The following is a 57,671-nucleotide window of genomic DNA, read 5'->3' as shown; positions in this document are numbered from 1 at the left end:
AGTGGCCGGTGCGCCCCAGGGCATTGGGGATCTCGTCGACGATCAGCAACACCTTGTGGCGATCGCAGATCTCCCGCACCCGCTGCCAGTAGGCCTTCGAGGGCACCTGCACATCGGTGTTGCGGATAGGTTCGGCGATAAAGGCGCCGATCCCTCCCTCCTTCTCGATGACGTACTCCAGATAATCGGCGTAGTGCAGGTCATCCCCCTCCCCGCGATACCAGACGCCGCGATAACGAGTGGGCGGCGGGATGCGCTCCACTCCGGCCATCAAGGGGCCCATACCGGCGCGAAAACAGGCTTCGCCCCCGACCGAGATGGCATCGAGGGAGGCACCGTGAAAAGCATCCCACAGGGACACCACCTTGCTGTTGCCGGTAATAAAGCGGGCGAGCTTCAGGGCAATCCCCACCACCTCGCTGCCACCGGGGGCGAACAGCACCCTGTTGAGATCGCCGGGGGCCAGTTCGGCCAGAGTGCAGGCGCAGTCGATGGCAACCTGATGGGTGTAGCGGCGGGGCGCAAACGGCAGATCGGCAAGTTGCTGCTGCACCGCGGCTACCACCCTGGGGTGACCGTGCCCCAACTGATGGACGCTGTTGCCGTGAAAATCGAGGTAACGCTTGCCCGATACGCTGGTCAGCCAGCTCCCCTGCGCCCCTTCAAGCAGATCGAGACAGGGGGTGGAGAGGGCCTGATGGAGGAAGTAGCGGCTATCCTCCGCCAATCCGGCCTGTACCTCTTCGCTCTGACCTGCCCACCAGCGCGCCCGACCCTCGCCAAGGTTGATATCCCCTTCGCTGTCGGCGCGGCCGCTGCCGTGCAGCTTATGGTCGTGCTGATCGCAACCGTGAGGCGCTTGGCTCGTCATCGCGCGTCCCCTTGCCAGTAACAGGCGCTGGCCATGGCGGCGAGCAGGTCGCGCACCCGCTCTGGGGTCACATCACCGATATTGCCGATACGGAAGCAATCGGCCTGCGAGACCTTGCCCGGGTAGATGACAAAGCCCTGAGCCTTGAGTCGCTGGTAGAAGTCGGCGAAGCGGTAGTCCGGGTGCGCCGGAGAGTAGAAGGCGGTGATGATGGGGGATTGCCACTGTTCTGGCAGCAGCGGCGCGAAGCCGAGAGCGGCCATCCCCGTCACCAGGGTGCGCTGATTCTCGCTGTAACGCTGATAGCGGGCGTCGATCCCGCCCTCCTCTTCCAGCTCACGCAGCGCCTGGGCAAAGGCGAGCACGGTATGGGTGGGCGAGGTAAAGCGCCACTTGCCCCCCTGCTGCTCCATGGTCTGCCACTGGGCGTGCAGGTCAAGGGAGACCGAGCGAGCACGACCGGCGCAGGCCGTGAGCGCGGCGCGGCGAGCGATAACGAAACCAAAACCCGGCACCCCCTGAATGCACTTGTTGGCCGAGCTGATAAGAAACTCGATGCCAAGGCGCCCCATGTCGATGGGGATACCGCCAAAGCTGCTCATGGCATCGACGATCAGGCGAATGCCGCGGCGCTGGCAGAGCGCAGCCACCTCCTCAAGGGGGTTGAGCATGCCGGTGGTGGTCTCGCAGTGCACCATCGCCAGATGGGTGATCTCGGGGTGGCGCGCCAGCATCGCCTCGATGGTGGCGGGTTCCGGGCGGGTGGTCTCGCCGCAGTCCAGCTCATGGTGGCGCAGGCCAAGACAGCGGGCCATCTCCCCCATGCGGGCACCGTAGGCGCCGTTGTTGATGATCAGCAGACACTCATCGACGCCTATCGCCGAGCCCAGCACGCTCTCCACCACATAGCTGCCGCTCCCCTGCAGCAAGACGGCGCTGTAGTCACTTTCATATTCAGGGCCAGTTGCAAGCCGCACCAGCTCGCGGCGGATGGGCTCCACCACACCCTGGTTGTAGTCCGCATCCCAGGTACAGCTGTCTTGCAGCATGGCGGCGCGCACCGTGGCGGTGGTCGAGAGGGGGCCCGGGGTCAGCAGCAGGTAATCGACGGCGGCGGGGGCCGCTGGAATATGGGTCATGACTTCGCTCCTTTTGGTATATACCAGAATGAGCGCATTGTGGGTAACTGCCCCGCCAAGGTCAAAGGGGTGGCGCTACGTGCAACAAAAAATTCATTTTCAGCGTCGGGATCGCGATAATCTAGGAAGCCTGAACAGCAGGGGCGATGCTGGTATCTACCAACACATGTTGATGTCGCCGTTTAACCACCGGGCAAATGACCAGCCCTGTGCCCAGCCCATTGCACAACTTATTGCAAAACCAGGGATTTTCATGAGCAAACCGCAATATCTGCAGATCAAGGATGCCCTCGCCAACCAGATCCTGGCGGGGGGGCTGGCCCCCAACGACAAGCTCCCCTCCGAGCGGCTGCTGGGGGAACTCTATGGCACCACAAGAGTCACCATCCGCGAGGCACTGGTACAGCTGGAGGCCAATGGCCTTATCTATCGGGAGGATCGCCGCGGCTGGTTCGTCACCCCGCCGCGCTTTCGCTTGAACCCCAGACGCACCTCCAACTTTCACCAGATAGTGCGGGAGCAAGGGGGTGAGGCGCGCACCGAACTGCTGGAGAAAAGCCGCCAGGCAGTGCCGCCCGCGCTGATGCCGCAGTTGCAGCTCAAGCCGTTCGACAGCCTGTTTCTGCTCAAACGGCTGCGCTATGCCAACGGGCGCGCCATCTGTTACTGCGAGAACCACTGCCTGCCTGAACGAGTACCCGGCCTGCTGGAGCTGGATCTCAACGGCAGCCTGACCGAGATCTATCAGGCCCATTACGATCTCCACTACGCCCGCATGCAGGTGCGCTTCTTCCCCACCGCCCTGCCGGACGAGGTGGCCAAGGCGCTGGGGGCTACCGCCGGTCTGCCCGCCCTGCGCCTCGAGCGACTCAATTTCGATCAGCACGGCCGGGTGCTCGACTTCGATCTGGAGTACTGGCGCCACGACAGTCTGGAGATCGAGGTGGATACCCAAGATTAGTCACGGGCAGATCAGGAACGGCAAAACGTCACGGGGCTGTCACGGCCACGTCATAAAAAAACCCTAGCCTCTCTCTCGACCAATCTGGTTTATACCAAGCCAACTTATATGGAGAAGAGGATGAAACAGGGAACCCATCTGCTGGCCGCCGCCGTGCTGGCTGCCATGACCACCCCGGCACTGGCCGCAACCGATCTCACCGTCTATACCGCCTTCGAACCGGAGCAGCTCAGCGAGCTGAAAACCGCGTTCGAGCGCCAGCATCCGGACATCAACATCAAGTGGGTGCGTGACTCCACCGGTGTGGTCACCGCCCGCTTGCTGGCAGAAAAAGCCCAGCCCAAAGCGGATGTGGTGTGGGGACTGGCAGCCACCAGCCTGATGCAGCTCGATCAGCAGCAGATGCTCAATGCCTATGCACCGAAAGGACTGGACAAGCTCGACAGCCGCTTTCGCGACAGCAAGGCCGAGCCGCACTGGATCGGTCTGGACGCCTTCTTCAGCGCCATCTGCTTCAACAAGGTAGAGGCGGAAAAGCAGGGGATCCCGGCGCCGACCAGCTGGGCCGACCTCACCAAGCCCATCTACAAGGGCAAGGTGATCATGCCCAACCCCAGCTCCTCCGGCACCGGTTACCTGAGCGTCGCTGGCTGGCTGCAGACCATGGGTGAGAAGCAGGGCTGGCAATTTATGAACGGCCTGCACCAGAACATCGACCGTTACACCCACTCGGGCTCAGCCCCCTGCAAGCTGGCCGCCAGCGGCGAGACGGTGATCGGTATCTCCTTCGACTTCCCGGCTACCAGCCTCAAGGCCAAGGGTGCCCCCATCGAGGTGGTGTTCCCGAAAGAGGGGTCGGGCTGGGATATGGAAGCCGCCGCCATCATCAAGGGCACCCCCAAGCTGGAGGCCGCCAAACAGCTGCTCGACTTTGCCGCCACCGAACAGGCCAACGCCCTCTACAACAAGTCGTTCGCAGTGGTCGCCATTCCGGATGTGGCCAAGCCCAGAGCCGGCTATCCCGCCAACATCAAGGGCCAGATGATCGATAACGACTTTGGCTGGGCTGCCCGCGAGCGCAATACCATTCTGGCCCAGTGGAGCGCCAGCTTCGACGGCAAAACCGAAGCCAAGCAGTAGTCCCGCTGAGGACTGGTTTGTGCGATGGCAACACATCGATCGACCAATTCATTGCCGAAGGTCAACTCAAGTTGGCCTTCGCTTTTTTGGCATCGCCTCCCATGTTTGTGTCGTCCTCAATGGGTGGCATCTAGCCCATCCACAAGCGACCAAGCCATCTGCTGACGACCCGTCGTCATCTGACTGTCATCAAGCTGTCATCCCCCGATCACCTGACCGTCACACTTCACCCGCAAACTGGTATATACCAAATCAGTAGCGAGTCGAACCATGACCCAGCCCTATCTGGACATTCAACATCTCAACAAGCAGTTCGGTGCTTTTCAGGCCCTCAAGGGGATCTCTCTGACCATTGAGCCGGGGGAGTTTATCTGCTTTCTCGGCCCCTCCGGCTGCGGCAAAACCACCCTGCTCAGAGCCATCGCCGGGCTGGATCTACCGGACAACGGCGAGATCTGGCAAGGGGGGCGCAATATCTCCCGCCTGCCGCCCCAGCAGCGCGACTTTGGCATCGTGTTTCAATCCTATGCCCTCTTCCCCAACCTGACGGTGGCCCAGAACATCGCCTTCGGCCTTGAGAATCAGGGGCTGGCACGGGATCTCATCAAGGAGCGGGTCGATCACTGGCTGGGGCTGGTGGATCTCACGGCCCAGTCCCACAAATACCCGAGCCAGATCTCCGGCGGCCAGCAGCAGCGGGTGGCGCTGGCCCGGGCGCTCGCCCTCTCCCCCGGCCTGCTGCTGCTGGACGAACCGCTCAGCGCACTGGATGCGCTGGTGCGCACCCACCTTCGCAGCGAGATCCGTGCCCTGCAGCAGCGTCTTGGCATTACCACCATCATGGTGACCCACGATCAGGAAGAGGCGCTGACCATGGCCGATCGCATCGTGGTGATGGAGAGCGGCCGCATCGTGCAGGTAGGCACTCCGCAGGAGATCTACCACCAGCCTGCCAGCCGTTTCGTGGCAAGCTTTGTCGGCACCATGAACTTCCTCGACACCCTGGTGCTGAGCCCCACTCAGGTGCGCCTCAACGAACAACCGCTGACACTTGCCAACCGGGCCGCGGCCGGCAGCAAATTGCAGGTGGCGATCCGCCCCGAGGCGATCACCCTGAGTGCGCCGAGCGAGCCGTATCTTGGGCAACATGGCATTGAAGCAACCATCGATCAGGTGGAGTTTCTCGGCGCAGCCCAGCGCCTTATCTGCACCGCCGACACCTATCTGGGCCCGCAGCAAATTCTGGTGGAGCGCCCAACCCACGAGCTGCCCCGCCACGAACAGGGGGGCTGGCGCAGCGGCATGCGCTGCTCGCTGCACTGGCCCGCCGGGGCGATGCAACTGTTTGAAGGAGAGCGCCCATGACTGCCCCCCTTGCGACCTCCTCCCTGTTGCCACTAGTGAAAGCTTGCCAAGACTCTCGTTGGCAGCGCCTTTGTCGCGGCTGGAGCCGGGATCAACTGCTGCAACTGATCCTGCTTCTGCTTGGCATCGCCCTGCTCAGCGGCGGTTTGCTGTTGCCGCTGCTCACCATGCTGCAAAAGAGTCTGCAGGATGAGAACGGCCTCTGGGTGGGTCTTGCCAACTTCAGCGCCTATTTCGACTCCCCTCATCTGGGGCGCACCATTGGCAACACCCTCTGGCTCGGGGTGCTGATCACCGCGCTGGTAGTGACCATCGCCTTTGGCTACGCCTATGCCCTCACCCGCACCTGCATGCCGGGCAAGCCCCTGTTTCGCCTCATCGGCCTTATTCCGCTGTTGATGCCCTCCCTGTTGCCCGCCATCAGTCTGGTCTACTGGTTTGGCAATCAGGGGATCGCCAAGGAGCTGCTCGGCGGCGAGAGCATCTACGGCCCCATCGGTATCGTCATTGGTCTGGGCTTCTGGTGCTTCCCCCACGCCCTGATGATCCTTATCACGGCGCTCGGTCAGAGCGACGCCCGCCTCTATGAAGCCTCCCGGGTGCTGGGCAGCAGCGGCTGGCGCACCTTTGTCACCGTCACCCTGCCCACCGCTCGCTACGGTCTTTTGAGCGCCGCCATCGCCGTCTTCACCCTCACCATCTGCGACTTCGGGGTTGCCAAGGTGATTGGTGGCCAGTACAGCGTGCTGGCTACCGACATCTACCGGCAGGTGATCGGGATGCAGAACTTCTCGCTGGGTGCCGTTGCCAGCGTCACCCTGCTGCTGCCGGCGCTCTTGAGCTTTGCCCTGGAGCACAGAGTGCGCAGCAAGATGCAGGAGCAGAGCAGCACCAAGGCGGTGCCCTATAGCCCCAAGCCCCATCAGCTGCGGGATCTGCTGGCGCTCGGCTGGTGTTCGCTGTGGGCCCTGCTGTTTCTGGCGCTGGTGGGGATGGCCGTTTACGGCTCGCTGGTGCAGTTCTGGCCCTACAACCTCGCTCTGACGCTGGATCACTACGCCTTTGACAGCAACAGCGTCTATGGCTGGCAGCCCTTTACCAACACCTTGCAACTGGGCCTCTATACCGCGCTGATCGGCACCGTGCTGGTGATGGTGCTGGCCTGGGCGCAGGAGAAGGGGCGCCACTTCGCGCCGCTGCGCCAGCTGCTGCATCTGCTCGCCATGCTGTCGCTGGCAGTACCCGGCATGGTGCTGGGGCTGGGTTACATCTTCTTTTTCAACGGCAATCCGCTCTTTGGCAGCCTCTATGGCACTCTGCCGCTGATGGTGCTCTCCTGCGTCATCCACTACTACACAGTGGGCCATATGACGGCGCTCACCAGCCTCAAGCAACTGCCCAAGGAGCTGGAGCTGGTGGCCATCTCATTGCGCATTCCACTCTGGAAGGCGTTCTGGCGAATCACCCTGCCCGCCTCCCTGCCAGCGCTCTTGGAGATCTTTATCTATCTGTTCGTCAACGCCATGACCACCACCTCGGCGGTGATCTTCCTCTATTCGAGCGACAGCGTGCTCGCCTCCATCGCCGTGCTCAATATGGAAGATTCCGGCGATACCGCCGCGGCCGCCGCCATGGCCACCCTGATCCTGCTGGCCGCCGCCACCATCAAGCTGCTCCAGCTCTTTTTGAGCCGCGCCTTGCTGGATCGCACCCAGCGCTGGCGCCACCCATAACCTTATCGAGGAGTCATCATGTCCACTCTCCCCTTCTGGCTGGCCGAAGCGCTCGCCGCCGAACAGCCCGCGCCACCCATCCCCCTGGTCGGCCACCACGAGGCCGATATCTGCATCGTCGGTGGCGGCTTTACCGGGCTGTGGAGCGCCATCGCCCTTAAACAGGCCGAGCCCCACCTGCACGTCATGGTGCTGGAGAAAGATCGCTGCGGCAGCGGCGCCTCCGGGCGCAACGGCGGCTGCCTGCTCACCTGGTCGGCCAAATATCTGACCTTAAAGCGCCTCTTTGGCGAAAAGCAGGCCGCCTGGCTGGTGCAAAGATCCGAGCAGGCGGTGCACGAGATTGCCCGCTTCTGCGAAACGCACAACATAGAGGCACAGCTGAGGGTCGAGGGCACCTGCTACACCGCCACCAGCGAGGCGCAGCGCGGCCTGATGGAGCCGGTATTGCGGGAGCTACAGCGAGCCGACCTTAACCAGTGGCAGGCGATTGAAGAGGGTGAACTGGCGAGCCAGAGCGGCTCCCACGTTCATCTGGAGGGGCTCTACAGCCCCCACGCGGGCTCGGTGCAACCGGCGCTCTTGGTGCGCGGCCTGCTGCGGGTGGCGCGGGAGCTGGGGGTCGAGGTCTATGAGCACTCCCCCATGCAGCGGCTTGAGGCGGGTCAGCCGGCACGGGTGCAGACACCGCAAGGTGAGGTGCGTGCCCGCAAGGTGGTGCTGGCCCTCAACAGCGCCATGGTGCAGCACTTTCGCGAGTTTCGCCGCAGCATAGTGCTGGTCTCCTCCGATATGGTGATCACCGACCCCGCGCCGGATGCACTGGCCGCCCAGCAGCTTGCGCACGGCCGCTCCGTGGTGGATGGCCGCACCTTTGTCCACTACTACCGCTCCACCCCGCAAGGGCGGCTGATGCTGGGCAAGGGGGGCAACACCTTCGCCTTTGCCAACCGCCATCTGGCCGAGTTCGATGCGCCGAGCCGTTATCTTGCCCACCTCACCCGCACCCTGCACCGCTTCTTTCCGGCGCTCAAAGAGGTGCCCATTGCTGCCAGCTGGTGCGGCGCCTCCGACCGCTCGGTGGATGGCCTCCCCTTCTTCGGCCACTGGCGAGGGCAGCCCAATATCGTTTATGGCCTCGGCTATTCCGGCAACGGGGTGGCCCAGAGCTGGCTTGGTGGCCAGATCCTGGCGGCCCTGGTGCGCGATGAGGTGCGGGAGGAGGACAAGCCGTGGCGCGAATGCGCGCTGGTCAGCGGCCCGCGCGGCTATTTTCCGCCCGAGCCGTTTCGCTGGCTCGGCGCCATGGCGGTACGCAACGCCATCCGGCGCAAAGAGCGGGCGGAAGATGAGAACCGCCCGGTGGCCTGGTATGACCAACAGCTGGCCAAACTTGCCGATGCCGCTGGCAAGGCAGACAAGTAAGCGCGGTAATACCAATTCCGCACGGCTCAGTTCCATCTGACTGCAACAAGCAAAGCGCCGACTCTCGGGTCGGCGCTTTGCTATTGGCACCGTCAGCCATCAGCGCGCCTGCTGATCCCGAGCGGCGAAAACCTGCAATCAGCTCCGCGCTGCATTGCCCGGGTCGGAGGGCATAGACAAGGTGCGGCACACACGGTGCCCAACCTGCCGTCAGCAGTATTGTTTCATCAATGAAACACCATTAAGAAACATCATCCCACTGGCGCAACAATCAGGTTGATACGGCGCCGCCTTGCTGTGATATCGCGCCAGAGAGAGCCACGCCGATCAGGACAAAGAGCGCCAACCCGCTACGCTTGTGCGCGCTTTATCGCCGCCACTTGTCGGCCGCCGGTACTTCCGTACCCAGCAGCAACGCTGGCCTTGCCTGCCACACCCGCTCGGGGTCGGGCTCGGCAATGGCGGCGGCGATCAGCTGCTCGCTCCAGTGGCGGTGCAGCAGCCACATCTGCTGGCCGAGATCCCCATCGCTCCGGGTGCACTGCTTGGTAACATCGGCAGTGCGATAGAAGTAGCGCACCAGCGTCGTGAGTTCGGGCTCCGGCCAGCGGCAGCCAAAGTCACGCAACAGGGATGACCAGAAGTCAATCTGGCCCCGCTCGTGCTGCTGCTCCAGCGCATGCAGCTCGGGGATAAGATCCATCGCATGCCAGAGGGCGCCATAGCCGACAAAGCGGCGCTCCAGCGCCTCCAGTGCCTCGTCGAGCAGCACCAGCGCCTGCGGCCAGCTGGTCGCCTGAATGCGGATCTGCTCCTGCGCCTCGCAGACCGCCGCCAGCCACCCCATGGCGAGGCGGCCGATGATCGCCTCCTTGTTGGGATAGAGATGGTAGAGCGACTTGATCCCCACCCCCGCCCGATCGGCAATGGCGTTGGTATTGAGAGCAGTAAAGCCCTGCTCCTGCAACAGGCTCAGGGTCGCCTCCTCGATGCGGCTGGCCACCGCCTGACTGCGCTGCTGTTTGGGTTGGCGGCGCATGGCAAACACTTGGGGTAACGGCCCCTCGGTCACGGACTCCTCTGACATCACTCCTCCCTGTTGTTGGCCCATCGGCAGGCGCTCTGGCGGTAGATCTTGCTACCTCAGCAAAGCGGGTACTGCGCCCCACTCGCCACCGATTGATGTGACATGGTAAACAAAACGTTAAATATTTGCAGCAATCGCTGGCATTTTTTGACCAGGCAGCCATAAAGAGATCGCGAAATGTGCAGTAAACACTGCACAAAACCCGACCCTCAAGGAGATCACTGCATGGATTGCAAGGCACCACATCACGCCCGTTCCCGCACTTTTTTGCTGCTCGCCCCGCTGCTGGCCGCCACGCTGGCGGGTTGCCAGCAGGGGCAGCCGCCCACCGCCGCACGCACTCTTTATCTCAACGGCAAGATCCACACTCAGGATGGTCAGCGCCAGGTGGCAGAGGCCATGGTGGTGAGCGGCGGCCAATTCCTCTATGTGGGCAACCGGCAGGGGGCCGAGGCACTCAGCACTCCCGACACCCAGGTGGTCGACTTGCAAGGCAAGATGGTGCTGCCGGGGCTGCACGACAACCATATCCACCTGCTGGGCACGGTGGCCCTCGATATGTGCGATCTCGACGGCAAGTCGGTCGATCTCGGCGAGCTGGCGGCCAAGGTGAAAAGCTGCCTGCCCCGCTACGCCCCCAAGGCTGGCGACTGGCTGGTGATCAACCAATGGTCTCCCTACGAGGGCAACGCCCCCACCGCCGCCTATAAAACCGTGCTGGCGGCTCTCGATGCTGCCGCCCCCGACAATCCGGTGGTGCTGGCCGGGGTCGATGGCCACGCCAGCGCCTACAACTCGCGGGCACTGGCACAGGCGACCGATAAAAGCGGCAAACAGGTTGGCTTCACCGCCGCCACCCTGGCGCCGGGCGGCCTCTTTGCCTCCTTCAAACCCTATGTGGATCTCGATAGTGGCGTTATTCGCGAGGGGGCCCGCAGCGCCATCCCTTCCCCCGACAGCGGCCTGCTCAGCGCCCGTGACGAGCAGGCGGCGAACCAGTATCGCCAGATCCTGCCCGCCGTCTCGACCCTGATGGCCTCGCGCGGCATCACCAGCATTCAGGATGCCTGCGCCACCGACTTTATCCGCGATCGCCTGCAGGAGATGGAAGAGAAGGGGCTGCTCAATATGCGGGTCACCGCCGCCACCTGTTTTCACGAGGATGACTACAGCGGCAAGCTCGATATCGGCGGCCATCTGGCCAAGGCCAGCCGGGTGCGCGACCAGTTTGCCGGCGATCCGCTGATCAAGGCCGATGCGGTCAAGATCTTCCTCGACGGGGTACTGGAGGGGGATCCTTTCAGCACGCCCCCCTTCCTGCCCAACGCCGGCATGCTGACCAACTACCAGACCCCCCACCTCGCCGCGGATCAGGGTGGCGAACAGGTCACCATCACCGCCAACAGCGAGGATGCCGGCAGCAAGGGGCTGGTCAACTACCGCGCCGCCGATCTGAACCGCTACGTGGGGGCGCTCGACAAGGCGGACTTTAGCATCCATATGCACAGCATCGGCGATCGCACCACCCGCATGGCCCTCGATGCGCTGGAGGCGGCCCGCGCCAGCAACGGCGATCACGGCACTCCCCACACCCTCGCCCATCTGCAGGTGGTTCATCCGGACGATCAGCAGCGGCTCGGCCAGCTTGGCCTCTACCTCACCTTCACCTACGCCTGGACCAACCCCCAGCCCGAATACGACATGCTGGTCACCCCCTTTATCCAGCCGACCCGCAAGGGGCAATCCCTGCACGAGGCGATGTACGATCCCAAGGGGTATCTCAAGCAGGCGCTCTATCCGGTGGCCAGCTCGCGCAAGGCGGGGGCCATTCTGGTGGCCGGCAGCGATGCGCCGGTCGATAGCCGCGATCCGCGCCCCTTCGCCAATATGGCCGCCGGGGTCAACCACGCTCCCCAAAGCGGCGATGACTTTCGGGCGAGCCAGCGCATCACCCTCGACCAGATGCTGGATGCCTACACCATCAACGGCGCCCGTGCGGTGCGCCAGCAGGCTATCTGCGGCTCCATCGAAGCGGGCAAATCGGCCGACTTTATCGTGCTGGATCGGGATCTCTACCAGCTGGTCGCCGCCGGCAAACCGGAGCAGATCGCCGATACCAAAGTCACCCGCACCGTCTTTCGCGGGCAGACGGTCTTTAGCCAATAGGGTTCAGGCGCAATGGCGAGGGTGAGCATCTGGTCAGCGGCGATCTGAGCGAATGCAACCAGATCTGCGCCTCTTAAAAACAACATGCCGACCTTTGGGTCGGCATTTTTATGGGGCGGCGTGATAGTCAGAACGGATTGCGAGGAACGCTTCGCAAGGGTCAATAAGCGGGAGCAAACCCGAGTTCGGCTTGGCCCTTTAACCCAAATCGGAGGGGGATTGGCAACCAGCATGGCCAGCGGGTTGCCCCAAGCGGCGGCAGGATTGATTCACCAGCGCAACAGCATTAGCCAACTTGGTTGCAACAGCGTAACAATCTGGGGTTACTCGATTCTGGCCGCAGGCGAAGGCTGTGGCATACTAACCCCCCGATCGTCTGAATACGCCTCGTTATTCGAAACCGAGGATTGGCGTTCAATAACAATGTGGCTGGATGGGTTGAGTGATGAAAACAGTGTTGATAACCGGAGCGAGCAGAGGATTGGGGTTAGCGCTGGTTCAGACATTTTACGAGCGCGGATATCAGGTTTACGCCGTGGTCAGAACCACCAGCGCTTGTGACATGCTCACTACTCTCTACCCTGCCGTCTCTGTGCTGATAACCGATGTCACCCATGAAAATTATGAAGAACAGCTATTTTGTTTTATCCAAGACAGAGCTGTAGATATCGTCATAAATAATGCAGGCTCTGCTGGCACCCCGGGGATCGATACAAGGCATAGCACCGGCGACCAGCTGGTTTATGAATTTAAGACCCACTGTGTCGGTGCGCTATCAACCGTTAATGCCGTATTGAGTAATCAAAATGTATTACCCCCATCCTTGATCGTAAATATCAGTTCAAGGAGAGGCTCATTAAATATGCAAGCGGCAGGCGCAGCCAAAGGAGTAAAATGCTCTTTCTCCTATCGCATAGCAAAGGCAGCTCAAAACATGCTGTCACTGTGTATGGCTGATGATCTGGAGAGCATGGGCATAAAAGTTATCTCTGTTCACCCAGGAGCATTACTTACCAAAATGGCTCCTGCTGATGCAACACTGACACCAGAGCAGTCAGCAAATAAGTTGGTTGAAATGATAGAAGGCAATGATTTTAATACACGGGATTTTATCTGCTTGGAGACAGGTAAGCTGCCTTGGTAAAGAGAATGTGAAAAAGTAACAGGTTAAGCTTTCACAAAACCTACCAATCAACAAGTTGGTAGTTGCTCAAACCTTAGGCCACCCATTATAAATCATTAAATAATCAATTCCTTTAAGTATGAAATCTTCACCCCATTAACTACAATAAATCCCTCTGATACCAAACTGTCAACAATATTTCCGATTTCCTGTTCAGTTAGTTTTTTCTGAAAAAGTGATGAGATGGTACTATTTAAAGTCGCAAGAGTGCTTGGCCTTGATGTTTTTAGTTGTCGAAGTTTATTAATGACGACCGACTTACGCTCCATTGGAGTTTTTGCATTCTGGTTTTTTATAATTGGAATATCCAGCACATTACTCACTCTAGCAGCAAAAATTTTATTATCTTTGAGGTGCTGAATTAACGGATCAAATCCCTTGTCTTTAGATATTATATGAAAGAAGCCTTCAGGATCAGATGATGCAAGCTGTCCAATATAGTATGCGATATGAAAATCCAGTGCATTAGGACCTGTGCCTGCTATCTTGATATACTGAGCTCTATCACCCAGCTGTTGAATTACTGATACCGTTTCGAAAGAAAGCTTTGACTGGTTTGCACCTACAAAGACAAATAATTTAAAGCACTCTTTATTTAGAACAATTAATCTTTCCGGTTGAACACTTTCAAAGTCGACTAGAACGTAATTTGTTCGCATATGAATGCCTTAGCATTTATTCTGTGGCTTACCTCTGAGCTTCATTCCTCACTCTTGATTCAAGGCATACCACACAAAAATAGTTAATATAAATCTGTATCTCACCCCAATATGCCATATGTCTTTAGCGATGAATAGACCAAACACGAAGCTATACAACTCACAGTTCTATTTTTGTGAAACACTACACTTAGAACCCATTAAAAAGCCGCCCATTGGGCGGCATTTTATTAGAGATAACGGGCTAGCAGGAATTACCAGCCGGTCACTTCACGCAGGGCCTTGCCGATATCGGCCAGAGAGCGGACGGTTTTCACGCCAGCATCTTCCAGCGCAGCAAACTTCTCGGCGGCGGTACCCTTGCCACCGGAGATGATGGCGCCAGCGTGGCCCATCCGCTTGCCGGGAGGCGCGGTAACACCGGCGATATAGGAGACCACCGGCTTGGTGACGTGGGCCTTGATATAGGCGGCCGCGTCTTCCTCGGCGTTGCCGCCGATCTCGCCGATCATCACGATCGCTTCGGTCTGCGGGTCGTTCTGGAACATCTCCAGAATGTCGATAAAGTTGGAGCCCGGGATGGGGTCGCCACCGATACCGACGCAGGTGGACTGGCCAAAGCCCTCGTCAGTGGTCTGCTTGACCGCTTCGTAGGTCAGGGTGCCGGAGCGGGAGACGATGCCCACCTTGCCCGGCTTGTGAATGTGGCCAGGCATGATGCCGATCTTGCACTCACCCGGAGTGATCACACCCGGGCAGTTGGGGCCGATCATCCGCACGCCGGTCTCTTGCAGCTTCACTTTGACGTCCAGCATATCCAGCGTCGGGATGCCTTCGGTGATGGTGACGATGAGCTTGATGCCCGCGTCGATCGCTTCCAGGATCGCATCCTTGCAGAACGGTGCCGGCACATAGATGACGGTGGCGGTGGCGCCGGTCGCTTCGACTGCGTCACGGACTGTGTTGAACACCGGCAGGCCCAGATGGGTGGTGCCGCCCTTGCCCGGGGAGACGCCGCCGACCAGCTGGGTGCCGTAGGAGAGCGCCTGCTCGGAGTGGAAAGTACCCTGACCGCCGGTGAAACCCTGGCAGATGACTCGGGTGTCCTTGTTGATCAGTACGCTCATCAGTTGGCCTCCGCTGCTTTGACGACTTGCTGCGCGGCATCGGTCAGACTCTTGGCCGCAATGATGTTGAGGCCGCTCTCGGCCAGCTTGATACCACCCAGCTCGGCGTTGTTGCCTTCCAGACGGACCACGACGGGCACCTTGACCCCCACTTCCTTGACTGCACCGATAATGCCTTCCGCGATCATGTCGCAACGCACGATGCCGCCAAAGATGTTGACCAGCACCGCTTTGACGTTGCTGTCGGAGAGGATGATCTTGAACGCCTCGGTTACGCGCTCCTTGGTGGCGCCGCCGCCGACGTCAAGGAAGTTGGCCGGCTTGCCGCCGTGCAGGTTGACGATGTCCATGGTGCCCATGGCCAGACCCGCGCCGTTGACCATGCAGCCGATGTTGCCATCGAGGGCCACATAGTTGAGCTCCCACTGGGCAGCGTGCGCTTCGCGGGGGTCATCCTGAGACGGGTCGTGCATCTCGCGCAGCTTGGGCTGACGATAGAGGGCGTTGGCGTCGATGTTGATCTTGCCGTCCAGGCAGTGCAGGTTGCCCTGCGCGGTGATCACCAGCGGGTTGATCTCCAGCAGCGCGAAGTCGCAGTCGAGGAACATCTGACCCAGACCCATGAAGATCTTGGTGAACTGTTTGATCTGATCGCCGACCAGACCCAGTTTGAAGGCCAGCTCGCGGGCCTGATAGGGCTGCGGGCCAACCAGCGGGTCCAGGGTGGCCTTGTGGATCAGATGGGGGGTTTCGTGGGCGATCTTCTCGATGTCCACGCCACCTTCGGTCGAGGCCATGAAGACCACGCGACGGGAGCCACGGTCAACCACGGCGCCCAGGTAGAGCTCTTTGGCGATGTCGGTGCAGGATTCAACCAGGATCTTGGTGACCGGCTGGCCGTTGGCGTCAGTCTGGTAGGTCACCAGATTCTTGCCCAGCCAGTTCTGGGCGAAGGCACGGATCTCATCCTTGCTCTTGGCCACTTTCACGCCGCCCGCTTTACCGCGGCCACCGGCGTGTACCTGGCATTTGACGACCCAGGTATTGCCGCCAATCTTGTCGGCCGCTTCGGCCGCTTCCTGCGGGGTAGCACAGGCATAACCTTCGGAGACCGGCAGGCCATACTCGGCAAACAGCTGTTTTGCCTGATATTCATGCAGATTCATAGATGCTCTATCCGTGTTGTAGGTATTTCCGTCCGGGGCTCGTGTTTCTCAATCCCCTGTGAGTGGGGGCCTCGGGGGCCCCTCGTTATCTTTCAGTTGGTTGCTCAGACGTCCAGCAGCAGGCGGGTCGGATCTTCCAGCAGCTCCTTGACGGAGACCAGGAAGCCTACCGATTCGCGCCCGTCGATGAGACGGTGATCGTAGGAGAGGGCCAGGTACATCATCGGCAGGATCTCGACCTTGCCGTCAACAGCCATCGGGCGATCCTGGATCTTGTGCATGCCCAGAATGGCGCTCTGGGGCGGGTTGATGATCGGGGTGGACATCAGGGAGCCGAACACACCACCGTTGGTGATGGTGAAGTTGCCGCCAGTCAGCTCATCCACGGTCAGCTTGCCGTCGCGGCCCTTGCCGGCCAGATCCTTGATGGCCTTCTCGATGTCGGCCAGGCTCATGTTGTCGCAATCGCGCAGCACCGGGGTCACCAGACCACGGGGGGTGGAGACGGCGATGCTGACGTCGAAGTAGTTGTGGTAGACGATGTCGTCACCATCCAGCCCGGCGTTCACTTCCGGATAGCGCTTGAGGGACTCCACTACCGCCTTCACGTAGAAAGACATGAAGCCGAGCTTGATGCCGTGCTTCTTCTCGAAGATCTCGCCGTACTGCTTGCGCAGATCCATGATGGGCTTCATGTTGACCTCGTTGAAGGTGGTCAGCATGGCGGTGGTGTTTTTCGCTTCCAGCAGACGCTCGGCGATGCGCTTGCGCAGACGGGTCATCGGCACCCGCTTCTCGCTGCGACCGGCCAGAGCGGCAACCGGTGCGACCGGCGCAGCAGCTACCGGAGCGGCTGCGGCAGGCTTGCTCAGCGCCTTGATGTAGGCTTCCACATCATCCTTGGTGATGCGACCGCCCTTGCCGGTGCCGGTCAGCTTGGCCACGTCGATGTCGTGCTCGCCAATCAGACGACGCACGGAGGGGCTTAAGGCCTCGGCGCCATCATCGGCAACCGCTTCGGCCGGCTTCTCCTTGGTCTCTTCACCAGCTACGGCAGCCGCCTTGATGGTGGCGATCAGCTGGCGGGAGAGGACGGTTGCCCCCTCTGCCTGCAGGATGTCGCCCAGCACGCCAGCTTGCGGTGCCGGCACTTCCAGCACCACCTTGTCGGTTTCGATGTCGACCAGCACTTCATCACGGGCAACCAGATCACCCGGCTTCTTGTGCCAGGTGGCAATGGTGGCATCCGCCACTGATTCCGGCAGGTCCGGTACCTTGATCTCGATAGTCATCTAATCAGTTCCTTGTTACTTCTTGTTCAGGGCTTAGGCCAGAGTAAGGGCATCTTCCACCAAGGCTTTCTGCTGCTTGGCGTGGACGGACATGTAACCAACCGCCGGTGAGGCGGACGCCGGACGACCGGCATAACGCAGGGTGGCTCCGGTCGGCAGCACCTCATCGTAGTTGTGACGGGTGCAGTACCAGGCGCCCTGGTTTTGCGGCTCTTCCTGACACCAGACAAAATCGGTGACGTGGCTGTAATCGGCCAGAATGGCGCGCACTTCCTCTTCCGGGAAGGGGTAGAGCTGTTCGATCCGCACGATCGCCACATCCTTCTGCTCCGCCTTGCGACGGGCTTCGAGCAGGTCGTAATAGACCTTGCCGGAGCAGAAGACCACCCGCTTGACCGCTTTCGGATCCAGCGCGTCGATCTCGCCAATGGCGTTCTGGAAGGTGCCTTCCGCCAGATCTTCGAGCTTGCTCACCGCCAGCGGATGGCGCAGCAGGGATTTGGGCGTCATCACGATGAGCGGACGGCGCATCGGACGTACCACCTGACGGCGCAGCATGTGGAATACCTGAGCCGGGGTAGAGGGCACGCACACCTGCATGTTGTGCTGGGCGCACATCTGCAGATAACGCTCCAGACGGGCGGAGGAGTGCTCCGGCCCCTGCCCCTCGTAACCGTGCGGCAGCAGCATGGTCAGGCCGCACATCCGGCCCCACTTCTGCTCGCCGGAGGAGAGGAACTGGTCGACCACCACCTGAGCGCAGTTGGCGAAGTCACCGAACTGGGCTTCCCAGATGGTGAGGCCGGCCGGCTCGGCGCTGGCGTAGCCATATTCAAAGGCCAGTACCGCGTTCTCGGTCAGTACCGAGTCGTAAATCTCGAACGGCCCCTGCTCGTCGTGCAGGTTGCACAGCGGGGTGTAGGTGCTGGCATCGGTCTGGTTGTGCAGCACGGCGTGGCGGTGGAAGAAGGTGCCACGGCCGGAGTCTTCACCGGTAAAGCGGATGCGGGAACCCTTGTCCACCAGAGTGGCGTAGGCCAGGGTTTCGGCAAAGCCCCAATCCACCAGCTTCTCGCCGGCAGCCATCAGACGGCGGTCTTCGTAAATCTTCTCGACCTGACGCTGCAGCACGTGGGTAGCCGGATACTGGCTCACCCGCTCGCCGAGGGCTTTGAGGTGATCCATCGGCACTGTGCTGTCATAGGCCATGTTCCAGTCGTGGCCAAGATAGGGTGTCCAGTCGACGGAGTGCAGCTCCATCGGCCGCCACTCTTTGCTCACCCGCTCGCCGCGATCCAGCGCTTCGCGATACTCGTTAACCAGGGTGGTCGCCTGCTCCTGGGCAATGCTCCCCTCGGCCACCAGCTGATCGGCGTAGATCTTGCGCGGGGTCGGGTGCTGCTTGATCTTCTGGTACATCAAGGGCTGGGTCGCGTTCGGCTCGTCGGCCTCGTTGTGGCCGTGACGGCGGTAGCAAACCAGCTCGATCACCACGTCGCGCTTGAAGGTGTTGCGATAATCCAGCGCAATCTGGGTCACCAGCACCACGGCTTCCGGGTCGTCACCGTTGACGTGCAGCACCGGCGCCTGCACCGCCTTGGCGATGTCGGTGCAATATTCGGTGGAGCGCAGGTCACGGTGATAGGAGGTGGTGAAACCGACCTGGTTGTTGATGACGATTCGCACCGTCCCGCCCACGCCATAGGCACGGGTCAGAGACATGTTGAAGGTCTCGGCCACCACGCCCTGACCGGCCATGGCCGAGTCACCGTGAATGGTGATGGGCAGCACGCTGGAACCATCCTTGTCACCGCGACGATCCATCCGGGCTCGCACCGAGCCGATGACCACAGGGTTGACGATCTCGAGGTGAGACGGGTTGAAGGCAAGCGCCAGATGAACGTTACCGCCCGGGGTGGCGAAGTCGGAGGAGAAGCCCATGTGGTACTTCACGTCGCCCGTGCCCCAGGATTCGCCGTGCTTGCCGGCAAACTCGTCGAACAGGTCCTGAGCGCGTTTGCCCAGCACGTTGATCAGCACGTTGAGGCGGCCGCGGTGGGCCATGCCGATAACGGCCTCTTTGCAGCCCTGCTCACCGGCGCGACGGATCAGCTCTTTCAGCATGGGGATCATGGCGTCGCCGCCTTCCAGCGAGAAGCGCTTGGCCCCCGGGAACTTGGCACCCAGATATTTTTCCAGCCCTTCGGCGGCGGTCAGGTTGTCGAGGAAGCGGGTCTTCTCTTCGAGGGTGTAACTCCCCTTCCCTTCAATGGATTCGAGACGCTGTTGCAGCCAGCGCTTCTCCTCGGTCGAGGTGAGGTGCATGTAGTCGGCGCCGATGGAGCCGCAATAGGTCTTCTTCAGCGAGGCGTAGAGATCGGAGAGCACCATGGTCTCGCGACCGATGGCGTAGGAGCCCACATTGAAGGTGGCCTCCATGTCTGCGCCCTGCAGGTTGTGGAATGCCGGATCCAGTTCGGCGACGGTATCGCGCTGCCACAGACCGAGCGGGTCCAGATTGGCATTCTGGTGACCACGGAAACGGAACGCGTTGATCAGTTGCAGTACCCGCACCTGCTTGGCATCCACTTGCGGATCGGAGACAGGCGCGCTGTAACGGGAGGGATCCTTGGCCAGACGACGGAAATAATCGCGGACCTGGGAGTGGGGTTGTTCAACCGCATGGCCATTGACCTGGGGCAGCTCGCTAAACAGGCTGCGCCACTCATCGGATACGGAGTCAGGATTTTCCAGGAAGGATTCGTACAAATCCTCAATGTAGCTTGCATTCGCACCAGCCAGGTGAGATGACTCCAACCAGGCCTTCATCACGCCGTTATGCATTTCTATCCCTTGTACTTCTTGTTACTGCTACGCAGCTTGTAGGGTTCAAACAGCCATCCTGCCACGGGTGGGATGGCTGTCCGGAAGCAGGGCCGACCTTGGCCGGCCCGAATACTAAACAGCCCGATTGAGCAACATCGACTTGATCTGGCCAATCGCCTTGGTCGGGTTCAAGCCTTTCGGACAGACGTTCACGCAGTTCATGATGCCGTGGCAACGGAACACGCTGAAGGCGTCATCCAGATTACCCAGTCGCTCGGTGGTCGCGGTGTCGCGGCTGTCAGCCAGCCAGCGGTAGGCGGCAAGCAGCCCGGCCGGACCGATGAACTTGTCGGGGTTCCACCAGAAGGAGGGGCACGAAGTGGAGCAGCAGGCACAGAGAATGCACTCGTACAGGCCATCCAGCTTGGCGCGCTCTTCGGGGGATTGCAGGTGCTCACGCACGGGCGGCAATTTGTCTTCATTGATGAGGAAGGGTTTGACCTTCTCCCACTGGGTGTAGAACTGGGTCATGTCGATCACCAGATCCCGGATCACCGGCAGGCCGGGCAAGGGGCGGATAACCACGTTATTGCCCTTCTTCAGCAGATCGGAAAGCGGGGTGATGCAGGCAAGACCGTTCTTGCCATTCATGTTGATGCCGTCAGATCCACAGACCCCTTCGCGGCAGGAGCGGCGGAAGGCGAGTGTGGGATCCAGCTCTTTCAACTGGATCAGTGCATCGAGCACCATCATGTCGGAACCTTCAGGAATATCAAGACGATATTCCTTCATATGGGGGACGTTATCAACATCCGGATTGTATCTGTAGACAGAGAAAGTGACGTTCATAGGGCTGGCTCCGCAATCAGTAAGTCCGGACCTTGGGCGGGAACGCCTCACGGGTCTTGGGTGACATGTTGACAGCGCGACGGGTCATGGACTCGGTGTCCGGATGATAGAGGCTGTGGCACAGCCAGTTCTCATCGTCGCGATCCGGGAAGTCGAAGCGGCAGTGAGCACCGCGACTCTCGGTACGGAAGTTGGCGGCAACCGCCGTGGCAAACGCCGTCTCCATCAGGTTGTCCAGCTCCAGACACTCGATGCGCTGGGTGTTGAACTCTTTGGAGGTGTCATCCAGACGGGCTGACTTGAGGCGCTCGCGGATAACCTTGAGCTCGGCCAACCCTTCAGCCATCGCCGCACCTTCACGGAATACGGAGAAGTTGTTCTGCATGCAGCGCTGCAGGTCTTTGCGGATCTGCACCGGGTCTTCGCCGCTGCGGGTATTTTCCCAGCGGTTGAAGCGGGCCAGTGCGGCATCGAGATCCGACTCGGAGGCATCGCGGCCGTGATCCATCTCGCCCAGGGTGTTGACCAGATGCATGCCGGCCGCGCGGCCGAACACCACCAGATCCAGCAGGGAGTTGCCGCCCAGACGGTTGGCACCGTGTACGGAGACACAGGCAATTTCGCCCACCGCAAACAGACCGACCACCGGCACATCGTTGCCGTTCTTGTCCTGGGTCAGGCACTGGCCATTCACGTTGGTCGGCACGCCGCCCATCATGTAGTGGCAGGTCGGGATGATCGGGATGGGCTCTTTGACCGGGTCCACGTGGGCGAAGGTACGAGAGAGCTCGCAGATGCCCGGCAGACGGGATTCCAGCACCTCTTTGCCGAGGTGATCCAGCTTGAGCTTGATGTGCGGGCCCCAGGGACCGTCGCAGCCACGCCCTTCGCGGATCTCGATCATGATGGAGCGGGCCACCACGTCGCGACCGGCCAGATCCTTGGCGTTGGGGGCATAACGCTCCATGAAGCGTTCGCCATCTTTATTGAGCAGATAACCGCCTTCACCGCGACATCCCTCGGTTACCAGCACCCCTGCCCCGGCAATGCCGGTCGGGTGGAACTGCCACATCTCCATGTCCTGCACGCCGACGCCGGCACGCAGCGCCATGCCGACACCGTCACCGGTGTTGATGTGGGCGTTGGTGGTGGACTGGTAGATGCGACCGGCGCCGCCGGTGGCCAGCACGGTGGCCTTGGCCTTGAAGTAGACGACCTCGCCGCTCTCCATATCGATGGCGGTACAACCCACCACGTGGCCATCCTGGTTCTTCACCAGATCCAGCGCATACCACTCGGAGAAGACGGTAGTCTTGTTCTTGACGTTCTGCTGATAGAGGGTGTGCAACAGGGCGTGGCCGGTACGGTCGGCCGCAGCCGCAGTACGGGCAGCCTGCTCGCCACCGAAATTCTTGGACTGACCGCCAAACGGACGCTGGTAGACAGTGCCGTTGTCGAAACGGGAGAAGGGCAAGCCCATGTTCTCCAGCTCATAGATGGCTTCGGGGCCGGTCTTGCACATGTACTCGATGGCTTCCTGATCACCGATGTAATCGGAGCCTTTTACGGTGTCATACATGTGCCACTGCCAGTTGTCGTCGTGGGCATTGCCCAGCGCAACCGTGATGCCGCCCTGGGCGGAGACAGTGTGAGAACGGGTCGGGAAGACCTTGGACAACAGAGCGCAGCTCTTGCCGGACTGGGCAATCTGCAGCGCGGCGCGCATGCCGGCACCACCGGCACCAATCACGACCGCATCAAATTCACGAGTTGGAATAGTCACCTTACACACCCCACAGCACGACGAAACCCGTCATCAGATAGACAAACAGCACCACGACCAGCGCGAACTGCAGCGCACCGCGCAATCCCACTGGCTTGATATAGTCGGTCAGCACCTGCCACAGACCGATCCAGGCATGGATCAGTACGCACAGCAGAGCCAACAGGGTGAAGACCTTGGTGAAGGTGTTGGCGAAAAAGCCGGTCCACACCTCGTAGGTGATGTCGTTGAACGCGACAAAACCGACCAGATAGAGGACATAACAGCTCATGATGAGGGCGGTGGCGCGGATCAGGATGTAATCGTGTACGCCGCTGCGCCCGAAGGTTGCAGAATTGGTTACCATACAAGCACTCCCGCCAATACTGCCAGAACCGCGGTGATCACGAAGGCCACACGGGCGCTCTGATTGCCGGATTCCAGCTCTTCCCAATAGCCCATATCCATGACCAGATGACGCAAGCCGCCCACGATGTGGTATGCCAGCGCAGTCAGGATCCCCCACAGCACGAGTTTGACCAGGAAGTTGTCCATGATGGCAACCACGGTTTCAAACCCTTCGGGAGAGGCGAGTGAAGTACCAAGCATCCACAGCAAGATGCCCAGTGCAACAAAGGTGATTACCCCTGATACACGGTGCAGGATGGATGCAATGGCAGTGACAGGAAAGCTGATCGTCTGTAGGTCGAGGTTGACCGGTCTCTGTTTCTTTTTCACGCTTGCCCACTCAGCTCCATTGAGCACGTTAGTTATTGTTTTAACTCGTTTCTGAGGGCACGGGATGGTGATTGTTGGTTATTTGTTACCAAAACACTCTGAAAAAGCCAAAAATCCGGTTTTCGGTTTCACATCAGGCTTTGCCAAAGCGTTTCAAACACCCGCAGCCATGACCCACGTGGCGCAGTATATCGGCGGGCTTAACCGAAGACAATCAAATAGCTACAAAGAAAACACAAAACCGCAAACCTGATCGCATATTTTATTTAACATTTAATTAATGGCCATCCAGCAAAATTGACATTGATAGGGAACTCTGTTTCAAATAAGGCGCTCCAGCCACCTCGGTATGGGTAACAACCTTTGCCAGCGTCATAAAAGTCGTAATAGAGTAGGACTGGAACCAAATTATAAAGAGCAAAGGAGACGTGCTATGGCTGATAAGATAGCCACCCTACACCTGCCCGGGAAAGATCCGGTCGAATTGCCGATCCTCTCCGGAACAGTCGGACCGGATGTCATTGATGTCAGAAAACTGGGTGCACAAGGGTATTTCACCTTTGACCCGGGCTTCATGGCGACCGGTTCTTGCAAGTCCGCCATTACCTATATCGACGGGGATCAGGGTGTCTTGCTGCACCGTGGTTACCCCATCGCCCAGTTGGCCAAAGAGTCCAACTACCTCGAAGTCTGCTACATCCTGCTCTACGGCGAGGCGCCGACCAAGGCCCAGTTCGCCGAATTCCAGCGCACCGTAACCCGTCACACCATGGTGCACGAGCAGATCGCCTTCTTCTTCCGCGGCTTCCGTCGTGACTCCCACCCCATGGCCATCATGTGTGGCGTGGTGGGTGCCCTCTCCGCTTTCTATCACGACGCCCTCGATATCAATAACGAACAGCATCGCGAGATCTGCGCCTTCCGCCTGCTCTCCAAGATGCCGACCCTGGCCGCCATGTGCTTCAAGTACTCCATCGGCCAGCCGTTCATGCAACCGCGCAACGCCCTCTCCTACGCCGGCAACTTCCTGCACATGATGTTTGCGGTGCCGACCGAAGAGTACAAGGTCAACCCGGTGGTTGAGCGCGCCATGGATCGCATCTTCACCCTGCACGCTGATCACGAGCAGAACGCCTCTACCTCAACCGTTCGTCTGGCTGGCTCCTCCGGCGCCAACCCGTTTGCCTGTATCGCGGCCGGTATCGCCTCCCTGTGGGGCCCGGCTCACGGTGGTGCCAACGAGGCCTGCCTGCGCATGCTGGAGGAGATCGGCTCGGTGGATCGCATCCCCGAATACATCGCCCGCGCCAAGGACAAGAACGACTCGTTCCGTCTGATGGGCTTCGGTCACCGGGTCTACAAGAACTACGACCCCCGCGCCCAGGTGATGCGCGAGACCTGCCACGAGGTGCTCAAGGAGCTGCAGATCAAGGATCCGCTGCTCGACGTCGCCATGGAGCTGGAGCGCATTGCGCTCTCCGACCCCTACTTCGTCGACAAGAAGCTCTACCCGAACGTGGACTTCTACTCCGGCATCATCATGAAGGCGATCGGCATCCCGATGAACATGTTCACCGTGATCTTCGCCATCTCCCGCACCATCGGCTGGATCGCCCACTGGAACGAGTTCCACTCCGATCCGGATGGCAAGATCGGTCGTCCGCGCCAGCTCTACATCGGTGAGCCGCTGCGCAAGTTCGTCCCGATCGACGAACGCTAAGCGCTTGAGTCGACATGGTTTGTTACAAAGGCGGTCATTGACCGCCTTTTTATTTGTCGCTCTAATGCCCCTTTCAATTCGAAGGAGTCCACCATGAAACCTCTGCTTGTCAGCGCCGCCCTGCTGCTCACCGCCTGTCAGGGCACCACGGCCCCACAGGGTGAGACCCTCTACATCAACAGCCAGCTGGTCGATTGTGTCGGGGTCGGGCCGATGCAGTGCATGCAGGTGCGCAGCGACGAACAGCAGCCCTGGACGCTCTTCTACCAAAACATTGAAGGCTTCCAGTTCGAGCCGGGCTACCAGTATCAGCTCACCGTGAGCAAGGAGCAGCTCACCAACGTGCCAGCGGATGCCCCTTCCTTGCGCTACCAGCTGATCAAGGTGGTCAGCAAGGTCGCCAGCAAGTAACGGCAGGATCAAAAACGGGGGATGGCGCAGGCCATCCCCCGTTTGTTATCACTTTCACTTCACTTGAGTGACTATCGCGGCGGCAACGCCATATGGAGCAAGGGATAGGGTTTACCCTGACCATCCAGCGGCGAGCGGCCCGTCACGGCGAACCCCATCTTTTGGTAGAAGCCCACCGCCTGCTCATTCTGCTCGTTGACGTCAACCAGCGTCGCGCCGCACTGGCCGATGGCATGTTCCACCAGCCGGCGACCCACGCCACTGCCGCGCACCGCCGGCGCCACAAACAGCATCTCTATCTTGCCATCGCATAGCCCGCAAAAACCGGCAATGCGCCCCTCCTCCGTCCGGGCACAGTGCAGTGTCACCGCATCGAAGTAGTGCTCCAGAATAAGCGGTTTGAGCGCGAGGATCTCGGCCTCGGGCAGGAAGTGGTGGGTCGCCCGCACCGAGGCCTCCCACAGCGCGATCAGGGCCGGATAATCGGCCCGCGTTACAGTATCAATCTTCATCAATGACTCTTTGTTGCAGCCCGCAGGATAGCTGTAGCCTCCCTGCGGGCCAATCTGATTAGCGTGCCTGCACCGCTTGCAGCAGCACCGACACATCGGCACCAAAACTGCGGGTACGGATCGCCTCGCGGATCTCCGCTTCGCTGTAGCGGCTGCCCGGATAAACCACTACGCAGGAGGTGTCGCCGGGCTTGAGGAAGTGGGTCTCGCCAAACGGGGTATAACGGGTGGCGCCGATGCTGATGAGCGCATGGGGAGGATGCCCCGCCTGCGCCAGCAGCCCCTGAATGTGCTCCGCCGGACCTTCATCCTGTTGATGGTTGAACTTGTCGATGGCCCAGTCGAGCAGCTTGCCGTGGAAGTAGCTGTAGTCGATAGCGGCGCTGTCTATCCCGTAGGCATGCAGCTCGCCATCGCGCTCCAGATAGCAGGCGATGCGATAGTCATCGAGCTCGCAGCCGGCGGCAAAACCGGAAAGCGGCAGCAGGTTGGCCGCCAACCCCTTGCTCTCTTCGCCCCAGTTCTTCTTCTCGCTGATCTTCTTGGCATTGGGACGACGGATGGAGCAGTCGTTATAGGCGCCAAAGGCACGGGGATGGATCGCCACCACCTGCTTGTCGGCATACTCCAGCTCGCACCAGAGCGCCACTTCCGGCTCAATCTGCACCTTCTCGTCACCGCTGACCGCCGCTTCCGGCAGGAAGATGGCGTTATTGCTCAGCGGAAAGACCCCGAGCTGACCCGGATGGCCCGGCACGAAGAAGGGGAACAGCGCCTTGGGCGCGGTGGTATCGCGCACCACGACCGCCACGAAATCCGACGCTTCACCCGCCTGCTCCAGATGACCGGCGAAATTGCCCGCTACCCCGAGTCCGATAAACTTGCTCTCTGCTGTCACTTGCATCTTGCTCACCTGCATCTTGCCAACGCAAGGTAGCAGGCTTGTCGCCCACTACCGCTAAAGTGGCAAGATTAAACCACAAGGCCCCCGCCTTCGCCCAGTCCGGCCCTGCGGCGGTGTGCGCCAGCCCGCTTTTTTGGCCCCGACTGGCGACGCCTGGCGCCATTTCAGTCACCTCATCCACCTCGTCCACCACCCGGGCCGGTCATCTTGTCGCCAGCAGCAACAGATCTGCCTTGTAGCAAGCGGCCAACGCCCCGGAGAAGCAAAAAACAGGGTGCAACAACCGAAAGCCGGGCTCACCAATCGATATAAACAAAAATTAGGGCATTCAGCCAAAAGGCATAAATTCTACTTATAGTGATCGGTTTGGCCCCTCTCTGCCCCGCAGGCTGTCCGCCAAGCCCCCAGCGGCCATCTTCCGATCTCTTTCTCCCTTTCTTCTCTTTGGCCTGCGCACCAACTTTGCTAGGCTGCCTGCCACACAGACTCACAGAGGGATCTTCTTGATGTCACAGGCACACTTTCAGGGCCGCTTCGAAGTCGAGTTCAAATATCGGCTGGCAGATCGCCCCGCCTTCCTCAAGGCGCTGCTCGCCCTCAATCCGGAGGTGATGCTGGAAGATAATCTGGAGCGGGATCGCTACTTCGACACCCCGGACGATGCCCTTGCCCGCGCAGGCAAGAGTCTGGCGATCCGCACCATGGAGCCCTCCGGCATCCAGCTCTGGATCGTCAAGGGGCCCGAGGCGGATCGCTGCGAAGCGGTCAATATCAGCGATGCCGACAAGGCTGCCAGCATGCTCCTCACCATGGACTACCGGCAGATCCTCGAGATCACCAAACAGCGCAGTATCTACTTCCTTGGCCCGTTTCACGTCACCCTGGATCATCTGGCCGGGATTGGCGACTTCGCCGAGCTGGCCATCATGACCGATGACGAGGCACGCCTGCCTGAATTTCGCCAGCAACTGCTCGCGCTGGCAGCGCGGCTGGGGCTAGCTCCCGATATGGAGGAGCCCCACTCCTACCGCACCCTGTGCACTAGGCACATGCAGGCAACACCCACCACACAACCAGAGGATGCAACCCGATGATCGACAAACTCGCCTGGCTCACCTTCAAGGATCAGCAACTGCTCTGCGCCCGCTCCCACGGCAAGGCGATCTACTACATCCCCGGCGGCAAGCGCGAGCCGGGCGAGAGCGACGAAGCGGCCCTGATCCGCGAGATTGACGAGGAGCTGGCCGTCACCCTGCAACCCGATACCCTGCGCTTTGCCTGCGAGATCAGCGCCCAGGCCGATGGCAAACCGGCCGGGGTCGAGGTGCGGCTGCGCTGCTACACCGGCCAGGCCAGCGGCACCCCGATCGCCTCGGCCGAGATTGCCGAGCTGCGCTGGCTCGACAGCAGCCATCTCGACGAGCTATCCCCCGTCTCCCGCCTGCTCTTTGGCTGGCTCAAGGAGCAGGGGCTGATCCGCTAACTGGCCGCAGCCTCCTTGCATCACGGCCCGAGCACACTGTGGCTGAACCGCAGGCAAGATGCCGTTCATACAACGAAAAGGATGTCGGATGGAGATTATTGACGTACCCGCTATCGAGGATCTGCTGCCCGCCCTCATCGCCCTGCTGCAGGATTGTGTCGACAGCGGTGCCTCGGTCGGTTTTGTACCGCCCCTCCGTGTTGAGGATGGGGCTAAATACTGGCAAGGGGTGGCGGCAGAGCTGGCATCAGGGGGCCGGAAACTGTGGCTTGCCATTGAACAGCAAGCCGTTGTGGGCGCCGTTCAGCTCTCACTCTGCGGCAATGCCAATGGCCGCCACCGGGCCGAGGTGGAAAAACTGATGGTCCTGCAAGCGGCGAGAGGAAAAGGTATTGGCCGTGCGCTGATGCAGGCAATAGAGCAAGGCGCCCATGCCGCGAGCCGTTCGCTACTGGTGCTGGATACTCGCGCAGGTGACGTGGCCTCGCACCTCTATCGTCAACTCGGCTATCAGGAGGCGGGCCAGATCCCCCATTTTGCCCTCGGTGCCGATGGCAAGCTGGCGGCGACGGTTATCTTCTACAAGATGCTCTGAACACTCCCCCCCGCTTCTCTTATCAAAACAGCAGGGCCGAACTGACCGGCCCTGCTTGTGGCAGCGTGACTTTTTGTTGCAGCAATAGGCTTGCGACAGACAGCAACGAAACAGCCATTGACCCAGCCCCCCTCAACCCCCGCCGTCGCTCGCGCCAAAATACAACAAAACCAATAAATTGATTAATTAAGGGATAATACGAGCCCCATTTCTTGTTCATCTCTTGCTTCAGCAGGCGTATCGTGTGAGACCCATTTGATAATCAAATCTATGTTGTTTACTGCCTTGAGGAATAATGGATGCCTACTTTGCCCCGTACTGTCACCTCCCCCAAAAAGTTCATCATCGGCCAACACCTTCTCCCACAACTCCATGAGCACGTTAAAGATTTTGGTGACAATGCGCTGCTCATCAGCGACGAGTTCATTCTTGAGCGGGTGCAAGAGGAGGCCCTGGCGGGGATCCTGCAGGCAGGGCTCAGTGGAGTGGTCGACAAGTTTCGCTACGAATGCACCGAACAGGAGATCCAGCGTCTGACCCACCTTGCCGAGCAATATGGCGCGAACGTGATTGTCGGGATCGGCGGCGGCAAGACGCTGGATGTCGCCAAGGCCGTGGCCTTCTATCTGCGTCGTCCGGTTGTGCTGTTCCCGACGATTGCCTCCACGGATGCCCCCTGTACGGCACTGGCAGTCATCTACAACCAGGCGGGCGAATTTGAGCGCTATCTGTTCCTGCCGCAAAATCCGGACGTAGTGCTGGCTGACACTGCCCTCATTGCAGCCGCCCCTCCCCGCTTCTTTTCCGCAGGTGTCGGCGATGCCCTGGCCACCTATTTCGAAGCACGCGCCTGCTATCGAGCCGACGGGCTCAATCTGGTTGGCAAGCGCCCTTCACGTACCGGGCTGGGTCTGGCAAAGCTCTGTTATGAACTGCTGGGGGAAAACATCGAGCTGGCGATGGATGCGATACGCCACCATGTCTCCACTCCGGCGCTGGAGCAGGTCATCGAAGCCACCATCTACCTCAGCGGGGTCGGTGCAGAAGCCGGTGGGCTGGCCGCTGCCCATGCCGTCAACAATGGCATGTCACTGATCGCTGAGCTCCATCGTGCCCAGCATGGCGAGAAGGTGGTCTTCGGCCTGCTGACCCAGCTGGTGCTTGAGCGTGCCCCGCAGCATGAACTTGATGAGGTGTTGCGCATCATCGACTGTGCAGGCCTGCCGATGACACTGCAAGAGCTTGGGCTCACCCACTTTGATGAAAGCGAGTGGCGCAAGGTGGCGCAGCGGGCCTGCGATCCCCTCGATACCATGGGCAACATGCCGATGACAGTCAGTGAACAGGATGTCTACGCCGCCATGGTAGCGGCCAATGCCATGGCAGAGCGTTATCGCCTCCGCCATCCCCGCGCCTGATTGATTTGCCGCACCCGATGCGGCAAACAGCAAAAAGGCTTGCCCATTGGCAAGCCTTTTTCATCCGCAATCCATCTCTTGTCGGGATAGACGAACGTCTGCGCTGACTCAGGGTAGTTTCACCGCCCGCACTTCAACCTCTGGCAGGGCAAAGGCCTCTTGCGCGGCGATGAGTTGCAGCTCGTAAGCCTGCTGGCGCCAGGTCTCTTGCAGCACGGCGTCCACCGCCGCATTGGTACGCTCAAAGGCGCTCACCGCATCGTGGCCGGTCAGCAGGTTGGCCAGCATCAGGGCGCTGATAAGATCGCCAACCCCGACCGGCTGACGGGCAAAGTCGTAGAGCGGGCGGGCAATCAGGTAATCCCCATCCGGGGTGGCCAGCAGCATCTCGAAGCGGCTCGGGTCTTGCGCCGCGCGGCCCAGATGCTTGACCAGTACCAGCTTGACGCCACGGGCCAGCAGCTGATGGGCGGCGGCGCGGGTCTGCGCCAGATCCGCCAGATGGGTATCGCAGAGGGTCTCCAGCTCCAGCAGGTTGGGGGCCATCATGTCGGCCACCGGCAGCGCCTGCTCGGTCAGAAAACGGGTGACGCCGGGGGCGACGATGCACCCCTTCTCGGGATGCCCCATCACAGGATCGCAGAAGTAGATGGCGTCTGGATTGGCCGCCTTGACGGCGTTGACCACCTTGAGGATCTCGTCACCCTGCTCGGCTGAACCCAGGTAGCCGCTCAGCACCGCATCGCACTGGCCCAGCACCCCGATATTGCCCAGCCCTTCGGCCAGCGCGCTGATGTGTCCCGCCGGCATCGCCATCCCCTGCCAGCCCTGTGCGTACTGGGTATGGTTGGAAAACTGCACCGTATTGACAGGCCACACGTCGACACCCAGACGGCGCATGGGGAAAACGGCGGCGCTGTTGCCGGCACAGCCGAACACCACGTGGGACTGAATAGAGATAACGGATTTCATCGGGATCACCACAACAAAGGATCAGCAAAGGGGGCAATATATCGGATGAAGATATTGAATTGCCACCCTGTCACGGCACGAACCGGCATTTTCCTGATTAAACGCAGGCTTTTGGCCTGAAGCCATGCCATTCGGCACTGCTTTGCATTCGTTTTTTCTGCTCGCTATGGACGGGCGAAGTGGTAGACCCACCCCTCATCCAGCGCCATCCCGGCTGGCGGAGTCAACAGGGCGGGCAGTTGGGCGACCCGACCGCCAGCGGCATATTGCAGCGCCATCAAGGCACACAGCGCCGCATCGTAGCGATCCGTATCCGGCACCACATCGGCAGGCAGCAGCGCCGCCAGCTCGGGTCTGGCAGGGGATGCCTTGCCCGCCACCTTGGCCAGCGCCGGATAGACCTCCAGCACGGCGCGACTGGCCTGCGGGGCGACGGTCGGCACCAGTTGCAGATCAGCCAGATTGGGCAGCATGGAGAGCGCCAGGGTGGCGTTGTTACCGAGCCGGTCGAAGGTGGCCGACAGCGGCTTCTTGCCATATTGCTGATGCAACCAGCGCTCGCAGTCGCGATAGGCGTAGGGGTTATCTATCTCACGCTCGGGCACGGCGCAGGAGAGCGGCCGGCCGTTAAGCAGGTCGCGCAAGGCGCGGGGAAAGGCGAGCGGCGCATCGATACCGAGCACCAGTTGCGGGCAGGCCGCGACCTGTGCAAGCAAGGCTTCGTCCTGCAGGGCCGGACGCAGCAAGGCAGCCAGATCCGGCGCCACCCGTGAGCTCAGGCGAAACAGCGGCGAGACCCCGAGCCAGTGCAGGCTGTTGGAGTCGGCCTGCCAGCCCACCACGGCCACCGCCTGGGCGCTACCCTGCCAGCCCCGCACATCCCAGCCAATTCCGATTGCACTCATCTGCCCTACCGTCATCTGTTACCTCTGTGTCACGGATAGAAGGGGCACAGGGTAATCAGCCAAGATGCTTAACGCAAAGCGAACCGCCCACTCAGAACGATTTCTGGAAGTTCACCAGCGGCAAAATGGGGAAAACGCCGTTGGCCGCATAGTTGGCCAACCCGATCTGCAAGCCGTCGAGATGTTTGGTGGCATTGATAAAACCTATCTGGAAGGTGGTGCGCTCGGCATAGTTGACCAGCCCGACGTTGGCCAGCGCATTGCCTTTGGCGATATTGACCGCCCCCCAATTGATCCCCTGTACGTTGTTGGTCAGGTTGACCAGCCCGAGATTGACGCCGGTATCCTGCCCCTCATGCCAGTTGACGGCATTGATGGCCACCCCGCCAAACTGGTGGCGCACCCGGCCGGCACCGAGAAAGATCCCGAGCTGCAGGCCACTGAACCGATCCACATCGGAGAGGGCAAACACCGGCAGATCGATCCCCTTCACCTGACCGGTACGACCGTACAGCAGAGAGGCGCGCGCCCCTTCCACCTGATGGGAGGCAGGCAGATTGACCCCGGGCAGGGAAAACTGTACCGGCGTACTGGCTTGCGCTACGCCGCACAGCGTGAGGGCGCTGCAGGCCAGCAGCAGTCGGGAGAGTGTCATGGGAAGTTCCTTGGGCCATAGAGAGTGGCCCGATCCTAACAGTCAGGGGAGAGTGTGGGCACACCAGCAGGGACGAGGTGCGTCACGATACGTCACGGTTGACCCTCTCACCTCTCCATCAGGACTTGCGAAAGCGTCACCTCAAGGACAATCGGCCACTTTTTCGCAGCGAGTGGCCCCTCTTCCTTTCTTTGCCTGAGCGAACTGCCTAAAATAGTCGCCCTGCTGTATCCGGCATTCATCCATCTAGAGGATTTCCCATGGAGACGTTTCTGCTCGAAGGTCACCCCTTCGTTGCCTTGTGTGACCTTATCAAACATCAGGGGTGGGCCGATTGTGGCGGCGCCGCCAAGGCGCTCGTTGCCGAAGGGCTGGTCGAGGTGGACGGTCAGGTGGAGACCCGCAAGCGCTGCAAGATCGTGGCCGAACAGGTGGTCAACTTCAACGGCATGAAGGTCGTGGTGAAAGAGGGCGTCAGCCCGGAGATTGGCTAAACCCGTTTCGGGGAGCCACTCTCCGGCAACCCGCTAGCTGGCCTTGATCGACAGGGTCAGCACAAAACGCGCCATCGCCTCATCCCCGTTCAATGACGGACAGGTGGCCACCACTTGGATGGGGCGATTGATGCGCTGACCAGTGGCCAGCGATTCATCGATCATGGCGTCGATCTCCTCCCCCGCTGCGCAGTCAAACTGTACATCCCCCTCGGGCCGCTTCAAAAACTCCCCCTGTACATCCTTGAAGGCGAAGTGCACCTTCTTGCGTCGCTGCCGCCCCTTCTCCATCACCAGCAGACCGCCCACCAGATCGGCGCCGGTGGCCAGCGCGCCAAAATACATGCTGCCCAGATGGTTGCGGGTACGCCAGCCAAGAGGAATGCGAATGCGCAGCGCCCTGGCGTTCATCTCTTCGATGATCGGGGCACAAAACCCGATGACGGGGATGTAGCGCCAGGCAAAAAGCCGCAGCGCCAGGTTGGCCTTCAAACGTTGCAAATCCATATGCGAACTGATCCGATGAGTTGATGTAAACAACATGTTGCCAGCATGACCATCATTGGACAAGGACGCGGATCACGCTTGCCGCTATTTCATTGCCCAAAAAAAGAGGGAACCGCAACGGTTCCCTCTTGTGCATTTGCCGGTCGATCAGGCCCGCTTCTCTTCCAGCCAGGCCCCCTGACTCTGCATCTCGAACAGCTGGGCATAGTGACCGCCGAGGGCCATCAACTCGCCATGGCTGCCCCGCTCGTTCACCTGCCCGCGAGAGAGCAGCAGAATCTCGTCCGCATCGACGATGGTCGAGAGGCGGTGGGCGATGGCGATGGTAGTGCGACCGCGGCGCGCCGCCGCCAGTGCCGAAGAGAGGGCCAACTCGGTCTGGGAGTCCACGCTGGCAGTCGCCTCGTCCAGAATGAGGATGCGCGGATCGCCCACCAGCGCGCGGGCAAAGGAGAGCAGCTGGCGCTGCCCGGCGGAGAGATTCTTGCCCCCCTCCTCCATCAGGGTGTTCAAGCCATCCGGCAGGCTGCGCACAAACTCGGCCAGCTGTACCTCGGTCAGCGCCTGCCACAGCCGCGCCTCGTCGATGCCAGCCCGGCCGAGCCGCAGGTTCTCGGCCAGGGTACCGACGAAGATAAAGGGATCTTGCTGTACCAGCCCGATACTGCGGCGCACCGCCGAGAGCGACAGGCTCGCCATGGGGTGATCATCAAAGCGGATAATACCCTGACCCAGTGGATAGAAGCCCATCAGCAGGCTGATGATGGTGGACTTGCCGCTGCCGGTGTGGCCCACCAACGCCAGCATCTGGCCCGGTGTGGCGGTAAAGCTTATGTCACGCAGCACCTGCTGCTCGCCATCGTAGGAGAATCCCACCCGCTCGAAGCTCACCCGCCCTTCCAGCGGGAGCTGCTCGCCGTCGGTACTCTCGCGGGTTTCATCGAGCAGGGCAAAGACCCGCTCCCCCGCCACCATCGCCTGCTGCAGCTGGTTGAGCTGGTTGGTCATCTCGATAAGCGGCTCAATCATCCGCCCCAGATAGCTGATAAAGGCGTAGAGCACCCCCACCTGAATGGCACCCGCGCTACTCAGCCCCTCGTGGGCAAACAGCGCCAGCAGGCCGATCAGCACCATCATGTAGAAGAGATCGATAAGCGGGCGCAGCAGGATGCCGTTGATCTTGAGGCTCTTGAGGCGCGCCGTCCAGTGCTGCTGGTTCACCTCGGCAAAGGCGTTGGCGAAATGGCGCTCCTGCACCATGGCCTGAATGACCGGCATCCCCTGTAGCGACTCGTTGAGACGGCTGTTGATGTCGGAGAGCAGGCTGCGGGTCGCCCGCACTACAGGCACGCTCAGTTTCTGGTAAAGCCACATCACTCCGCCCACCGCCGGCAGCAGGCAGGCACACACCAGCATCAGCCGCAGATCCAGCAGCGCCATGGAAATGAGAATGCCGCACAAGAGCACCACCTTCTGCACCAGCAGCCCAATCACCTGCACGTAGAGGTTCATGATCGCCTCGGTGTCGTTGGTGATGCGGGAAATCAGCGAGCCGGAGCGATGCTGGTCAAAGTAGCGGGCCGGCAACCGGATCGCGGTGGCAAATACCTGCTCGCGCAAGGTTTGCACCACCGCCTGGGCGATGCGATTAAAGCGCAGGGATTGCAGGTAGAAACCCGCGGCAGAGAGCACCTGCAAACCGAGATAGCCGGCCGCAATGGCCGCAATGGCGGGCCACACCAGCTGGCGTGGTGTCAGATAGTCATCGATGAACAGCTTGATGAGCAGGGGGCCCGCCACTTCGGCACCGGTGGCCAACAGCAAGCAGAGCCCTGCCTGGATCAGCCAGCGCGGATAACGGGCACAATAGGCGAGCAGCCGTTTGATGGTCGGGTTCACTGGCTCTCCTCCACTGCTTCTTCGAGACGCTGGTAACGCACCATATCTGCATACCAGCCGTTGTGAACCATCAGGGCGCCGTGGCGGCCACGCTCACTGACTGCCCCCTGCTCCAGTACCAGAATTTCATCGGCCTGCTCCACCGCCGTCATCCGGTGGCTGACCAGAATGAGGGTGCGCTTGTGTGCCTTGAGTGCGTGCAGGATCTGCTGCTCGGTGTGGGCATCCACCGCCGAGAGCGCATCATCGAGCACCAGAATGGGCGCCTCCAGCAGCAGAGCACGGGCGATGGCGAGCCTCTGCTTCTGGCCGCCGGAGAGGGTCACCCCCTTCTCCCCCACTTCGGTCTCGTAGCCTTTGGGGAAACGGCTGATGTCGTCATGGACACAGGCGATCCGCGCCACCCGCTCCACCTCCTCGCGGCTGGCATCAGGCCGACCAAGGGCGATGTTGGCAGCGATGGTGGTGGAAAACAGGAATGGCTCCTGCGGCACATAGGCAAACTGGCTGCGCAGCTCACCCAGCGCAAGTTGCGAGATGGGAATATCCCCCATGCGGATCTCTCCCGCAGTGGGATTGGCCAGCCGCATCAGCAGTTTGAGCAGGGAACTTTTACCAGCACCGGTACGCCCGACAATCCCCAGCATACCGCCAGCTTGCAGGGTGAAATCCACACTCTGCAACAGGGTACGTTGCTCAAGCTGGTACCCCACATCACGGGCTTGCAACGGGAAGGGCGAGACCAGCGCAAGTGGGTGAGCCGGCTCTTCGATATCGCTGCGCTCGCCGAGCAGACTTTCAATTCGCGAATAGGCGGCGCTGCCCCGCTCTATGATGTTGAACAACCAGGCGATGGCGAACATGGGCCAGATCAGCTGGCCGAGGTACATGGTGAAGCTGGTGAGCTCCCCCAAGGTCAGCTCGTCACGGAGTACCAGCGCACTGCCACCCGCTACCGCCAGAAAATAGGAGCAACCGATGCAGAGATAGATGACGGGATCGAACTTGGCATCAATGCGGGCCACCGCCATGTTGCGTTCCCCGGCCTGCCGGGTCAGTTCGGCAAAACCTTGATCTTCTAGGGATTCAACGGCGTAGGACTTGAGCACTCGCACACCGGAGAGCGCCTCCTGGGTTTTGTTGTTGAGTTTGGAAAAGGCCCCCTGCGCTGATTTGAACTGCTTGTAGATCTGCTTGCCAAAGCGGTTCATGAAAAAAGCCATCACCGGCAGTGGCAACAGGGAGAGCAGAGTCAGTTGCCAGGAGTACTGGCTGCACATGATGGAGAGCACCAGCACCCCGACCATGATGGAGTCCACCAGGGTCAAGACCCCTTCCCCGGCTGTCATCTCCACCGCCTGAATATCGTTGGTGGCATGGGCCATCAGATCGCCGGTGCGGTGGCGCTGGTAGAAATCGGGGCTCATCCTGGTGAAATGGCTGAACAGACGGTTGCGCAGCACAAAGGCTAGCCGGTACGAGGCGCCAAACAGCATGACTCGCCAGGCATAACGCAGCATGTAGATGAGTAAACCGAGGCCAAACAGGCCGGCCAGATAGCCCGTCAGCGTTGCGCTATCGAGGGATCCCCTGGTAATGCCGTCCACCACCCAGCCGACCACTTTGGGCGGAATGACGGTCAACAAGGCCACCACCATCAGCAGAGATATGGCGATCAGATACCGCCGCCACTGCTCCCTGAAAAACCAACTCAATCGTATAAATACGCTCACACCACCAACCTTTGCCCTTTTAACTGCCATAACGCACAGATGCAGACAGCATTCTCACGGGTCGACATCAGAAATGAAAACAATCGCCTCCGGCTGGAGGCGATTTGAATCGAAGGGTCATCATATCCCGAACCAGGGGGTATGAGAATAATTACTATTTAATTCACTGAGAGGGGCGATCATCACCTGTTGCATAGGGGTTATACGTATTTTCATGCTGCTCACCGGTCAGAAGAAAGTGGGATACCTCCTCTCTGGTCTGGCTGAATACCTGTTGCAGTTGCTCAAGATCTGCTTCGCTCAGCACCTCGTTTTGCCGCAGCCGCCACTCCAGCTCCCCGGCGACCACTTGCAAACGGGCTGCGGAGATATTGGCCGACACCCCCTTGAGGGTGTGCAGCAGTTTGCACGCGACATCCGGCTGCTGACGGCGCAAGGCCGAGCGGATCTCCCACAGGTCATCCTTGTGCTCCGACATGAAGAGCTTGAAGAGGATCTGCAGCGCCTCCTTGTCCTGTTCCAGCCGCTTGAGCGCATCCTGCAGGTCGAGCACGCCCATCATGTCGGGCGGTTTCACCTCCAGCATACCGCTCTGCTCCAGCTCTTGTGGTTTTACCCACTGCAGCAGGTTGTTGTAAAGATCGAGCTTGCTGACCGGTTTGGTGACATAGCCATTCATCCCGACCCCCAGACAACGCTCCTTGTCGCCCGGCATGGCACTGGCGGTCAACGCAATGATGGGCACATCGTGCTTATCGACCATCTTGCGGATCTGGCGGGTAGCATCGAGGCCATCGAGCACCGGCATCTGCAGATCCATCAGGATGACATCAAACGGCTGCTCGGCAACGCGTTCCACCGCCTCGCGGCCATTGTTGACCACGGTCACGACTGCATCCACCCGGCGCAGGTATTCGATAATGAGTTGCTGGTTAACCCGGTTGTCCTCGGCAAGCAACACCCGGGTTCCCTGCAGCAGAGATTTGAAATGCTGCTGATCGCCTTGCGCTTCCGCTTGTCGCAAGTGGTGTTCATAAGAGCTGCCGTTGAGCAGCTCATCCACCTTGGCCAGCAGGGAGTTTTCGGTCATCGGCTTGGGCAGGAAATGGGTCAGACCGATGCTTTCCATCTTGCCGTGCAGACCATCTCTGGACCAGGCACTGATCATCAGAATGGGGATCCGTCGCCATTGGCTGTGCTGATACATCTCAAGAGCCAGATCCAGCCCATCCTCCTGCCCCATCCGCCAGTCGAGAATAGCCAGCTTCAGGCTCTGCCCCTCTTCCCGCAACACCTGACGAGCACGGGAAAGCGAATTGACTGCAAGCACTCTGACGCCGGCGCGGGTCAGGATATCTTTGGCCAGATCCAGCACCAGCTCGTTGTCATCCATCACCAGCACCAGCGGTTGATGTTCGAAGAAAACTTTACGACCGGCCACGCCATAAACAGCCTGAGTCATGGGAATATCAAACTGGAACAGCGAGCCAACCCCGGGTTTGCTCTGCACCGAGATCCGCCCGCCCATCAGTTCCACCAGGCGCTGGGAGATGTTAAGGCCAAGGCCGGACCCCCCATATTTTCTGGTATTGCTGGCATCAATCTGGGTAAATGCCTGAAACAAATGAGCCTGCTTATCCTCCGCAATCCCGATACCGGTATCACGGATACTGAAGCGGATCCGCATGGGATGCGCGCTGGCCAAACTAATCGATACTTCCACCTCACCACGCTCGGTAAACTTGATAGCGTTATTGACCAAGTTGACCAACACCTGCCCCAGACGCAGGGGATCACCACGCAGGAAAACCGGCACATCGGAAGATTTGCAGATGATCACCTCGACATGTTTGCGTTCAGCCAGATCGGCAAACATGCCCGCCAGCGAATCCAGCTGCTCGCTGAGATCGAAATCGATCTCTTCCAGCGTCAGTTTGCCTGATTCCACCTTGGTCAAATCGAGGATGTCGTTGATCAGCAGCAACAAGGTATCGGAAGAGGATTTGATCTTGCCAAGGTAGTCCCTTTGCTGTTGATCCAGCTCGGTTTGCAGGGCCAGCGAACTGAAACCGATGATGGCATTCATGGGCGTGCGTATCTCGTGGCTCATGTTGGCCAGAAAATCGCTTTTGGCCTGCGCCAGCAGACCGGTCTGGTGAGAAAGCTCACTCAGCTTCTGATTTCGCCGCCACAGGGTATAGGCCACCAGACCAAAGCAAATCAAAGCCCCCCCGAGCACCATCAGATAGAAGCGGTTCATCAGTTTGGCGGCACACTCAAGCCGATCGAGCTTCCAGCGCACCAGAGTATCAACCACATGCATGTCGATCAGCCTGTTACGCAATGTGTGATACGCAACCACCTGGCGACTCAGATCTGCACTCAACTGAACCAAAGCAATAATGTCTGGCTGATCGCGATAGCGGGTTGTCAATTGTTGCTGCAGCAGGGTCAGCTGCTCCTGCTCCTCTTTACTCCAGCTTTTTTGCAGGAATGACCCCAACTGTGCCAGCTCCTTGAGATTGCTCTGCAAGGTGTCGTCTGCCTGTGGCAGTGCCAGTACCTTGTGCAGTTGCAGCTGGAATGGCTGCTGAATGTACTCTATCGCCATCTCCATGGCATGGAGCTGGGCCAGCTCCATCAGATAGGAGTCCATATCCTGCAACAGAGTCTGGGAAAGGGGAAAAGAGATGAGCAGTGGATCACTGCGAACCATACGCACAAAGCTATCCAGATTTGCAGATAACTGGCTGAGGCGCTGCTGGACGTTGGTGTCATTGGCCTGCTCCCGTCCAAGCAAATAGACGGTGTCCGAATTAATCCGGTTCAGCACAACCTCTGCTGCGGTACTCATATCCTCAGCTTGCTGCTGCTGACTGAGCAACTGCCAGCAGTATCCCGAAAACGCGAGCAGCAAGGCCACAACCAGCCCAAGCAGCACACGGTTTTTCCGTGATCCTTTGTTCATCCCGTCTCGACTCTCAACTGTGGTCGCTGAATTATCCTGCAGGGTAATGAACCCCGGGAGCATGATCCACTCCTGCCGGCCATTGTGTTACCGTGGCGCGGCGCTGATTGGGCAGTAAATCTCCCCATCAGAATACATCTACAGGAGCCAATTATGTCATTTGTCACTACTTATTGTAGCCACTGCTTTACCAGAAACCGCCTGCCTGAGGACCATATCGACCATTCAGCCAAGTGTGGCCACTGCAAAGCCGCGCTTTTTGGCCAGACCCCGACTCTCGGTCGTGACAACCAGTTCGATACTCTCATCAGCTCCGACATTCCGGTTGTCGTCGATTTCTGGGCCAGCTGGTGCGGCCCTTGCCAACAATTTGCCCCCGTGTTTCACGAAGTGGCTCACGAAATGGAACCACAAATGCGCTTTGTCAAAGTGGATACCGAGCAGCAAACCAGCATCGCGGCACGCTACGCCATTCGTAGTATCCCCACGCTGATGGTCTTCAAACAGGGCAAGATGGTGGCGCAAGTCAACGGTTCACTGCCCAAGAGCATGTTCAAAGAGTGGCTGGAGCAATTCGTCAACGTTTGATGGATGTTGCGCACATGTTTAATTTCGCGCCGATTAATCAATCACTCTGTGAGTAGTGACTGATTTTCGGCACACAGGCCTGTTTCACCCAGGTGAAGAGATGTAGTCTCGGCAACACAAAAACAACCATAAATTAACCGAGAGAACATTATGCACACATCTGCTGTACCCTCAGCCTCATCTCGCTGGCTGGATGTCAAATCAGGGATAGTTATCCTGGATGTCCTGCTGCTCTGCGCCATGCTCGCCTGGCTACCGTTTGACCCCATGGTCAACAAGGGGTTGGGTATTCTGGTCTTCATCGCCATCCTCTGGCTGACTGAAGCCCTCCATGTCACCATCACCGCACTGCTGGTACCTCTGCTCGCGACCGTGCTCGGGGTCTTTGACATGAGCAAGTCACTCACCGACTTCGCCAACCCGATCCTTTTCCTCTTTTTCGGTGGCTTCGCACTGGCTGCCGCCCTCTCCAAACAGGGACTGGACACCCTGATGGCTGGCAAGGTGATGCATCTGGCCAACGGGCACCTTGGCTGGGGCGTCATTTTGCTCTTCACCATTACCGCCGCCATGTCCATGTGGATCAGCAACACCGCCACCACCGCCATGATGCTGCCACTGGCGATCGGCATGCTGACCCGCCTTGATAGCAAAAAGAATCGTGCCACCTTCGTGTTCGTGCTGCTTGGTATCGCCTACAGCGCCAGCATCGGCGGTATCGGCACCCTGGTGGGCAGCCCGCCCAACGCGATTGCTGCCGCCCAGATGGGGATCGGCTTCACCGACTGGATGAAGTTCGGGATCCCGGTCGTCCTTATCCTGATGCCTTGCGGCATTGCCCTGCTCTATCTGGTCACTCGCCCGCAGCTCAACCACAAGGTTGAACTGCAGGATGTCACCATCAACTGGACCCGCGAGCGCAAAGTTACCCTGGCTATCTTCCTGACCACTGTGGTGCTGTGGATCGGTTCGCAACCTATCTCCAACGCCTTTGGCGGGATACCTCAACTCGATACCCTGATCGCCATGGGGGCCATCGTTGCCATCGTAGTCAGCCGCGTCGCCAGTTGGGATGACGTGAACAAGAACACCGACTGGGGCGTGTTGATGCTGTTTGGCGGCGGCCTGACCCTGAGCGCCATCCTCAAGGCCACCGGCACCAGCGCCTTTCTGGCGGAACATCTGTCGGCCGTCCTCTCTCATGCCAACATTTTCGTGATCCTGCTGCTGCTCGCCGCTTTCGTGGTCTTTCTGACCGAGCTGGTCTCCAATACCGCGACCGCAGCGCTGCTGATCCCGCTCTTTGCCGGTGTGGCTGAAGCACTGGGCGTCTCTCCCGTCGTCATGGCGGTTCTCATCGCTATCGGTGCCTCTTGCGCCTTTATGCTGCCAGTCGCAACGCCGCCCAATGCCATCGTCTTTGCCAGCGGCCATATCCGCCAGCAAGAGATGATGAAAGCCGGTATGTCATTGAATCTGGTCTTCACTGTGCTGCTGGCTATGCTGGCTTTCTTTGTCGGCGATATCCTCTGATATCCACTAACCCCCGGATAAACAAAACCCCCGCATTGCGGGGGTTTTTTATTGCCGTGAACCGTTAGTTGACGGAGCAGCGTTTCAGGTTCCAGATCCGCTCTACATAGTCCTGAATGGAGCGGTCCGAGTTGAACTTGCCCATGGTAGCCGAGTTGATGATGGCCTTCTTAGCCCACAACGCCGGATCGCGATACCAGGTATCGATCAGCTTGTGCGCATCGGAGTAGGACTGGAAGTCTGCCAGTGTCAGGTAAGGGTCACCCCCTTCCAGCAAGGAGCGCTTGATGGAAGCCAGCTCACCCGGACGACCCGGAGTGAAGTAGTCGGTGTCAAACCAGTCCAACACAGCTTTCAGCTCTGAGTTCGCATAGTAGAAGTCATACGGGTTGTAACCGCGGCCTTTCAGGGCCTTCACCTCATCCACGTTCAGACCGAAGATGGCGCAGTTTTCAGCACCCGCCTCTTCCGCGATCTCGATGTTGGCGCCGTCCAGCGTACCGATGGTGATGGCACCGTTGAGGGCCATCTTCATGTTGCCGGTACCGGACGCTTCATAGCCAGCAGTAGAGATCTGCTCGGAGACATCAGCAGCCGGGATCAGCTTCTCGGCCAGGCTCACGCGGTAGTTCGGCATGAACACCACTTTCAACTTGCCCTGAATACGGGTGTCATTGTTGACCCGATCCGCCAACTTGTTGATGGCATAGATGATGTCTTTGGCCAGCTTGTAACCGGGCGCCGCTTTGGAGCCAAAGATGAACACGCGCGGATGCATGTCATAGTCCGGGTTGGCCAGCAAACGACGGTAGAGCGCCATGATGTGGATAAGGTTCAGCTGCTGACGCTTGTACTCGTGCAGACGCTTGATCTGGACATCGAAGATCGCCTCGGCGCTGACATCAATGCCGGTTTCCGCCTTGATGACCTTGACCAGCTTCTCTTTGTTGTGCCGCTTGATGGTCATGAACTGCTTCTGGAACGCTTTGTCGTCGGCAAACTTCACGACACCACGCAGCTTGTCCAGCTGCAGCGGCCACTCCTTGCCCACCACCTCGTTATAGAGTGCGGCCAGTTCCGGGTTGCAGGCCAGCAGCCAGCGACGCGGCGTCACGCCGTTGGTCACGTTGCACATTTTCTCCGGCCACAGCTCGGCATACTCGGGGAAGAGATCTTCCTTGACCAGCTTGGAGTGGATCTCCGCAACGCCGTTCACTTTGGAAGAGCCGATGACGCAGAGGTTGCCCATGCGCACCTTGCGTACACTCCCCTCTTCGATGATGGAGAGTTTGGCTTTAATGGCATCGTTACCGGGCCACTTGGGTTCGACCAGCTCGTTCAGGAAACGGGCGTTGATCTCATAAATGATCTCGAGATGGCGTGGCAATACCTTCTCGAACAGGCTGACAGACCACTTCTCCAGCGCTTCCGGCAGCAGGGTGTGGTTGGTGTAGGAGAAGACCTGATAGCTGATCTCCCAGGCGGCCGCCCAGTCCAGCCCCTCTTCATCCACCAGCACTCGCATCAGTTCGGGAATGGCGATAGTGGGGTGAGTATCGTTGAGCTGGATAGCGATTTGGGCCGCGAAATTGCTGAAGTCGCTCTCATGCACCCGCTTGTAGCGGCGCATGATGTCCTTGATGGAGCAGGCGCAGAAAAAGTACTGCTGGATCAGACGCAGCTCTTTACCGGCATCGGTCTCATCGTTCGGATAGAGCACCTTGGAGATGGTTTCGGCCTGTGCTTTCTCTGCCTGGGAGTCAATGTAACCACCGGCGTTGAACACGTCCCAGTCAAAAAACTCGGAGGCTCGGGATTCCCACAGACGCAGGATGTTGACGGTACTGCCGCCAAAACCGACGACCGGGATATCCCAAGGCACCCCTTTGATCTTGCGACCCGCGTGCCACACCTTCTTCAAACCGCCGTTATCACCGAAGACGGTCTCGACATAGCCATAGAGGGGGACTTCCTGTACCGACTCCGGACGGCAGATCTCCCAAGGGTTGCCGTATTCACGCCAGGAGTCTGGACGCTCAATCTGGCGGCCATCCTGGATCTCCTGACGGAACAGACCGTGTTCGTAGTGGATACCGTAGCCCACAGCCGGGTAGTTCAGGGTTGCCAGCGAGTCGATGAAGCAGGCTGCCAGACGACCCAGGCCACCATTGCCGAGCGCCATATCGGGCTCTTGTTCACACAGGTCGGTCAGATCCAGACCGAGTTCGCTCAGCGCCTCTTCACAAATCTTGTAAAGAGAGAGGTTGTGCAGGTTGTTGGAGGTCAGACGCCCCATCAGGAATTCAGCAGAGAGATAGTGAATAGCACGAGTATCTTTCTTGAAGTGAGTCTGCTGAGTGCGGGTCAGGCGCTCGTAAACCTGTTCGTTGACCGCCGCTGCGGTGGCTTTCCACCATGCATCGTGAGAGGCTTTCTGTTCGCTTGTTCCCAAGGTAGAACGCAGGTGACGCACGATACTCGCCTTGAGCTGATCTTTATCCAGTTGGAGATCCTGGTCTGTCTTCTTCTTGGTAGCCATAAACCATATTCCTTCGTTACAAATAAAATTGTTATCCCGAGGATCGGGACCGGCGCTGTTGTTATCTCAAAATATGTACCGGCGTGAGAATACTAACGAAAGCCGCACAATTAAAAGTTAACGCAAGTCACACTTTAACCGATGAAAACCGCCCCGAAAGCGTGAAAACCCTTTCCTTTTACTCGTTGCCATTCATAAAAAATAACCACCTTTATCAATAGGTTATGTTTAAAGTTAAAATAAAATAACGTGAATAGGTTTTCAACGATTGCCAGGCTTTGAAAATCCTTGAAAATAGACACTGAAACGGCGCATTGAAAGCGATTTCAATGCGCCGATATATGCTACAAGGCAAATATGAAACCTGCATTGCACCATCAGGTGTGTGCCTTGAACTGATTGCTCAAAGGATCATAGTGATATCCAATCTGGCCCAACCGCACCGCCAGCTGCTCCTCACTCATGTCGTAATAGGCCAGCAACTCCTCCAATCCATCACATTCAAGCCGCAATTTCTCATTGATGATGCCCAGCAAAATGTTGGCATCCAGACGCTGCAACGTGCTGATATCCATCTCGGCTCCTCCTCTTGACGACCTGTATAACCATGGGTGGTACACCAGCGTTTGTCCATAGAACAAAAAAACACCACCATTCAATAGAATATGTACCTATTTAAAATCAATCGCTTAAAGGATATTTGCATCGTAGCGATCACATATTTCTTTAAAAACAACTTGTCAGGTACCCAGAACAGAACTACTGTATGCGCATACAGCTTGTATTTTCATACAGGATAAAGAATATGAACCAGACTCTGCACTCTCCCTCTGTCGTAATGAGCAGCACCATCAGCCGTCCATGGCCAACAAGGATCCTCTGCAAAGCGGGATCGGCCACAGCCAACGTGCGTATTCACTCTGACGAACAGTTTCTGGATGAATTGACCCGCATCGGTAACAACCATACCGGATGGATCCTGTTGATCGCCCCACCCGGCCGTCCTGCGGCCAACCGCTTGCAAGAGCGTGGTATAGACCCGAAACGGGTGCTGATCGTACACAGCCCGAAAATCAAGAACTGGCAACAGACACTGGAGCGTAGCCTTTGTCAGGGGCATTGTGCAGCGGTCTTTACCTGGCTGCCCGAACAGATCGAGCTGGATCACGCAAAATTACAGCGTCTTGGCCAGCAGTCAGGCATATTGGCCTGCTTCTTTGGCGCCAAACGTATTGCTGTGAACGGTAAACGGATGAGTTATGGCGAGCAGGATATCTATCTCAATCACTGAGCCAGGGTCGAGCTCCTCTTGATAGCACCTTCTTCACCCCCACTCGAGTGAAGTTGATAGGCACTCAAAGAGTCTGGAAAGAGATGGTTAAAACAGACGGTACAATGAACATGACGCCAACTCAGGCACCTTATGGCTCCAGGCAATATATCGAGTTCACTCATATTTTCTCGCCATTGGTACGCTCATCTTGAAATGCCGGGGGACAAGGGGTATAACCACGCGTTTTATCAGGTGTATTAAGTGAGCGGTATGATGCAAGCCCCCTTTTGGCAGACCAAGAGTCTGCAGCAGATGACTGAATCCGAATGGGAATCCCTCTGCGATGGTTGCGGCAAATGCTGCCTCAACAAGCTGATCGATGAAGATACCGAAGAGCTGGTGTTCACCAACGTAGCCTGCAACCTGCTCAACACCAAAACCTGCCAGTGCTCCGACTATATGAACCGCTTCAAGAAAGAACCGGATTGCCTGCAGATCACCCACGACAAGATTGCCGAGTATGACTGGCTCCCCTCCACTTGCGCTTACCGCCTGCTTGCCGAAGGGCACCCCTTGCCAGAGTGGCATCCCCTGCTGACAGGTAGCCGTTCAGCCATGCATCAAGCGGGACAATCCGTACGTGGCAAGGTGATCCACGAAGATGAGGCGGGTGAATGGATTGACCACATCATCACCTGGGCCAGCTAACGCGCTCAATCTGCAATATCTGAAACAACAAGGGCTGCACATGGTGCGGCCCTTGTTGTTTCTGCCAGACATGCTGCCCATCCGGGTAGAGTATTCACGTTGATTTGACGGGCATGATGCACATGCCCGCCCCTCACAATCAGACTCATGCCAAGCAGAGGCAGAGGCAGAGGCAGAGGCAGAGGCAGAGGCAGAGGCAGAGGCAGAGGCAGAGGCAGAGGCAGAGGCAGAGGCAGAGGCAGAGGCAGAGGCAGAGGCAGAGGCAGAGGCAGAGGCAGAGGCAGAGGCAGAGGCAGAGGCAGAGGCAGAGGCAGAGGCAGAGGCAGAGGCAGAGGCAGAGGCAGAGGCAGAGGCAGAGGCAGAGGCAGAGGCAGAGGCAGAGGCAGAGGCAGAGGCAGAGGCAGACTAACAAAACCCTCCAATCCGGCAAGATGGAGACATAAAAAAACCGGCGCCTTGGCGCCGGTTTTTGCTCACTGCGACTCTATTACAGAGCGGCGGTGAAGGTACGGGTGATGACGTCTTGCTGTTGCTCTTTGGTCAAAGAGTTGAAGCGAACGGCATAACCGGATACGCGGATGGTCAACTGCGGATATTTCTCCGGGTTTTCCATGGCGTCCAGCAGCATTTCACGGTTCATCACGTTAACGTTCAGGTGCTGACCACCCTCTACGTTGGATTCGTGGTGGAAGTAACCGTCCATCAGGCCAGCCAGGTTGGCTTTCTGGGCTTCCATATCTTTACCCAGTGCGTTCGGCACGATGGAGAAGGTATAGGAGATACCATCTTTAGCGTAAGCGAACGGCAGCTTGGCAACGGAAGTCAGGGATGCAACAGCACCTTTCTGGTCACGACCGTGCATCGGGTTGGCACCCGGGCCGAACGGAGCACCGGCACGACGGCCATCCGGGGTGTTACCGGTCTTCTTGCCATATACCACGTTGGAGGTGATGGTCAGAACAGACTGGGTAGCAACAGCACCACGGTAGGTGTTCAGCTTCTGAATCTTCTTCATGAAGCGCTCAACCAGGTCACAGGCGATGTCATCGACGCGAGCGTCATTGTTACCGAACTGCGGGTATTCGCCGTCGATTTCGAAGTCGATGGCAACGCCATCTTCGTCACGAACCGGCTTGACCTTGGCGTACTTGATAGCAGACAGGGAGTCAGCTGCTACGGACAGACCCGCGATACCACACGCCATGGTGCGATATACGTCACGGTCGTGCAGCGCCATCAGAGAGGCTTCGTAGCTGTACTTGTCGTGCATGTAGTGGATGATGTTCAGCGCAGCAACGTATTGCTTGGCCAGCCAATCCATGAAGTGATCCAGACGATCCATCACGTCGTTGTAGTCGAGGTACTCGGACTTGACCATCTCGGTTTTCGGACCGACCTGGATCTTGAGCTTCTCGTCCATACCACCGTTGATTGCATACAGCATGGTCTTGGCCAGGTTGGCACGAGCACCAAAGAACTGCATCTGCTTACCAACGATCATCGGGGATACACAGCAAGCGATGGCGTAGTCATCGTTGTTGAAATCCGGACGCATCAGATCGTCGTTCTCGTACTGAACGGAAGAGGTCTCGATGGATACCTTAGCACAGTACTTCTTGAAACCGACCGGCAGCTTCTCGGACCACAGGATGGTCAGGTTCGGCTCAGGGGACGGGCCCATGGTGTACAGGGTGTTCAGCATACGGAAGCTGTTCTTGGTGACCAGGGTACGGCCATCAACGCCCATACCAGCCAGGGTCTCGGTAGCCCACATCGGGTCGCCGGAGAACAGTGAATCGTATTCCGGGGTACGCAGGAAGCGAACCATACGCAGCTTCATGACCATGTGGTCCATCAGCTCCTGGGCTTCTTGCTCGGTGATCAGGCCTTTCTGCAGGTCACGCTCGATGTAGATGTCCAGGAAGCTGGAGGTACGACCGAAGGACATGGCTGCACCGTTCTGGGACTTGACTGCCGCCAGGTAGGCGAAGTAGGTCCACTGTACGGCTTCTTTGGCGTTCTTGGCCGGTACGGAGATATCGCAACCGTACTTGGCAGCCATCACCTTCATCTGTGCCAGGGCACGGTGCTGCTCGGAGATCTCTTCGCGCAGACGGATGGTAGCTTCCAAGTTGACGCCGTTTTCCAAGTCAGCTTGCAGGGACTTGAACTGGGCCAGTTTGTCGGCCATCAGGAAGTCGATACCGTACAGAGCGACGCGACGGTAGTCACCGATGATACGGCCACGGCCGTAGGCATCCGGCAGACCGGTGATAACACCAGACTTACGGCAGTTCAGGATGTCTTTGGTGTAAACGTCAAACACGCCCTGGTTGTGAGTCTTGCGGTACTCGGTGAAGATCTTCTCGACCATCGGGTCCAGTTGACGACCGTACACTTCGCAAGAAGTTTTAACCATCTTGATACCGCCGTTGGCGATGATGGCGCGCTTCAGCGGCTTGTCAGTCTGCAGACCAACGATCTGCTCCAGGCTCTGATCGATATAACCGGCATCGTGTGCGGTAATGGTGGAGGGCAGGTCAGTATCAAAATCGACCGGCGCGTGAGTGCGGTTCTCGATTTTGATCCCTTCCATGACCTTGTCCCACAGCTTGGTGGTCGCTTCGGTCGCGCCAGCCAGGAAGGACTCGTCACCTTCATACGGGGTGTAGTTCTTCTGGATGAAGTCACGGGTGTTGACAGAGGTCTGCCATTCACCGGCCGCGAAGCCTTCCCATGCTTTTTGGAACTGTTCGTTAAGTTCTGCCATTTTTCATTACCTCACACGGTATTGATGTAGTATCCCGCAATCATCCTTAATGATGACGACGGAAGATAAACCAGTAAGTCAGACCAACCATCACGCCACCACCGATGATATTGCCGATGGTCACGGGGATGAGGTTGTGTAGGACGAAGTTGGATACGGTCAGGTCAGCAAAGGTTGCCGGATCCTGGCCGATGGCCTGCCAAAACTCCGGGCCAGCCACGCTATGGATAGCGATGCCAACCGGAATCATAAACATGTTTGCGATGCTGTGCTCGAAACCTGAGGCAACGAACATGGCAACCGGCAGCAGCATAACCACTACCTTGTCAGTCGCGCTGCGGGCACCGAATGCCATCCAGGCAGCCAGACATACCATCAGGTTACAGAGGATACCGAGCGCCACCGCTTCGAAGAAGGTGTGGTGAATTTTGTGCTGAGCCACTTTCAGGGCATTCAGACCCCACTGGCCGTCCGCTGCTGTGTACTCGGCAGAAACGATGATCAGCGCCACCATCAGCAGACCGCCAATCAGGTTGCCGAAGTAGACCAGCCCCCAGTTCTTGAGCAGCTGGGCCCAGCTGATCCGGTTGGCCGCTTTGGCTACCAGCGTCAGGGTGGTGGAGGTGAACAGCTCAGCACCGAGCAGTACGCAGAGAATAAGTCCGAGAGAGAAGCAGAGACCGCCGACCAGCTTGGCCATACCCCAAGGCATGGAACCGGTTCCGGTAGTCACTGTGATGTAGAAGATAAATGCGATGGCGATGAAAGCGCCTGCGGTAATGGCCAGTGGAATGACCTTGTATGCCGGCTTGGTAGCCTTGGCGTAGGTGATGTCTTCAGCCAGTGCAGCGATGGCTTCGGGCTTGAGACAATCGAATGGGGATTCAGCTTTCAATTATGATCTACCTGAATGTTTTGCCTGTTGAAATCATAACAAAGGGCCAAATGGCCAAAATTGACATCGATCAAATTTATCAGTGTGCGATTGTAATTTTACTACAAATATTTGAGCCGCATGGCTACGCCAGTTTACACCAGGTTTCAGCTGAAACAGAAGTGTTGGATTTTTAATGTAATGATTTTAAAGAATTTATAGTTCGCCACATAAACCATGCATTGGCAAGATATCTTTGCAGTTCCGAAGCATGCCCCCTGCCCTGCCTGCAACCCCCTTAGAGGTATTTTTTGTTTTTTATTTCATCTTTGAATAACAACGACATCGCTTATCTGCATCAAACAGAAGGGGCCAACCGGCCCCTCCTTTACTCACACATTGTCAATGTATATTTATGACCACTGATGGGCACGCTTGGCCTTTTGCAGCTTCTCGTAAGCCGCCAGCAGCTTCTGGTGCAGCGGGAATTGGGAAAGCGACAAGTCAGCCGCCTCCAGCCCGTGGAAACGCGCTTCGCCACTGGCGTTGGCCCAGGCCTGTGCCAGCGTCTCCTCACCATACATACGGGTGAACACGGCGCGATACTGCTCGGGGTCGCGCTCCTCGTCGAGGAAAAGCTCGACGCAGGCGCGCAGGGCACGATAGTAGCTGGCACGTTCGGCCGGGAACACCGACTGGTTGAACTCCATGGTCCAATCGATGAGATCGAGAGCAGTCTCCAGCTCACCGGCAGCCAGCGCCAGCATGGCTTTCAGCTCGCCAACACGCAGGGTGTGCAGCGCGGTGCCCTTGGCGGCAGCGATGCCCAGCAGCTCGCGCACCCGCGTACGCTCGTCATGCCCCTCTTCGTCCAGTTGATCAAACAACGCCATATACTGCTCGGCATCCCAATCAAGTGATGGCAGCGCCAGGATGGTCTCGCGCAGATGGGCTCCCATGGTGTTGTTGGCCAGCAGCAGATCTTCGGCCGGATAGATGTTGGACATGCCGGGCACCAGGATACGGCAGGCGTAGACGCCCAGGTGCTCGTAATCGGCGATATAGACCGGCTGCTCCAGCTCGTGGAAGATGCCGATCAGGTGATCGAACTCTTCCTGCGAGGTGCCGCGGAAGTCCCAGTCGGCAAACTCGAAGTCGGCCTCTTCCTTGAACAGATCCCAACTGATAAGGCCGGAAGAGTCGATGAAGTGGGTCTCGAGGTTGTGGTGATCCGCCACCTGCTCGTTGTCGAATGAGGGCGGCACAAACACGTCGAGATCCTTGAGACCACGGCCCTGCAGCAACTCGGTCACGGTACGTTCGAAGGCCACTTCAAAGCGCGGGTGGGCGCCGAAAGAGGCAAAGCAGGTGCCATTGCTCGGGTTGAGCAGCACCACGCAGATGACCGGATAACGGCCACCCAGAGAGGCATCGAAGCTGTAAATGGGGAAGCCTTCCGCTTCGAGCGCCGCGATGGAGGCGGCAATCCCCGGATAACGGGCAATGACCTCGTCCGGGATCAACGGCAGGCTGATGGCCTCGGCGATGATCCTGTTCTTCACGTGGCGCTCGAACACTTCGGAGAGCGCCTGGGTGCGCGCTTCTGTCTTGGTGTTGCCAGCGCTCATGCCGTTGGAAACATAGAGGTTGCCGATGATGTTCATCGGGATGTAGACGGTCTCGTGATCGGACTGGCGCTCGAACGGCAGAGCGACGATGCCGCGCTCCTCATTTCCCGATTGCAGATCCACCAGCATCTCGGCGGTCACTTCGCCATCCGGGTTGTAGAACTTGCGGGTGAAGCTGTCGAGCAGACCAGCTGGCAGTTGATCCCCTTCGATGGGGAACCACTTCTCGTTCGGGTAGTGAACGAAATCGCCGTTGGCGACCTGCTCGCCCAGATAGAAGTCGGCGAAGAAGTAGTTGGTGGAGAGACGCTCGAAATACTCACCCAGAGCGGAGGCAAGTGCCGCCTTCTTGCTGGCCCCCTTGCCGTTGGTAAAGCAGAGGGAGCACTCCTTGTCCCGAATATGCACCGACCAGACGTTCGGCACGGGGTTGAGCCAGGAGGCCTCTTCGATATCAAAGCCCAGGGCTTGCAGCTTGGTCTGGAAGCGTTCGATGGAGTCTTCCAGCGCCGCGTCCTTGCCGGGAATAAAAGTGTGGTCAGTCATCACGATATCCTGATTTTTATTGGCTCATGTTTGGCCGCAGATAATAGCAGGGGTCGCCGGCTTTGGCAGGACAAAAATCAGCAAACGGTAAGCAATGCACCCCACTTCCGGCCCCCTCTCCTCTCTCGGCCAAAGATGACAACCAAAGCAAACGGGCCCGGGGATTACCCGGGCCCGCTTGTTACGCAAAGCGATACATCGTCAGAGCTGCTTGCCCTGGCTGGCGATCACCTGGCTGTACCAGTGGAAACTCGCCTTCTTGATCCGGCGAAGGGAGCCCCCCTGCTCGTCACGCTCTACATAGACGAAGCCGTAACGCTTCTGGTAGCCGTTGAGCCAGCTCAGGATGTCGGTGAACGACCAGGCGCAGTAGCCGAGCAGTTCCACCCCGTCCTGCATCGCCTCCTGGCACGCCTTGACGTGGCTGCGCAGATAATCGATGCGGTACTCATCGTTCACCTTGTCGCCCGCCTCCAGCTTGTCGAACTCGCCAAGGCCGTTCTCGGTGATCATCAGCGGCAAACCGTAACGGGAAGAGAGGCGACGCAGGGCGATGCGCATCCCGGTCGGGTCGATGGCCCAGTCCCAGTTGCTGGTCTCAAGGTGCGGATTGGGCGCCGTCTTGTAGAGGCCGGGAATGCCGCTGGACGGCGTGGTGCCCTTCTTGCCGGTGGTGTTGATCCGCTGCAGGGTCTGACCACCCAAGGGGTTATCGGTGTAGGTCAGGGTGTAGTAGTAGTTGACGCCAATGTAGTCGGGCGTCCCTTCGCGCAGCAACTCCATATCGCCCGGCAGGATCTCGGGCGCCTCACCGTTTTCCCGCAAGTAAGCGAGCGCCGCCTGCGGATAGCGGCCAAAGCAGTAGGCGTCCAGCCACCAGAGGTTGTTGAACTCCTCGGCGTTCTCGTAAGCCAGCATATCTTTCGGGTCGCACGATGCCGGATAGGCAGGAGAGTAGGCAAAGCTCGGGCCAATCAAGCCATTCGGCACATGCTGGCGAAACGCCTTGATAACCCGGGCATTGGCCAGAAAGGCGATGTGGTTGGCGGCAAAGAAGCGCTTGCGATCCTGCACGGCAGGCGGATGGGTGCCGAGCTGATAGGCGTTGGTCAGGTTGTAGTTCTGCTCGTTGAGGGAGACCCAGTACTTCACCTTGCCGGCAAAGCGCTGATAGAGGGTTACGCAGTAGCGCTCGAAATCCTCGATAATGCGTCGGTCTTCCCAGCCGCCGTACTCATCCTGCAGCGCCTGCGGCAGATCCCAGTGGTAGAGGGTCAGCACCGGCTCAATCTGGTGGGCCAAGAGGGTGTCGATCAGCTTCTCGTAGAAAGCCAGACCCGCCTCGTTCACCTCCCCCCGACCGGTGGGATAGATGCGCGGCCAGCTCACCGAGAAGCGATAGGCCTTGAGCCCCATCTCGGCCATCAGCGCCACGTCCTCTTCCATGCGGTGGTAGTGATCCACCGCCACATCGCCGTTGCTCCCCTCAAAGGTCTTGCCCGGCAGCTTGGTGAAGAGATCCCACACCGAGGGCCCCTTGCCATCGGCATTCCAGCCTCCCTCCACCTGATAGGCTGCGGAGGCGGCGCCCCACAGAAAATCGCTCGGGAAGTCGTTGAACTTGTGGTGATGCATCTGGTGTTGCTCCTTCTGCGGCGGTGGTCCTGGCCACCTCGATTGCGCCGGCTGGCGGCACCCAATTGAATTGGCAATAGCATCGAACAGTTCTAGAATTCCGTCCAATGACAAATATGACCACTCAACATTCCTAACAGGAATGAAAGGAGCCGCTGTGGAGCTACGGGATCTGAAAGCCTTCGTCACTCTGGGGGAGGTACTGCACTTCGGCCAGGCGGCGGTGCGCCAGCATGTTACTCAATCGGCCCTGAGCAAACAGATCAGGCGGCTGGAGGAGGAGCTGGGTGGCGAATTGTTCGAGCGCAATGCCAGTACCACTCGCCTCACCGGACTGGGCAGGGCGCTGTATGAGGATGCCCGCGCAGTGGTCATCCAGAGCGAGCAGCTCTCCCGCACCGCCCGCGATGTGCTGGCGGGCAATGTCGGCACCCTGCGTATCGGTTTTGGCGTGGCCACCAAGATCCTGGTGCCTGCGGTCATCGCCCGCTTTCGCGCCGAGCGACCGCAGGTGACCATTGAGCTCAACGATCTCTCCACCCACCACCAGTTGCTGGCGCTGAGCGAGGGCAAGCTGGATCTCGGTTTTTGCCGCCTGCCTGCCCCCAAGGGGTGGCACGCCATGCCGGTCGAGCGAGCCCACTTCGTCGCCGTGCTGCCCGCCAGCTATCGGGAGGTGAGGAAATTGGCAGATCTGGTGGATAAGCCGCTGGCAATCCTGCGCCGGGACAAGGCGCCATCGTTTTACGATCACCTGATGAACTATCTGGCCCAGAGCGGGCTGCGCTTTCAGGGGATCCAGTACGTAAACGACTTCGCAGCGGGCGTCGCCACCGCCGCCGCCGGGATCGCCTGGACCCTGGTGCCCTCCTCCACCACCATAGAGCACCCGGATGTGATCACCCTGCCTTTAACGGAGAGCGAGGCATGCTGGGCGATTGGCCTCATCCGTCCGCCAAATAGTCACTCGCCACTGGCTGACGCCTTCTGGCAGACGGTTACCGATCACATAACGGGGGAAAATCTCCTTTCTGATTAAAAAATTAATAATTTCTTAAGAATCCCTGTGTCTATTTAGGGGGCATTCTTCTCAGCCCGAGTACGCCCCCATGAAAAAAGTCAGAGACATACTGCGCCGCTTCGACGGTCAGCGCCGCCAATGGACATCCGGCATCGAACGCTCGCTCCTCGCCTGGCTGGCCCGAGGCTCCCTGCTGCCACCCGGTGAAGCGCCCCCTCGCCGCATTCTTGTGGTTCGCAGCAACAACCGGATTGGCAACAACCTCTTTTTGCTCCCCTTCCTGCAGCAAGTACAAAAGTCCCACCCCGGCGCCGAGATCGAGCTGGTTTGCAGCAAGGGGCCACTGCTCCCCCTGTTTACTGCCCTCAACCTGCACCGCATTCATCTGATCAGATTGCAGGGGAAAGGGTTGATCAGTGCCCTGCCCGCCCTTTGGCAACTGCGCCAGCAGCGCTACGACCGGGTATATGTGCCGTTCGCCTCCAGCACCGACCACCTGCTGGCCGCCTGGGTGCGTGGCTGCGAAAAACGGGGATTTGACGATGCCAAAGGGGATGCGATCTTCGCCCGTCCGGACCCCATCGAAGAAGATCGCCACTACGCCTACCGCCCGCTGCGCCTGCTGGGTGTGGATGCGGGTCCCGAGCAGCAGATAGCGCTGGGACTGCCCATGGCGACCTGCCATCCCCAGCTGGCGGAGCTGGCCAGAGCGCACCCGGGGCAACCGCTTATCGGCTTTTTTACCGGCGCCCGCAAAGGCAAGGGGCTCTCCCCCATTCAGTGGCAACGACTGCTGGCCCAATTGCGCCGGCAAGCTCCCGATGCGGTGATGATCCAGTTCAACGACCCGGCAGCGCCACTGCCTCTGGTCGGCGATGCCACCCTCTCGCTCACCAGTCTGTGCGAATTTGCGGCCGTCACCGCTGGGCTCACTCTCTTTGTCAGTTGCGATACCGGTCCGCTGCATCTGGCCGCCGCCAGTGGTGTCCCTTGTCTTGGCCTCTTTACCCAGACAGATCCGCGCCACTACGGCTGCCTCGGTGCCCAGCACCACAATCTGGTGGTGACTGTTCGCAACCAGATCGCCCTCGACCGCCAGTGGCTAAACAGGGTGCTGGAGCGTGAGCGCCCATCCTTGCCGTCCGCGCCACTGTTTATCGAACAATCCGCCCCCCAGCCACTCAATCTGCAGCAAGCGTGCTAATCCCGGTGCTTGTCGTTGATGCAGCGAAAGAGGGAAGGCTTGCTCCTTCCCTCTTTCGTTTTTAGCCCCCAGGTTGAAACGACTTGTGTCATCAGGGTTCAACGATAGCGGGCTTCAATGCGCGCCAGCTCGCCACTTTGCCGCAACTGCTGCAAAGCCCTGTTGAACTCGGTGATCCGAGTATTGAAGCGGGAGTGTTTGCCGATGCAGAGGTTAAACGGTGTCGACTCAAGCACCAGTGGCACTTCAACCACCTGATTGGCCAGCCCCAGCTTGTTGAGTTTGAAGCGTGCGACCAGTGGGTCTGTTACCATCAGGTCCCCACGACCCGCAGCCAGCATTTTGAAGACGTTATCAACATTGATGGTCTGATGAACGGTGAAGCTGGCCAGGTTCTCCTTGCCCCAGCCATTGCCCAGATAGTCGAGAAAGGTGAACGCCTTGAGATCCCCCAGATGTTTGGCTTGCAGGAACTCTTGCATATGGGGATGAGCGCGCGGCGTAAATATCGTCAGGGTCGTCGTAGTGACCGGCTCTTCCACAACCAGGGTATAGCTGCGCCGCTCGCGGGTGGCAACGGTCACAAAACCATCGGCCTGCGCCAGACGCACCATCTTCTGCGCCCGTTGCCACGGATAGCCTTCGTGGTGCACCCGCAGCCCCATCTGCGCGACCACCCGCTCCATC

General features: G+C 59.1%; 51 protein-coding genes (2 of these 51 cut by a window edge). 21 read left to right on the top strand and 30 right to left on the bottom strand.

Annotated features, from left to right (window positions below; translation table 11 throughout):
* Together I6L40_RS11725 and phnW are read right to left on the bottom strand one after the other, a co-directional pair.
* Positions 1–871, bottom strand: the 5' portion of a protein-coding gene (locus I6L40_RS11725) for an aspartate aminotransferase family protein (RefSeq protein WP_216994299.1). 554 nt of this gene lie to the left of the window's left edge; 871 of the gene's 1,425 nt are visible here — the first part of the coding sequence; it begins with the start codon at positions 869–871; its stop codon lies off the left edge, out of view.
* Positions 868–2,010: a 2-aminoethylphosphonate--pyruvate transaminase gene (gene phnW, locus I6L40_RS11720; protein WP_216994298.1), complete on the bottom strand. Its 1,143-nt coding sequence runs from the start codon at positions 2,008–2,010 to the stop codon at positions 868–870. Before phnW ends, I6L40_RS11725 begins: the two co-directional genes overlap by 4 nt.
* A 253-nt stretch (positions 2,011–2,263) precedes the next feature.
* On the opposite strand from phnW, the gene phnR reads away from it, so the two are divergent.
* From phnR to I6L40_RS11695, 5 genes are all read left to right on the top strand, one after another.
* A complete protein-coding gene (gene phnR, locus I6L40_RS11715) occupies positions 2,264–2,971 on the top strand; it encodes a phosphonate utilization transcriptional regulator PhnR (RefSeq protein ID WP_216994297.1) in 708 nt (235 codons plus the stop codon).
* Between the two features lie 120 nt (positions 2,972–3,091).
* Positions 3,092–4,111 (top strand): putative 2-aminoethylphosphonate ABC transporter substrate-binding protein, encoded by a 1,020-nt coding sequence (locus I6L40_RS11710; protein WP_215807823.1) that lies wholly within the window; start codon positions 3,092–3,094, stop codon positions 4,109–4,111.
* Positions 4,112–4,381: 270 nt separating this feature from the next.
* Positions 4,382–5,476 carry a putative 2-aminoethylphosphonate ABC transporter ATP-binding protein gene (locus I6L40_RS11705; protein ID WP_216994296.1) on the top strand — a complete coding sequence of 365 codons (1,095 nt, stop codon included), beginning with the start codon at positions 4,382–4,384 and terminating at the stop codon, positions 5,474–5,476.
* Positions 5,473–7,209: a putative 2-aminoethylphosphonate ABC transporter permease subunit gene (locus I6L40_RS11700; protein WP_216994295.1), complete on the top strand. Its 1,737-nt coding sequence runs from the start codon at positions 5,473–5,475 to the stop codon at positions 7,207–7,209. The genes I6L40_RS11705 and I6L40_RS11700 overlap by 4 nt, the downstream gene beginning before the upstream one ends.
* An 18-nt stretch (positions 7,210–7,227) precedes the next feature.
* Positions 7,228–8,634 carry an FAD-dependent oxidoreductase gene (locus I6L40_RS11695; RefSeq protein WP_216994294.1) on the top strand — a complete coding sequence of 469 codons (1,407 nt, stop codon included), beginning with the start codon at positions 7,228–7,230 and terminating at the stop codon, positions 8,632–8,634.
* Between the two features lie 367 nt (positions 8,635–9,001).
* Here the strand turns inward: I6L40_RS11695 and I6L40_RS11690 are convergent, their stop codons facing one another.
* Positions 9,002–9,721: a TetR/AcrR family transcriptional regulator gene (locus I6L40_RS11690; RefSeq protein WP_239693840.1), complete on the bottom strand. Its 720-nt coding sequence runs from the start codon at positions 9,719–9,721 to the stop codon at positions 9,002–9,004.
* A 225-nt stretch (positions 9,722–9,946) separates the two neighbouring features.
* Between I6L40_RS11690 and I6L40_RS11685 the strand changes: the two genes are divergently transcribed.
* On the top strand, positions 9,947–11,887 hold the full coding sequence (locus I6L40_RS11685; protein WP_216994293.1) for an amidohydrolase: 1,941 nt from the start codon (positions 9,947–9,949) through the stop codon (positions 11,885–11,887).
* Positions 11,888–12,332: 445 nt separating this feature from the next.
* Entirely contained in the window at positions 12,333–13,031 is a 699-nt protein-coding gene (locus I6L40_RS11680) for an SDR family NAD(P)-dependent oxidoreductase (RefSeq protein ID WP_071914259.1), read from the top strand.
* Positions 13,032–13,126: 95 nt separating this feature from the next.
* Here I6L40_RS11680 and I6L40_RS11675 read toward each other — a convergent pair whose 3' ends face one another.
* The 9 genes from I6L40_RS11675 to sdhC form a co-directional block, all read right to left on the bottom strand.
* The gene (locus I6L40_RS11675; RefSeq protein ID WP_071914261.1) at positions 13,127–13,729 is read right to left on the bottom strand and encodes a PIN domain-containing protein; all 603 of its coding nucleotides are present in this window, start codon (positions 13,727–13,729) and stop codon (positions 13,127–13,129) included.
* Positions 13,730–13,983: 254 nt separating this feature from the next.
* Entirely contained in the window at positions 13,984–14,856 is an 873-nt protein-coding gene (sucD, locus tag I6L40_RS11670) for a succinate--CoA ligase subunit alpha (protein WP_005346088.1), read from the bottom strand.
* Positions 14,856–16,022, bottom strand: coding sequence for an ADP-forming succinate--CoA ligase subunit beta (gene sucC, locus I6L40_RS11665; protein ID WP_005346090.1), 1,167 nt, complete (start codon positions 16,020–16,022; stop codon positions 14,856–14,858). Before sucC ends, sucD begins: the two co-directional genes overlap by 1 nt.
* 104 nt (positions 16,023–16,126) lie before the next feature.
* The gene (gene odhB, locus I6L40_RS11660) at positions 16,127–17,314 is read right to left on the bottom strand and encodes a 2-oxoglutarate dehydrogenase complex dihydrolipoyllysine-residue succinyltransferase (RefSeq protein ID WP_182925578.1); all 1,188 of its coding nucleotides are present in this window, start codon (positions 17,312–17,314) and stop codon (positions 16,127–16,129) included.
* A gap of 33 nt (positions 17,315–17,347) precedes the next feature.
* Positions 17,348–20,158, bottom strand: a complete 2,811-nt coding sequence (sucA, locus tag I6L40_RS11655; protein WP_041210303.1) for a 2-oxoglutarate dehydrogenase E1 component — start codon at positions 20,156–20,158, stop codon at positions 17,348–17,350.
* A 114-nt stretch (positions 20,159–20,272) separates the two neighbouring features.
* Positions 20,273–20,989 carry a succinate dehydrogenase iron-sulfur subunit gene (locus I6L40_RS11650; protein WP_041210304.1) on the bottom strand — a complete coding sequence of 239 codons (717 nt, stop codon included), beginning with the start codon at positions 20,987–20,989 and terminating at the stop codon, positions 20,273–20,275.
* Positions 20,990–21,005: 16 nt separating this feature from the next.
* Positions 21,006–22,772, bottom strand: a complete 1,767-nt coding sequence (sdhA, locus tag I6L40_RS11645) for a succinate dehydrogenase flavoprotein subunit (protein ID WP_124242847.1) — start codon at positions 22,770–22,772, stop codon at positions 21,006–21,008.
* A 1-nt stretch (position 22,773) separates the two neighbouring features.
* Positions 22,774–23,118, bottom strand: a complete 345-nt coding sequence (gene sdhD / locus I6L40_RS11640) for a succinate dehydrogenase, hydrophobic membrane anchor protein (RefSeq protein ID WP_041210306.1) — start codon at positions 23,116–23,118, stop codon at positions 22,774–22,776.
* Positions 23,112–23,489, bottom strand: a complete 378-nt coding sequence (sdhC, locus tag I6L40_RS11635) for a succinate dehydrogenase cytochrome b556 subunit (protein WP_041210307.1) — start codon at positions 23,487–23,489, stop codon at positions 23,112–23,114. Before sdhC ends, sdhD begins: the two co-directional genes overlap by 7 nt.
* Positions 23,490–23,553: 64 nt before the next feature.
* On the opposite strand from sdhC, the gene I6L40_RS11630 reads away from it, so the two are divergent.
* From I6L40_RS11630 to I6L40_RS11620, 3 genes are all read left to right on the top strand, one after another.
* Positions 23,554–23,742, top strand: a complete 189-nt coding sequence (locus tag I6L40_RS11630; RefSeq protein WP_124242845.1) for a hypothetical protein — start codon at positions 23,554–23,556, stop codon at positions 23,740–23,742.
* A gap of 180 nt (positions 23,743–23,922) precedes the next feature.
* Positions 23,923–25,209: a citrate synthase gene (locus I6L40_RS11625; RefSeq protein WP_033116137.1), complete on the top strand. Its 1,287-nt coding sequence runs from the start codon at positions 23,923–23,925 to the stop codon at positions 25,207–25,209.
* 93 nt (positions 25,210–25,302) lie between these two features.
* Complete coding sequence (locus tag I6L40_RS11620; protein WP_043852113.1) at positions 25,303–25,620, top strand: DUF4377 domain-containing protein; 318 nt, start codon at positions 25,303–25,305, stop codon at positions 25,618–25,620.
* 71 nt (positions 25,621–25,691) lie between these two features.
* Here the strand turns inward: I6L40_RS11620 and I6L40_RS11615 are convergent, their stop codons facing one another.
* Both I6L40_RS11615 and I6L40_RS11610 read right to left on the bottom strand, forming a co-directional pair.
* Complete coding sequence (locus tag I6L40_RS11615) at positions 25,692–26,132, bottom strand: acetyltransferase (RefSeq protein WP_216994292.1); 441 nt, start codon at positions 26,130–26,132, stop codon at positions 25,692–25,694.
* 58 nt (positions 26,133–26,190) lie between these two features.
* Positions 26,191–27,036: a DUF5718 family protein gene (locus I6L40_RS11610; RefSeq protein ID WP_216994291.1), complete on the bottom strand. Its 846-nt coding sequence runs from the start codon at positions 27,034–27,036 to the stop codon at positions 26,191–26,193.
* Between the two features lie 506 nt (positions 27,037–27,542).
* Between I6L40_RS11610 and I6L40_RS11605 the strand changes: the two genes are divergently transcribed.
* The 3 genes from I6L40_RS11605 to I6L40_RS11595 all read left to right on the top strand — a co-directional run bounded on the left by I6L40_RS11605 (position 27,543) and on the right by I6L40_RS11595 (position 29,114).
* A complete protein-coding gene (locus tag I6L40_RS11605) occupies positions 27,543–28,130 on the top strand; it encodes a class IV adenylate cyclase (RefSeq protein WP_216994290.1) in 588 nt (195 codons plus the stop codon).
* Positions 28,127–28,519 carry an NUDIX domain-containing protein gene (locus I6L40_RS11600; protein WP_216994289.1) on the top strand — a complete coding sequence of 131 codons (393 nt, stop codon included), beginning with the start codon at positions 28,127–28,129 and terminating at the stop codon, positions 28,517–28,519. The genes I6L40_RS11605 and I6L40_RS11600 overlap by 4 nt, the downstream gene beginning before the upstream one ends.
* A gap of 88 nt (positions 28,520–28,607) precedes the next feature.
* On the top strand, positions 28,608–29,114 hold the full coding sequence (locus I6L40_RS11595) for a GNAT family N-acetyltransferase (RefSeq protein WP_216994288.1): 507 nt from the start codon (positions 28,608–28,610) through the stop codon (positions 29,112–29,114).
* A gap of 22 nt (positions 29,115–29,136) precedes the next feature.
* Here I6L40_RS11595 and I6L40_RS11590 read toward each other — a convergent pair whose 3' ends face one another.
* The gene (locus tag I6L40_RS11590) at positions 29,137–29,334 is read right to left on the bottom strand and encodes a hypothetical protein (protein ID WP_216994287.1); all 198 of its coding nucleotides are present in this window, start codon (positions 29,332–29,334) and stop codon (positions 29,137–29,139) included.
* Positions 29,335–29,413: 79 nt separating this feature from the next.
* Here I6L40_RS11590 and I6L40_RS11585 point away from each other — a divergent pair, with 79 nt between their 5' ends.
* Positions 29,414–30,532, top strand: coding sequence for a glycerol dehydrogenase (locus tag I6L40_RS11585; protein WP_216994286.1), 1,119 nt, complete (start codon positions 29,414–29,416; stop codon positions 30,530–30,532).
* 108 nt (positions 30,533–30,640) lie between these two features.
* Here the strand turns inward: I6L40_RS11585 and pdxY are convergent, their stop codons facing one another.
* From pdxY to I6L40_RS11570, 3 genes are all read right to left on the bottom strand, one after another.
* Positions 30,641–31,504, bottom strand: coding sequence for a pyridoxal kinase PdxY (gene pdxY / locus I6L40_RS11580; protein WP_108572173.1), 864 nt, complete (start codon positions 31,502–31,504; stop codon positions 30,641–30,643).
* Positions 31,505–31,668: 164 nt separating this feature from the next.
* Positions 31,669–32,424: a DUF429 domain-containing protein gene (locus I6L40_RS11575; RefSeq protein ID WP_216994285.1), complete on the bottom strand. Its 756-nt coding sequence runs from the start codon at positions 32,422–32,424 to the stop codon at positions 31,669–31,671.
* A gap of 76 nt (positions 32,425–32,500) precedes the next feature.
* Positions 32,501–33,064 carry a phaC PHA synthase gene (locus tag I6L40_RS11570; protein WP_201910501.1) on the bottom strand — a complete coding sequence of 188 codons (564 nt, stop codon included), beginning with the start codon at positions 33,062–33,064 and terminating at the stop codon, positions 32,501–32,503.
* Positions 33,065–33,324: 260 nt separating this feature from the next.
* Here I6L40_RS11570 and ybcJ point away from each other — a divergent pair, with 260 nt between their 5' ends.
* A complete protein-coding gene (gene ybcJ / locus I6L40_RS11565) occupies positions 33,325–33,558 on the top strand; it encodes a ribosome-associated protein YbcJ (RefSeq protein ID WP_005361116.1) in 234 nt (77 codons plus the stop codon).
* Positions 33,559–33,591: 33 nt separating this feature from the next.
* Here the strand turns inward: ybcJ and I6L40_RS11560 are convergent, their stop codons facing one another.
* The 4 genes from I6L40_RS11560 to I6L40_RS11545 form a co-directional block, all read right to left on the bottom strand.
* Positions 33,592–34,065 carry a DUF4442 domain-containing protein gene (locus I6L40_RS11560; RefSeq protein ID WP_185227257.1) on the bottom strand — a complete coding sequence of 158 codons (474 nt, stop codon included), beginning with the start codon at positions 34,063–34,065 and terminating at the stop codon, positions 33,592–33,594.
* 147 nt (positions 34,066–34,212) lie between these two features.
* Positions 34,213–35,964 carry an ABC transporter transmembrane domain-containing protein gene (locus tag I6L40_RS11555; protein WP_216994284.1) on the bottom strand — a complete coding sequence of 584 codons (1,752 nt, stop codon included), beginning with the start codon at positions 35,962–35,964 and terminating at the stop codon, positions 34,213–34,215.
* On the bottom strand, positions 35,961–37,697 hold the full coding sequence (locus I6L40_RS11550; RefSeq protein WP_216994283.1) for an ABC transporter transmembrane domain-containing protein: 1,737 nt from the start codon (positions 37,695–37,697) through the stop codon (positions 35,961–35,963). The genes I6L40_RS11555 and I6L40_RS11550 overlap by 4 nt, the downstream gene beginning before the upstream one ends.
* Before the next feature lie 163 nt (positions 37,698–37,860).
* Positions 37,861–40,665 carry a response regulator gene (locus tag I6L40_RS11545; protein WP_071914285.1) on the bottom strand — a complete coding sequence of 935 codons (2,805 nt, stop codon included), beginning with the start codon at positions 40,663–40,665 and terminating at the stop codon, positions 37,861–37,863.
* A 153-nt stretch (positions 40,666–40,818) separates the two neighbouring features.
* On the opposite strand from I6L40_RS11545, the gene trxC reads away from it, so the two are divergent.
* Together trxC and I6L40_RS11535 are read left to right on the top strand one after the other, a co-directional pair.
* Positions 40,819–41,253, top strand: a complete 435-nt coding sequence (gene trxC / locus I6L40_RS11540; protein WP_216994282.1) for a thioredoxin TrxC — start codon at positions 40,819–40,821, stop codon at positions 41,251–41,253.
* Positions 41,254–41,403: 150 nt separating this feature from the next.
* Positions 41,404–42,786, top strand: a complete 1,383-nt coding sequence (locus tag I6L40_RS11535; protein ID WP_071914289.1) for a DASS family sodium-coupled anion symporter — start codon at positions 41,404–41,406, stop codon at positions 42,784–42,786.
* Positions 42,787–42,850: 64 nt separating this feature from the next.
* Here I6L40_RS11535 and I6L40_RS11530 read toward each other — a convergent pair whose 3' ends face one another.
* Positions 42,851–45,325 (bottom strand): glycogen/starch/alpha-glucan phosphorylase, encoded by a 2,475-nt coding sequence (locus I6L40_RS11530; protein ID WP_071914291.1) that lies wholly within the window; start codon positions 45,323–45,325, stop codon positions 42,851–42,853.
* 377 nt (positions 45,326–45,702) lie between these two features.
* A complete protein-coding gene (locus I6L40_RS11525; RefSeq protein ID WP_043852128.1) occupies positions 45,703–45,900 on the bottom strand; it encodes a DUF4250 domain-containing protein in 198 nt (65 codons plus the stop codon).
* Positions 45,901–46,130: 230 nt separating this feature from the next.
* On the opposite strand from I6L40_RS11525, the gene I6L40_RS11520 reads away from it, so the two are divergent.
* The gene (locus I6L40_RS11520; protein WP_071914293.1) at positions 46,131–46,616 is read left to right on the top strand and encodes a cell division inhibitor; all 486 of its coding nucleotides are present in this window, start codon (positions 46,131–46,133) and stop codon (positions 46,614–46,616) included.
* 255 nt (positions 46,617–46,871) lie between these two features.
* Positions 46,872–47,306, top strand: a complete 435-nt coding sequence (locus I6L40_RS11515; RefSeq protein ID WP_042032055.1) for a YcgN family cysteine cluster protein — start codon at positions 46,872–46,874, stop codon at positions 47,304–47,306.
* A gap of 145 nt (positions 47,307–47,451) precedes the next feature.
* On the opposite strand, the gene I6L40_RS11510 is transcribed toward I6L40_RS11515, so the two are convergent.
* From I6L40_RS11510 to I6L40_RS11490, 5 genes are all read right to left on the bottom strand, one after another.
* A complete protein-coding gene (locus tag I6L40_RS11510; RefSeq protein ID WP_216994281.1) occupies positions 47,452–47,718 on the bottom strand; it encodes a hypothetical protein in 267 nt (88 codons plus the stop codon).
* Positions 47,719–47,793: 75 nt separating this feature from the next.
* Positions 47,794–50,076 carry a formate C-acetyltransferase gene (gene pflB, locus I6L40_RS11505; protein WP_033114694.1) on the bottom strand — a complete coding sequence of 761 codons (2,283 nt, stop codon included), beginning with the start codon at positions 50,074–50,076 and terminating at the stop codon, positions 47,794–47,796.
* 46 nt (positions 50,077–50,122) lie between these two features.
* Positions 50,123–50,971, bottom strand: a complete 849-nt coding sequence (gene focA / locus I6L40_RS11500; protein ID WP_041210327.1) for a formate transporter FocA — start codon at positions 50,969–50,971, stop codon at positions 50,123–50,125.
* A 392-nt stretch (positions 50,972–51,363) separates the two neighbouring features.
* Positions 51,364–53,124, bottom strand: a complete 1,761-nt coding sequence (ycaO, locus tag I6L40_RS11495; protein WP_216994280.1) for a 30S ribosomal protein S12 methylthiotransferase accessory factor YcaO — start codon at positions 53,122–53,124, stop codon at positions 51,364–51,366.
* Between the two features lie 201 nt (positions 53,125–53,325).
* Complete coding sequence (locus tag I6L40_RS11490; RefSeq protein ID WP_021231363.1) at positions 53,326–54,759, bottom strand: glycoside hydrolase family 1 protein; 1,434 nt, start codon at positions 54,757–54,759, stop codon at positions 53,326–53,328.
* Between the two features lie 157 nt (positions 54,760–54,916).
* Between I6L40_RS11490 and I6L40_RS11485 the strand changes: the two genes are divergently transcribed.
* Both I6L40_RS11485 and I6L40_RS11480 read left to right on the top strand, forming a co-directional pair.
* Positions 54,917–55,798: a LysR family transcriptional regulator gene (locus I6L40_RS11485; RefSeq protein ID WP_071914297.1), complete on the top strand. Its 882-nt coding sequence runs from the start codon at positions 54,917–54,919 to the stop codon at positions 55,796–55,798.
* Positions 55,799–55,868: 70 nt separating this feature from the next.
* Positions 55,869–56,984 carry a glycosyltransferase family 9 protein gene (locus tag I6L40_RS11480; protein WP_216994279.1) on the top strand — a complete coding sequence of 372 codons (1,116 nt, stop codon included), beginning with the start codon at positions 55,869–55,871 and terminating at the stop codon, positions 56,982–56,984.
* Positions 56,985–57,082: 98 nt separating this feature from the next.
* Here I6L40_RS11480 and I6L40_RS11475 read toward each other — a convergent pair whose 3' ends face one another.
* Positions 57,083–57,671: the 3' portion of an ABC transporter substrate-binding protein gene (locus I6L40_RS11475; protein WP_071914301.1), read on the bottom strand. It continues 161 nt past the right edge of the window; only the last 589 of its 750 coding nucleotides appear in the window; its start codon lies off the right edge, out of view; its stop codon occupies positions 57,083–57,085.

Source organism: Aeromonas sp. FDAARGOS 1410, from assembly GCF_019048745.1.
GTDB classification, from domain to species: domain Bacteria; phylum Pseudomonadota; class Gammaproteobacteria; order Enterobacterales; family Aeromonadaceae; genus Aeromonas; species Aeromonas jandaei.
This window is presented reverse-complemented; position numbering and strand designations above follow the sequence as displayed.

Excerpts from the sequence above, each read along its gene's own strand:
- phnW (WP_216994298.1), bottom strand. The coding sequence starts at position 2,010 with ATGACCCATATTCCAGCGGCCCCCGCCGCCGTCGATTACCTGCTGCTG.
- phnR (WP_216994297.1), top strand. The coding sequence starts at position 2,264 with ATGAGCAAACCGCAATATCTGCAGATCAAGGATGCCCTCGCCAACCAG.
- I6L40_RS11710 (WP_215807823.1), top strand. The coding sequence starts at position 3,092 with ATGAAACAGGGAACCCATCTGCTGGCCGCCGCCGTGCTGGCTGCCATG.
- I6L40_RS11705 (WP_216994296.1), top strand. The coding sequence starts at position 4,382 with ATGACCCAGCCCTATCTGGACATTCAACATCTCAACAAGCAGTTCGGT.
- I6L40_RS11700 (WP_216994295.1), top strand. The coding sequence starts at position 5,473 with ATGACTGCCCCCCTTGCGACCTCCTCCCTGTTGCCACTAGTGAAAGCT.
- I6L40_RS11695 (WP_216994294.1), top strand. The coding sequence starts at position 7,228 with ATGTCCACTCTCCCCTTCTGGCTGGCCGAAGCGCTCGCCGCCGAACAG.
- I6L40_RS11690 (WP_239693840.1), bottom strand. The coding sequence starts at position 9,721 with ATGTCAGAGGAGTCCGTGACCGAGGGGCCGTTACCCCAAGTGTTTGCC.
- I6L40_RS11685 (WP_216994293.1), top strand. The coding sequence starts at position 9,947 with ATGGATTGCAAGGCACCACATCACGCCCGTTCCCGCACTTTTTTGCTG.
- I6L40_RS11680 (WP_071914259.1), top strand. The coding sequence starts at position 12,333 with ATGAAAACAGTGTTGATAACCGGAGCGAGCAGAGGATTGGGGTTAGCG.
- I6L40_RS11675 (WP_071914261.1), bottom strand. The coding sequence starts at position 13,729 with ATGCGAACAAATTACGTTCTAGTCGACTTTGAAAGTGTTCAACCGGAA.
- sucD (WP_005346088.1), bottom strand. The coding sequence starts at position 14,856 with ATGAGCGTACTGATCAACAAGGACACCCGAGTCATCTGCCAGGGTTTC.
- sucC (WP_005346090.1), bottom strand. The coding sequence starts at position 16,022 with ATGAATCTGCATGAATATCAGGCAAAACAGCTGTTTGCCGAGTATGGC.
- odhB (WP_182925578.1), bottom strand. The coding sequence starts at position 17,314 with ATGACTATCGAGATCAAGGTACCGGACCTGCCGGAATCAGTGGCGGAT.
- sucA (WP_041210303.1), bottom strand. The coding sequence starts at position 20,158 with ATGCATAACGGCGTGATGAAGGCCTGGTTGGAGTCATCTCACCTGGCT.
- I6L40_RS11650 (WP_041210304.1), bottom strand. The coding sequence starts at position 20,989 with ATGAACGTCACTTTCTCTGTCTACAGATACAATCCGGATGTTGATAAC.
- sdhD (WP_041210306.1), bottom strand. The coding sequence starts at position 23,118 with ATGGTAACCAATTCTGCAACCTTCGGGCGCAGCGGCGTACACGATTAC.
- I6L40_RS11630 (WP_124242845.1), top strand. The coding sequence starts at position 23,554 with ATGGTGATTGTTGGTTATTTGTTACCAAAACACTCTGAAAAAGCCAAA.
- I6L40_RS11625 (WP_033116137.1), top strand. The coding sequence starts at position 23,923 with ATGGCTGATAAGATAGCCACCCTACACCTGCCCGGGAAAGATCCGGTC.
- I6L40_RS11620 (WP_043852113.1), top strand. The coding sequence starts at position 25,303 with ATGAAACCTCTGCTTGTCAGCGCCGCCCTGCTGCTCACCGCCTGTCAG.
- I6L40_RS11615 (WP_216994292.1), bottom strand. The coding sequence starts at position 26,132 with ATGAAGATTGATACTGTAACGCGGGCCGATTATCCGGCCCTGATCGCG.
- I6L40_RS11610 (WP_216994291.1), bottom strand. The coding sequence starts at position 27,036 with ATGCAAGTGACAGCAGAGAGCAAGTTTATCGGACTCGGGGTAGCGGGC.
- I6L40_RS11605 (WP_216994290.1), top strand. The coding sequence starts at position 27,543 with ATGTCACAGGCACACTTTCAGGGCCGCTTCGAAGTCGAGTTCAAATAT.
- I6L40_RS11600 (WP_216994289.1), top strand. The coding sequence starts at position 28,127 with ATGATCGACAAACTCGCCTGGCTCACCTTCAAGGATCAGCAACTGCTC.
- I6L40_RS11595 (WP_216994288.1), top strand. The coding sequence starts at position 28,608 with ATGGAGATTATTGACGTACCCGCTATCGAGGATCTGCTGCCCGCCCTC.
- I6L40_RS11590 (WP_216994287.1), bottom strand. The coding sequence starts at position 29,334 with ATGAACAAGAAATGGGGCTCGTATTATCCCTTAATTAATCAATTTATT.
- I6L40_RS11585 (WP_216994286.1), top strand. The coding sequence starts at position 29,414 with ATGCCTACTTTGCCCCGTACTGTCACCTCCCCCAAAAAGTTCATCATC.
- pdxY (WP_108572173.1), bottom strand. The coding sequence starts at position 31,504 with ATGAAATCCGTTATCTCTATTCAGTCCCACGTGGTGTTCGGCTGTGCC.
- I6L40_RS11575 (WP_216994285.1), bottom strand. The coding sequence starts at position 32,424 with ATGACGGTAGGGCAGATGAGTGCAATCGGAATTGGCTGGGATGTGCGG.
- I6L40_RS11570 (WP_201910501.1), bottom strand. The coding sequence starts at position 33,064 with ATGACACTCTCCCGACTGCTGCTGGCCTGCAGCGCCCTCACGCTGTGC.
- ybcJ (WP_005361116.1), top strand. The coding sequence starts at position 33,325 with ATGGAGACGTTTCTGCTCGAAGGTCACCCCTTCGTTGCCTTGTGTGAC.
- I6L40_RS11560 (WP_185227257.1), bottom strand. The coding sequence starts at position 34,065 with ATGGATTTGCAACGTTTGAAGGCCAACCTGGCGCTGCGGCTTTTTGCC.
- I6L40_RS11545 (WP_071914285.1), bottom strand. The coding sequence starts at position 40,665 with ATGAACAAAGGATCACGGAAAAACCGTGTGCTGCTTGGGCTGGTTGTG.
- trxC (WP_216994282.1), top strand. The coding sequence starts at position 40,819 with ATGTCATTTGTCACTACTTATTGTAGCCACTGCTTTACCAGAAACCGC.
- I6L40_RS11535 (WP_071914289.1), top strand. The coding sequence starts at position 41,404 with ATGCACACATCTGCTGTACCCTCAGCCTCATCTCGCTGGCTGGATGTC.
- I6L40_RS11530 (WP_071914291.1), bottom strand. The coding sequence starts at position 45,325 with ATGGCTACCAAGAAGAAGACAGACCAGGATCTCCAACTGGATAAAGAT.
- I6L40_RS11525 (WP_043852128.1), bottom strand. The coding sequence starts at position 45,900 with ATGGATATCAGCACGTTGCAGCGTCTGGATGCCAACATTTTGCTGGGC.
- I6L40_RS11520 (WP_071914293.1), top strand. The coding sequence starts at position 46,131 with ATGAACCAGACTCTGCACTCTCCCTCTGTCGTAATGAGCAGCACCATC.
- I6L40_RS11515 (WP_042032055.1), top strand. The coding sequence starts at position 46,872 with ATGCAAGCCCCCTTTTGGCAGACCAAGAGTCTGCAGCAGATGACTGAA.
- pflB (WP_033114694.1), bottom strand. The coding sequence starts at position 50,076 with ATGGCAGAACTTAACGAACAGTTCCAAAAAGCATGGGAAGGCTTCGCG.
- ycaO (WP_216994280.1), bottom strand. The coding sequence starts at position 53,124 with ATGACTGACCACACTTTTATTCCCGGCAAGGACGCGGCGCTGGAAGAC.
- I6L40_RS11490 (WP_021231363.1), bottom strand. The coding sequence starts at position 54,759 with ATGCATCACCACAAGTTCAACGACTTCCCGAGCGATTTTCTGTGGGGC.
- I6L40_RS11480 (WP_216994279.1), top strand. The coding sequence starts at position 55,869 with ATGAAAAAAGTCAGAGACATACTGCGCCGCTTCGACGGTCAGCGCCGC.